The 40,919-nt window shown below is 64.4% G+C and carries 48 protein-coding genes and 2 pseudogenes; 36 read left to right on the forward strand and 14 right to left on the reverse strand.

Features of this window, described 5'->3' with window-relative positions; translation table 11 throughout:
- The coding region (locus tag GSQ79_RS05200) for a GMC family oxidoreductase (RefSeq protein WP_158807673.1) at positions 1-1,189 on the forward strand (1,189 nt) is incomplete at its 5' end.
- Between the two features lie 12 nt (positions 1,190-1,201).
- A complete protein-coding gene (locus GSQ79_RS05205) occupies positions 1,202-1,519 on the forward strand; it encodes a hypothetical protein (protein ID WP_158807674.1) in 318 nt (105 codons plus the stop codon).
- Positions 1,520-1,531: 12 nt separating this feature from the next.
- Here the strand turns inward: GSQ79_RS05205 and GSQ79_RS05210 are convergent, their stop codons facing one another.
- Positions 1,532-1,834 carry a ribbon-helix-helix domain-containing protein gene (locus GSQ79_RS05210; RefSeq protein WP_158807675.1) on the reverse strand — a complete coding sequence of 101 codons (303 nt, stop codon included), beginning with the start codon at positions 1,832-1,834 and terminating at the stop codon, positions 1,532-1,534.
- Positions 1,835-2,000: 166 nt separating this feature from the next.
- Between GSQ79_RS05210 and GSQ79_RS05215 the strand changes: the two genes are divergently transcribed.
- From GSQ79_RS05215 to GSQ79_RS05235, 5 genes and pseudogenes are all read left to right on the forward strand, one after another.
- A complete protein-coding gene (locus GSQ79_RS05215) occupies positions 2,001-2,144 on the forward strand; it encodes a hypothetical protein (protein WP_158807676.1) in 144 nt (47 codons plus the stop codon).
- A gap of 15 nt (positions 2,145-2,159) precedes the next feature.
- Positions 2,160-2,291 (forward strand): annotated as a pseudogene (locus tag GSQ79_RS30260) (BrnT family toxin); the annotation flags it as partial.
- A gap of 43 nt (positions 2,292-2,334) precedes the next feature.
- Positions 2,335-2,691, forward strand: a complete 357-nt coding sequence (locus GSQ79_RS05225) for a hypothetical protein (RefSeq protein ID WP_158807678.1) — start codon at positions 2,335-2,337, stop codon at positions 2,689-2,691.
- Positions 2,692-2,855: 164 nt separating this feature from the next.
- Positions 2,856-4,142 (forward strand): glutamate-5-semialdehyde dehydrogenase, encoded by a 1,287-nt coding sequence (locus GSQ79_RS05230; protein ID WP_158807679.1) that lies wholly within the window; start codon positions 2,856-2,858, stop codon positions 4,140-4,142.
- Positions 4,139-4,744, forward strand: coding sequence for a nicotinate-nucleotide adenylyltransferase (locus GSQ79_RS05235; RefSeq protein ID WP_158807680.1), 606 nt, complete (start codon positions 4,139-4,141; stop codon positions 4,742-4,744). The genes GSQ79_RS05230 and GSQ79_RS05235 overlap by 4 nt, the downstream gene beginning before the upstream one ends.
- Here the strand turns inward: GSQ79_RS05235 and GSQ79_RS05240 are convergent.
- Complete coding sequence (locus GSQ79_RS05240; protein WP_158807681.1) at positions 4,741-5,364, reverse strand: glutathione S-transferase family protein; 624 nt, start codon at positions 5,362-5,364, stop codon at positions 4,741-4,743. The two genes, GSQ79_RS05235 and GSQ79_RS05240, sit on opposite strands and share 4 nt — an antisense overlap.
- An 88-nt stretch (positions 5,365-5,452) precedes the next feature.
- Positions 5,453-6,712, reverse strand: a complete 1,260-nt coding sequence (locus tag GSQ79_RS05245; RefSeq protein ID WP_158807682.1) for an ANTAR domain-containing protein — start codon at positions 6,710-6,712, stop codon at positions 5,453-5,455.
- Between the two features lie 367 nt (positions 6,713-7,079).
- Here GSQ79_RS05245 and GSQ79_RS05250 point away from each other — a divergent pair, with 367 nt between their 5' ends.
- Positions 7,080-8,429, forward strand: a complete 1,350-nt coding sequence (locus GSQ79_RS05250; RefSeq protein ID WP_158807683.1) for an MFS transporter — start codon at positions 7,080-7,082, stop codon at positions 8,427-8,429.
- 57 nt (positions 8,430-8,486) lie between these two features.
- Here the strand turns inward: GSQ79_RS05250 and GSQ79_RS05255 are convergent, their stop codons facing one another.
- On the reverse strand, positions 8,487-8,963 hold the full coding sequence (locus GSQ79_RS05255; RefSeq protein WP_158807684.1) for a DUF2852 domain-containing protein: 477 nt from the start codon (positions 8,961-8,963) through the stop codon (positions 8,487-8,489).
- A gap of 228 nt (positions 8,964-9,191) precedes the next feature.
- On the opposite strand from GSQ79_RS05255, the gene dps reads away from it, so the two are divergent.
- The gene (dps, locus tag GSQ79_RS05260; RefSeq protein WP_246725111.1) at positions 9,192-9,764 is read left to right on the forward strand and encodes a DNA starvation/stationary phase protection protein Dps; all 573 of its coding nucleotides are present in this window, start codon (positions 9,192-9,194) and stop codon (positions 9,762-9,764) included.
- 3 nt (positions 9,765-9,767) lie between these two features.
- On the opposite strand, the gene GSQ79_RS05265 is transcribed toward dps, so the two are convergent.
- Positions 9,768-10,361 carry a gluconokinase gene (locus GSQ79_RS05265; protein WP_158807685.1) on the reverse strand — a complete coding sequence of 198 codons (594 nt, stop codon included), beginning with the start codon at positions 10,359-10,361 and terminating at the stop codon, positions 9,768-9,770.
- A 93-nt stretch (positions 10,362-10,454) separates the two neighbouring features.
- Between GSQ79_RS05265 and ybgC the strand changes: the two genes are divergently transcribed.
- From ybgC to tolB, 8 genes are all read left to right on the forward strand, one after another.
- Positions 10,455-10,853 carry a tol-pal system-associated acyl-CoA thioesterase gene (ybgC, locus tag GSQ79_RS05270; protein ID WP_158807686.1) on the forward strand — a complete coding sequence of 133 codons (399 nt, stop codon included), beginning with the start codon at positions 10,455-10,457 and terminating at the stop codon, positions 10,851-10,853.
- An 81-nt stretch (positions 10,854-10,934) separates the two neighbouring features.
- Positions 10,935-11,120, forward strand: coding sequence for an antitoxin MazE family protein (locus GSQ79_RS05275; RefSeq protein ID WP_246725112.1), 186 nt, complete (start codon positions 10,935-10,937; stop codon positions 11,118-11,120).
- Entirely contained in the window at positions 11,117-11,446 is a 330-nt protein-coding gene (locus tag GSQ79_RS05280; protein ID WP_368669916.1) for a type II toxin-antitoxin system PemK/MazF family toxin, read from the forward strand. The genes GSQ79_RS05275 and GSQ79_RS05280 overlap by 4 nt, the downstream gene beginning before the upstream one ends.
- A 31-nt stretch (positions 11,447-11,477) precedes the next feature.
- A complete protein-coding gene (locus GSQ79_RS05285) occupies positions 11,478-12,194 on the forward strand; it encodes an SHOCT domain-containing protein (RefSeq protein WP_158807688.1) in 717 nt (238 codons plus the stop codon).
- 257 nt (positions 12,195-12,451) lie between these two features.
- Entirely contained in the window at positions 12,452-13,183 is a 732-nt protein-coding gene (tolQ, locus tag GSQ79_RS05290; RefSeq protein WP_158807689.1) for a protein TolQ, read from the forward strand.
- Between the two features lie 170 nt (positions 13,184-13,353).
- On the forward strand, positions 13,354-13,803 hold the full coding sequence (gene tolR, locus GSQ79_RS05295; RefSeq protein WP_158807690.1) for a protein TolR: 450 nt from the start codon (positions 13,354-13,356) through the stop codon (positions 13,801-13,803).
- A 20-nt stretch (positions 13,804-13,823) separates the two neighbouring features.
- Positions 13,824-15,032 (forward strand): cell envelope biogenesis protein TolA, encoded by a 1,209-nt coding sequence (locus tag GSQ79_RS05300; protein ID WP_158807691.1) that lies wholly within the window; start codon positions 13,824-13,826, stop codon positions 15,030-15,032.
- Between the two features lie 79 nt (positions 15,033-15,111).
- Positions 15,112-16,440, forward strand: coding sequence for a Tol-Pal system beta propeller repeat protein TolB (gene tolB, locus GSQ79_RS05305; protein ID WP_158807692.1), 1,329 nt, complete (start codon positions 15,112-15,114; stop codon positions 16,438-16,440).
- A gap of 241 nt (positions 16,441-16,681) precedes the next feature.
- On the opposite strand, the gene GSQ79_RS05310 is transcribed toward tolB, so the two are convergent.
- The 3 genes from GSQ79_RS05310 to GSQ79_RS05320 are packed head-to-tail and all read right to left on the reverse strand — an operon-like array spanning position 16,682 to position 19,688.
- Entirely contained in the window at positions 16,682-17,746 is a 1,065-nt protein-coding gene (locus GSQ79_RS05310; RefSeq protein ID WP_158807693.1) for a response regulator, read from the reverse strand.
- Complete coding sequence (locus GSQ79_RS05315; protein ID WP_158807694.1) at positions 17,743-18,168, reverse strand: response regulator; 426 nt, start codon at positions 18,166-18,168, stop codon at positions 17,743-17,745. Before GSQ79_RS05315 ends, GSQ79_RS05310 begins: the two co-directional genes overlap by 4 nt.
- Entirely contained in the window at positions 18,165-19,688 is a 1,524-nt protein-coding gene (locus GSQ79_RS05320) for a CHASE3 domain-containing protein (RefSeq protein ID WP_158807695.1), read from the reverse strand. Before GSQ79_RS05320 ends, GSQ79_RS05315 begins: the two co-directional genes overlap by 4 nt.
- A gap of 299 nt (positions 19,689-19,987) precedes the next feature.
- On the opposite strand from GSQ79_RS05320, the gene dapB reads away from it, so the two are divergent.
- Both dapB and GSQ79_RS05330 read left to right on the forward strand, forming a co-directional pair.
- Positions 19,988-20,788, forward strand: a complete 801-nt coding sequence (dapB, locus tag GSQ79_RS05325) for a 4-hydroxy-tetrahydrodipicolinate reductase (protein WP_158807720.1) — start codon at positions 19,988-19,990, stop codon at positions 20,786-20,788.
- Positions 20,789-20,859: 71 nt separating this feature from the next.
- Positions 20,860-21,498, forward strand: a complete 639-nt coding sequence (locus GSQ79_RS05330; protein ID WP_158807696.1) for a 2,3-bisphosphoglycerate-dependent phosphoglycerate mutase — start codon at positions 20,860-20,862, stop codon at positions 21,496-21,498.
- 28 nt (positions 21,499-21,526) lie between these two features.
- Here GSQ79_RS05330 and hemJ read toward each other — a convergent pair whose 3' ends face one another.
- Together hemJ and hemE are read right to left on the reverse strand one after the other, a co-directional pair.
- Complete coding sequence (gene hemJ, locus GSQ79_RS05335) at positions 21,527-21,961, reverse strand: protoporphyrinogen oxidase HemJ (protein WP_158807697.1); 435 nt, start codon at positions 21,959-21,961, stop codon at positions 21,527-21,529.
- Positions 21,962-21,970: 9 nt separating this feature from the next.
- Positions 21,971-23,023: a uroporphyrinogen decarboxylase gene (hemE, locus tag GSQ79_RS05340; protein ID WP_158807698.1), complete on the reverse strand. Its 1,053-nt coding sequence runs from the start codon at positions 23,021-23,023 to the stop codon at positions 21,971-21,973.
- A 392-nt stretch (positions 23,024-23,415) separates the two neighbouring features.
- On the opposite strand from hemE, the gene GSQ79_RS05345 reads away from it, so the two are divergent.
- Genes GSQ79_RS05345 through dnaQ form a run of 5 tightly spaced genes read left to right on the forward strand, consistent with a single transcriptional unit; the run spans position 23,416 to position 27,010 of the window.
- Positions 23,416-24,249: a pyruvate, water dikinase regulatory protein gene (locus tag GSQ79_RS05345; protein WP_158807699.1), complete on the forward strand. Its 834-nt coding sequence runs from the start codon at positions 23,416-23,418 to the stop codon at positions 24,247-24,249.
- A complete protein-coding gene (locus tag GSQ79_RS05350) occupies positions 24,246-24,863 on the forward strand; it encodes a nucleoside triphosphate pyrophosphatase (protein WP_158807700.1) in 618 nt (205 codons plus the stop codon). The genes GSQ79_RS05345 and GSQ79_RS05350 overlap by 4 nt, the downstream gene beginning before the upstream one ends.
- Positions 24,860-25,708, forward strand: coding sequence for a shikimate dehydrogenase (locus GSQ79_RS05355; RefSeq protein WP_158807701.1), 849 nt, complete (start codon positions 24,860-24,862; stop codon positions 25,706-25,708). The genes GSQ79_RS05350 and GSQ79_RS05355 overlap by 4 nt, the downstream gene beginning before the upstream one ends.
- Positions 25,705-26,280 (forward strand): dephospho-CoA kinase, encoded by a 576-nt coding sequence (gene coaE, locus GSQ79_RS05360; RefSeq protein ID WP_158807702.1) that lies wholly within the window; start codon positions 25,705-25,707, stop codon positions 26,278-26,280. The genes GSQ79_RS05355 and coaE overlap by 4 nt, the downstream gene beginning before the upstream one ends.
- A gap of 16 nt (positions 26,281-26,296) precedes the next feature.
- Positions 26,297-27,010, forward strand: a complete 714-nt coding sequence (gene dnaQ / locus GSQ79_RS05365; protein WP_158807703.1) for a DNA polymerase III subunit epsilon — start codon at positions 26,297-26,299, stop codon at positions 27,008-27,010.
- Between the two features lie 11 nt (positions 27,011-27,021).
- On the opposite strand, the gene GSQ79_RS05370 is transcribed toward dnaQ, so the two are convergent.
- The 3 genes from GSQ79_RS05370 to GSQ79_RS05380 form a co-directional block, all read right to left on the reverse strand.
- Positions 27,022-27,252, reverse strand: coding sequence for a hypothetical protein (locus GSQ79_RS05370; protein WP_158807704.1), 231 nt, complete (start codon positions 27,250-27,252; stop codon positions 27,022-27,024).
- A 66-nt stretch (positions 27,253-27,318) separates the two neighbouring features.
- The gene (gene secB, locus GSQ79_RS05375) at positions 27,319-27,813 is read right to left on the reverse strand and encodes a protein-export chaperone SecB (protein WP_158807705.1); all 495 of its coding nucleotides are present in this window, start codon (positions 27,811-27,813) and stop codon (positions 27,319-27,321) included.
- A 106-nt stretch (positions 27,814-27,919) separates the two neighbouring features.
- Positions 27,920-28,399: an FxsA family protein gene (locus GSQ79_RS05380; protein ID WP_158807706.1), complete on the reverse strand. Its 480-nt coding sequence runs from the start codon at positions 28,397-28,399 to the stop codon at positions 27,920-27,922.
- A gap of 152 nt (positions 28,400-28,551) precedes the next feature.
- Here GSQ79_RS05380 and GSQ79_RS05385 point away from each other — a divergent pair, with 152 nt between their 5' ends.
- Genes GSQ79_RS05385 through GSQ79_RS05395 form a run of 3 tightly spaced genes read left to right on the forward strand, consistent with a single transcriptional unit; the run spans position 28,552 to position 31,051 of the window.
- A complete protein-coding gene (locus GSQ79_RS05385; RefSeq protein WP_158807707.1) occupies positions 28,552-29,289 on the forward strand; it encodes a Tim44/TimA family putative adaptor protein in 738 nt (245 codons plus the stop codon).
- A gap of 53 nt (positions 29,290-29,342) precedes the next feature.
- Positions 29,343-30,455 (forward strand): murein transglycosylase A, encoded by a 1,113-nt coding sequence (locus tag GSQ79_RS05390; RefSeq protein WP_246725113.1) that lies wholly within the window; start codon positions 29,343-29,345, stop codon positions 30,453-30,455.
- Positions 30,452-31,051 carry a Smr/MutS family protein gene (locus GSQ79_RS05395; RefSeq protein WP_246725114.1) on the forward strand — a complete coding sequence of 200 codons (600 nt, stop codon included), beginning with the start codon at positions 30,452-30,454 and terminating at the stop codon, positions 31,049-31,051. The genes GSQ79_RS05390 and GSQ79_RS05395 overlap by 4 nt, the downstream gene beginning before the upstream one ends.
- A 2-nt stretch (positions 31,052-31,053) precedes the next feature.
- Here GSQ79_RS05395 and GSQ79_RS05400 read toward each other — a convergent pair whose 3' ends face one another.
- Positions 31,054-32,529: an MmgE/PrpD family protein gene (locus GSQ79_RS05400; RefSeq protein WP_158807710.1), complete on the reverse strand. Its 1,476-nt coding sequence runs from the start codon at positions 32,527-32,529 to the stop codon at positions 31,054-31,056.
- Positions 32,530-32,642: 113 nt separating this feature from the next.
- Here GSQ79_RS05400 and leuD point away from each other — a divergent pair, with 113 nt between their 5' ends.
- The 9 genes and pseudogenes from leuD to GSQ79_RS05445 form a co-directional block, all read left to right on the forward strand.
- On the forward strand, positions 32,643-33,248 hold the full coding sequence (gene leuD / locus GSQ79_RS05405) for a 3-isopropylmalate dehydratase small subunit (protein WP_158807711.1): 606 nt from the start codon (positions 32,643-32,645) through the stop codon (positions 33,246-33,248).
- A complete protein-coding gene (locus tag GSQ79_RS05410) occupies positions 33,239-33,751 on the forward strand; it encodes a hypothetical protein (RefSeq protein ID WP_158807712.1) in 513 nt (170 codons plus the stop codon). The genes leuD and GSQ79_RS05410 overlap by 10 nt, the downstream gene beginning before the upstream one ends.
- 107 nt (positions 33,752-33,858) lie before the next feature.
- A complete protein-coding gene (rpmB, locus tag GSQ79_RS05415) occupies positions 33,859-34,161 on the forward strand; it encodes a 50S ribosomal protein L28 (RefSeq protein ID WP_158807713.1) in 303 nt (100 codons plus the stop codon).
- Between the two features lie 369 nt (positions 34,162-34,530).
- Entirely contained in the window at positions 34,531-35,871 is a 1,341-nt protein-coding gene (gene mnmE, locus GSQ79_RS05420; protein ID WP_246725115.1) for a tRNA uridine-5-carboxymethylaminomethyl(34) synthesis GTPase MnmE, read from the forward strand.
- 57 nt (positions 35,872-35,928) lie between these two features.
- A complete protein-coding gene (gene mnmG, locus GSQ79_RS05425) occupies positions 35,929-37,797 on the forward strand; it encodes a tRNA uridine-5-carboxymethylaminomethyl(34) synthesis enzyme MnmG (RefSeq protein ID WP_158807714.1) in 1,869 nt (622 codons plus the stop codon).
- Between the two features lie 205 nt (positions 37,798-38,002).
- Entirely contained in the window at positions 38,003-38,632 is a 630-nt protein-coding gene (gene rsmG, locus GSQ79_RS05430; protein WP_158807715.1) for a 16S rRNA (guanine(527)-N(7))-methyltransferase RsmG, read from the forward strand.
- A 48-nt stretch (positions 38,633-38,680) separates the two neighbouring features.
- Positions 38,681-39,484 carry a ParA family protein gene (locus GSQ79_RS05435; protein WP_174243162.1) on the forward strand — a complete coding sequence of 268 codons (804 nt, stop codon included), beginning with the start codon at positions 38,681-38,683 and terminating at the stop codon, positions 39,482-39,484.
- Between the two features lie 24 nt (positions 39,485-39,508).
- Positions 39,509-40,378, forward strand: coding sequence for a ParB/RepB/Spo0J family partition protein (locus tag GSQ79_RS05440; protein ID WP_158807717.1), 870 nt, complete (start codon positions 39,509-39,511; stop codon positions 40,376-40,378).
- 177 nt (positions 40,379-40,555) lie between these two features.
- A pseudogene (locus GSQ79_RS05445) lies at positions 40,556-40,919 on the forward strand (ceramide glucosyltransferase); the annotation flags it as partial.

A 40,919-nucleotide genomic window follows, 5' to 3' on the forward strand; every position in this document is an offset into this window, starting at 1 on the left:
CGACCGGGCCGAGCTCGACCCCTGGTACGCCAAGGCCGAGGACAAGATGGGCGTCACCCGGACCAACGGCATTCCCGGCCTGCCCGGCAACAACAACTTCAAGGTGCTGGAGGCCGGGGCCCGCAAGATCGGCTACAAGGACGTTTCGACCGGCCGCATGGCGATCAACAGCGAGCCGCGCGACGATCGCGGCTCCTGCCAGCAGATCGGCTTCTGCTTCCAGGGCTGCAAGTCCTCCGCCAAATGGTCGACGCTCTACACCGAGATCCCGAAGGGCGAAGCGACCGGCAATCTGGAGGTCCGCCCCAACAGCATGGTGGTCAAGATCGAGCATGACGCCGCGGGCAAGGTCACCGGCGTCGTCTATGCCGACGACAAAGGCGCCCAGCACCGCCAGAAGGCCCGCGTCGTCGCCGTCGCCGGCAATTCGCTGGAAAGCCCGCGGCTGCTGCTCAACAGCGCCTCCTCCCTGTTCCCTGACGGCCTCGCCAATTCTTCGGGCCAGGTCGGCCGCAACTACATGCGGCATATGACGGGTAGCGTTTACGGCGTGTTCGAAAACCCGGTCCACATGTACCGCGGCACGACGATGGCCGGCATCATCCGCGACGAAGCGCGCCACGATCCCTCGCGCGGCTTCTTCGGCGGCTACGAGATGGAGACGATCTCGCTCGGCATCCCGTTCATGGCCGCCTTCCTCAATCCCGGCGCCTGGGGCCGCAGTTTTACCGCGGCGATGGAATCCTATTCGCGGATGGCCGGGATGTGGTTGATCGGCGAGGACATGCCGCAGGATTCCAACCGGGTAACGCTCGATGCCGTGGTCAAGGACAAGCTCGGCCTGCCCGTCGCCAGCGTGCATTACGACGATCATCCCAACGACGTCGCGATGCGCGACCATGCGTTCAGGCAGGGTGCGGCGATCTACAATGCCATCGGCGCGACGCAGACCTATCCGACCCCGCCCTATCCCAGCACCCACAACATGGGCACCAACCGGATGAGCGAAAAACCACGCGACGGCGTGGTCAACAAGTTCGGCCAGACCCACGATGTGAAAAACCTGTTCGTCTCCGACGGCAGCCAGTTCACCAGCAGCGCCGCCTGCAACCCGACCCTGACGATCGTGTCGCTGGCGATCCGTCAGGCCGACCATATCGCCGGCGCGCTGCAGCGCCGCGACATCTGACGGGAAAAAGAGATGCCATTGCGAAGCGTCTGCACTGCTCTGATCCTGGGTGCCGCATTGACCCTGCCGCTCGCATCGAGCCGGGCGGAAACGGGGAGCGTGGCCTATCCGAACAATCCGAGCGCCACCCCCGCGGCGAATGACGGCGGCAAGTCGATCGGCACGGATCCGTCCTGTGCCGACGCGCCATGCCCGGCGAAGCCCGCAGCCTCCGGCGGCGCCGGCAGCGCAACGCGGTCGGATCAGGCGGCCGGTATCAAGACACCGGCAAGCGCCTATCCCGGAAGTCCCGTCAAGACGCCGGCAGCGGACGGCAAAGCGCCGCCCTGATTTCGGTGCCGTCTACTCCGCGGCGATTAGCACCGGCGTCGAGGTCTTCATCTCGGCGCTTTGGGCTGCATAGAGAAGACAGGAGCAGCGCAGCAACGACGCCAGGTTGCGGACGCTACCGTGACGGTCGAGCACCTCGTCATGCAACGTGTTGACGAACTGTCCGACACTGGTTCCTTCGCGGGCAGCGATGTCCTCGAGCGTGCTCCAGAACGTGTTTTCAAGGCGGATCGACGTAGAATGGCCGTGAATCCGGATCGAGCGCGTCTGCGATCCATAGTTGCTCTGGGGCTGATGCGCGAACATCCTGCACATGGTGTCGTCTCCCAAATGATCGTGTTCTTTGGAGCTATTCTATAGGGGATGTGAAAGCCCAGCAATCGTGACGCCTCGGGTGCCTTCCAGTACAAGAGTGCACACGGCTCTCAAGATCGTCCGCGAAATCCAAACGCCATAGAATTCGGTCGAGGACTGCTCCGCAATGAGCGCTGATAGCCCGCCGCCAGGCTTCGATTGGGACCCTGTGAAATATCATTCAAACATCGTCGATCATGAAGGCGTCACGTTTGATGATGGTGCGCTGGCCTTCGAAAACGATCACTATTTCGACTATTCTGCTGAGTAGCGACATGGCGAGTATCGAGAGAATATCGTCGCCCTCGTGACGGGGCGCTTCCTGTTTGTCACCTGGACCGACCGTGATAGCTTGATCCGGATCATTTCGGCTCGAAAGGCCGTCAAGAAAGAAGTCGATGCCTATTTCGCGCGATAGACTTGCCCAAATTCGGAAGGGCCTTGTCGGTCACAAGGGATCGATGTCGGCTGCCGACTGGAAACGCTTTGACGCAATCACGCCGGAGCAGGCTCATCAGAACGCTCTCGATGATCCAGACGCGCAGCCTTTAATAAAAGAAAAGCTTCATCGTGCTCGCATGAACCGCCGCGAGCGCCTCGGCATCCCGCTCGATGCTCCGGATTTCGACATCAGGACGCTCATGAAGCCGCCCTACGATCTGTCGATAGAAGAAGCGATGAGGGTGGGGCTGAACCCGGACTTCGACATCAAAAACCTCCCCGGTAAGGGTCGAGCTGCTAAGCGGCCGGAGTATGTCGAGTCCGCAGCTCCGGCCATTGCCGACACGAAGCCAAGCAATGTTGAGGACAAAAGCTGACTTCGATCGCCGATTTGGACGCGACGAGCCATCAAGCTGGAGCGCGCCGACCTTAAGTCTTCACTCGCCGGCACCCTGTCGTCCCACACACCGCGAGGCGGCTTGCGGTGTGCGCGACGGGACGCGATAAGTCTCCAAAGCTCGTGTGAGAATAACCGTACGCCATGCAACAGCTGAAACGTGTCGACACCGCCGAGACCGATATCGCCACGCTGATGGCCGATCTCGGCCGTCACGCCCGCGCCGCCGGTCGGGCGCTGGCGCTGTCTTCGGATGCCGACCGCTCCAAGGCCTTGCGCGTCGCCGCCGCGACGATCCGGGACCAGACCTCCGCGATCCTCGCCGCCAACGCGCGTGACGTGGCCGACGCTCGCGAGCGCGGCACAGCGGCCGCTTTCATGGACCGCCTGCTGCTCGACGCGCGCCGCGTCGCCGGGATCGCGGATGGGCTCGACGCCATTGCCGCGCTGCCGGACCCGATCGGACGCGTCATGGCCTCGTTCGAGCGGCCCAACGGCCTGCAGATCGAGCGGGTGTCCGTGCCGCTCGGCGTCATCGGCATCATCTACGAGAGCCGCCCTGGCGTCACCGCCGATGCTGGCGCGCTGTGCCTCAAGAGCGGCAACGCGGCGATCCTGCGCGGCGGCTCGGAGAGCTTTCATTCCTCCGGCGTTATTCACGCTTGCCTCGTCGCCGGCCTGCGCGCTGCGAACCTGCCCGAGGCCGCGATCACTTTGGTGCCGGTGCGCGACCGCGCGGCGGTGGGTGCGATGCTATCCGGCCTCGACGGCTGCATCGACGTCATCGTGCCGCGCGGCGGCAGCAACCTCGTCGCCCGCGTCCAGGCCGAGGCCCGCGTCCCCGTCTTCGCCCATCTCGACGGCAACGTGCATATTTTCATCGACGAGGCGGCCGATCGCGCCAAAGCGCTGGCGATCGTGCGCAACGCCAAGCTGCGGCGCACCGGCGTCTGCGGCGCCGTGGAGACGCTGTTGCTCGACAAGACCTCGCCGCTGCAGCACGAGCTCGTGAAAATGCTGCTCGACGCCGGCTGCGCCGTGCGCGGCGATGCCGCGGTTCAGGCCCTCGACCCGCGCGTGACGCCGGCGAGTGAAGCGGATTGGGGTACGGAGTTTTTGGACGCGATCATCAGCATCGGCGTGGTCGAAAACCTCGACGCGGCGATCGCCCACATCGAGCGCTACGGCTCGCACCACACCGACGGCATCATCACCGAAGACCAAGCCGCCGCCGACCGATTTTTGCGCGAGGTGGATTCCGCCATCGTCGTCCACAATGCCTCGACCCAGTTCGCCGACGGCGGCGAATTCGGCTTCGGCGGCGAGATCGGCATTGCTACAGGACGGCTGCATGCCCGCGGCCCGGTCGGGGTCGAGCAGCTCACCACCTTCAAGTACCGGATCCACGGCAGCGGACAGACGCGTCCGTGATATCCCCCGCTTTCGCCGGCCTGCCGCCGCATGCGCGGGGCCTGCGCATCGGGCTGTTCGGCGGAAGCTTCAATCCGCCCCATGACGGGCATCGCGCCGCCAGTCTCCTCGCCCTACAACGCCTGCAGCTCGACAAGGTGTGGTGGCTGATCAGTCCCGGCAATCCTCTGAAGGACAACGGCAGCCTGCCGTCGGTCGCCGACCGCATGGTCGCGGCGCAGAAGGTGGCGGCGCATCCACGCATCATCGTCACCGGCTTCGAGGCGACGCTCGGCTCGCCCTACACCTGCGACACCGTCGCGGTGCTGAAGGCCCGCTGTCCCAGCGTCGCATTCGTATGGCTGATGGGGGCGGATTCGCTGGCCGGCTTCCACCAATGGAAGAACTGGCGCGAGATCGCCGACACCTTTCCCATGGGAATCATCGACCGGCCCGGCTCGACGCTGCGCGCCATCCAGACGCGCGCCGCGGCGTCGCTGCGCGGCTATCGACTCGCCGAGGGCGACGGGCGGCTGCTCGCCACCACGCCACCGCCGGCCTTCATTTTTTTGCACGGCAAGCGTTCGCCGCTGTCATCCACCGCGTTGCGGGCGAAACCCTAAGCGGGGATCAGCATTCCCGCCTTGACCGCGGGGCGTTCGCCGACCCGGGCGAGCCACGCCTGGATGTTGGCTTTGCTCTCAAAATGCAGCGGTTCGGCCATCAGCGTGGAGGCCGCAGCCACCCATGGGTAGCACGCGATGTCGGCGATCGAGTAATCATCGCCACCGAGATAAGGACCCTTGGCCAGTTGCCCGTCCATCACGCCCAGCAGGCGGAGCGCCTCCTTGGTGTACCGCTCGATCGCCGCAGGCGTCTTCTCTTTGGCACGATAGAAGAAACCAAGCTGGCCGAGCATCGGGCCAAGCCCCGCCGTCTGCCAGTTCAGCCATTCCAGCGCCCTGATCCGCCTGACGCCCGAGGACGCCAGAAACTGGCCGCTCTTGTCGGCGAGGTACGGCAAGATCACGCCGCTCTCGAAGATCGAGAGCGGACCGTCGGGCGTGTCGTGGTCGACGAGGGCGGGAATCTTGTTGTTGGGCGAGATCGCCAGAAACGCCGGCGCGAACTGCGCATCGGCATAGATGTCGACGGGGTGAACGGTGTAGGGCAGGCCGGTCTCCTCGAGCATGATGGAGATCTTGCGGCCGTTCGGCGTTTTCCACGTGTAGAGATCGATCACGAATGCGTCCTCTTTCAGCGAATGAAGCAGGGTCTCACCCCTGCGGTGCTGTTATGGAGCCCTTCGCCGGCGACGCAAGGCAGCCCGCCTAGGCCAGCAGCATCTGCATGCTGCGCTCGTACTGCTTGGTCAGTTGATCCAACAGGTCGCCGAGCGTCTCGCTCAACGTCGCGATGGTCTGCTGTCCTTGCGGGCTCCGCGCCTGCGCCAGCGCCGCCTGGAAGTCTGCCCACAGGGTTCCGGCGCGTTCGAGGTCGGCGCGGATCGCCGCGGTGCTCAGAGGAACGGCGTTAAGATAGGTCATGCCCTGCACAAACGCGTCGACCGTCGGCGCGATACCGACGGACGGCGCGTCGAGCAGCGCCGCGATCAAAGCGAGTTTGGCGGTCTTTTGTGCCAGCATGCGCTGGCGCCCGGACACGTTGATCACCCGCAGCGTCGAAGCCAGGCCCGCGGCCTCGAGATTGGCGGTGAGCCGCTCCGCATTCTGCAGAAGATCCTCGGCAATCGCGTCGATCGAGAGCAGGCGTTCGAGCCCGGCAAGCGGCTTCATCGCCGTCTGCAGGGTCGCCCAAGGGTGGGCCACGGAATCGATGAGGTCGCCGAACGTCGCTTTGGAGAGGCTGCGGCGCAGGATCGCGATCGTCTCGTCGACGCGCGTGACGGAGTCCGCGAGCAAGCCGCGAGTCGCGTCGGTCTCAAGTCCGGCTGCCTGCACCGCATAAAGTTTGACCAGACGTTGCGACAGCATGCGCAGCTGCCCGGCGCGATTGACTCCATCGCTGTAAAGGGCGGAATTGATCACCTGCTGCGCCACCTGGCCGAGCCGCTGCTTGGTCTGCATCGCCGCGGTGCGCAGCGCGCGATACGCATCGTCCTCGGAAATCTGCCGCGCCCGCATCAAAATGCCCTTGGCACGGTCGACCAGCTTGCGTTCGTCGAAGCGGGCGTTGATCTCGACGAGTTCGTCGCGCAGCAGCTGCTCGTAGCGGAAGCGCGCCTGGGCGACATGGATCACCGAGCGCAGCCGATGCAGGCCGTACCCGTTGATCACATAGGCATGGATCCCGGAGCGCGTGGCCCGCTCGATCTTGTCCGCATCGGGATCGCTGGTGAACACCACGACCGGCCTCGGCGCCGAGGTGTGCAGCGACGCCATGCTGGCAAACAGCGCATCGCCGGGGTGCTTTTCGTAGCAGATGACCACGTCCGGGGCATTGCGGATGACGTCCTGCACAAGGGTGCGGCTGTCGGCTTCGCCGACGACATCCACGCCAACCTTGCCGAGATCCGTTCGCAGGCTGGGATCATCGGCGGCGTGGCTGGTGACGACGAAGGCTGAAATCATGCGGCAATCATAAGCTGTGTCTGGCGGCCCCGGTGTCGCTGCAAGGACGGAGCCAGCGGCGCGGCGCGCTTCACGCGTTTGCCCGTTGCTTGGCACGGCACATGCTTGGGCACAACCGGATGCAGTGCCGCGTCCGACTTTCGTTTTGCACGCCAAGTCATGCTCACACGGTCGTGAGCAGCCATGTGCCTCCCATCCGCAACAGCGGATCGTCGCCCGGAGACATCATGTCTGGATCAGCCACGCTCGAAGTCTACGCGCGCACAATTCGCTGCCGGCGCATCACCCCTGCGATGACCGCTCCGCCCGCCGTCGGTGCCACATGCGCCATCGCCACTGCCACCCGCAATTTCTTGGAGTTATTGTAATGGCCTCCCAAAAGGCGACCTCGATCGACCTGTTCAGCTTCAAGACCCCGCAGATGCGCGCCTTCCATCTGACCTGGATCGCGTTTTTCGTCTGCTTCTTTGCCTGGTTCGCGACGGCGCCGCTGATGCCGATCATCGCCAAGGACCTGACCCTCAGCAAGGATCAGGTCTACAGCATCGCCATCGCCGGCGTATTCGCCACCATCCTGGCGCGCATGATCATCGGCCCGATGTGCGACAAATACGGACCGCGCATCACCTACACGATCCTGCTTGCGCTCGGATCGATCCCGGTGTTCGGCGTCGGCCTTGCCTGGGATTACACGTCGTTCCTGGTGTTCCGCCTGTTCATCGGCGTCATCGGCGCCAGTTTCGTCATCACGCAATACCATACGTCGGTGATGTTCGCGCCGAACGTCGTCGGCACCGCCAACGCCACGGTCGGCGGCTGGGGGAATGCGGGCGGCGGGGTGACGCAGAGCATTATGCCACTGGTCTTCGCCGGCGTTGCTGCCTTTGGCTTCAGCCAGACGCTGAGCTGGCGCTACGCGATGATCGTCCCGGGCATCCTGATGCTGATCACGGCAGTCGCCTACTGGAAATTCACGCAGGATACGCCGGAAGGCAACATTCTCGATCTGCGCGCCCGCGGTATCGCCGTCGATTCAGGCAAGAAGGGCGGCTGGGACGTCATGAAGACGGCGGCGAAGAACTATCGCGTCTGGCTGCTTGCCGCCTGCTACGGCGCGTCGTTCGGCGTCGAACTGTTCATCCACGGCATCGCGGTCACCTATTACTTCAACAAGTTCCACATGTCGGTGGAGAATGCCGGCTACGCCGTCGGCGCGTTCGGGCTCCTCGCCTTGTTCGCCCGCGCGCTCGGCGGCATCTTTTCCGACAAGATCGCGCGCTCGAAGGGGCTCGACGGCCGCACCTGGCTGCTGTTCGGCCTTCTCCTCGGCGAAGGCGTCTTTTTGATTGCCTTCTCGCAGGCCGACGCGGTCGGGTTCGCCATCGCGGCGATGCTGGTGTTCGGCCTGTTCACCCACATGGCCTGCGGCTCGCTCTACGCCCTGGTCCCCTTCATTGATCGCAAGGTGCTCGGTGGGGTCGCCGGCATCATCGGCGCGGGCGGCAACATCGGCGGCGTCGCGGCCGGCTTCCTGCTGCGCGGCACCGGCAACCCGCAGCTCTGCTTCATGATCCTCGGCATCACGGCGATCGTCTGCGCTTTCGGCGCCGCGGTGATCCGCTTCTCCATCAAGCACAAGCAGGACGAGCAGGCGCTTTACGATGCAGCGGTTGCGCAGCGCCACGCCACGGCGACCGGCATCCCCGCAATGGCTTGATGCCATCATTGGACACAAGGAAAGGGCCGGATGAGCGATCATCCGGCCTTTTTCGTTTTACGACTTGCGCGCCTGCATGAAGCGGTCAAAGGCCTCGCGATCGCGAGCCTGCAGCAGATCGTCGCGATAGCTCGTGAACTCCCGCTCGGCGGTCTGCAACTTCAGGCGCTCGGCCTCGATCCGCTCCAATTCACCGCGCCGCCAGGCGTCGAAGGCGAGATTGCCGGACGATTTCGGTCCGAGGTTCAACGAGAACGGCAGGACCCCGCCGTCAAGCATCGCCCGCGTCAGCACCACCAAGGCGTTCCACTTCATCCTGGCGAAGGAAAACACGCTGCCGTCATAACCGCTGGCCTGGTGCCACAGTTTAAGCGCGAGGAAGGCAAGTCCCAGCTCCCAGCGGATGACGAAGGCAACCACAAGAACCGCGACATCCGCGGAGGTCCACCCACGCGGCTTGCGCCGCGTGGCGCGATCCGCCCGACCCACATCCGTCCAGGTGCCCTGGCGCGCCGCATTGCTCCAACCGCCCATCGATCGTCTCCATAAAGTGGGGCCGGCGTCATTGCGTCAGCCCCGAACCCAAGAGATCTGGGCCCTGCGGGTATTGTGCAAGGGCGCGCAGCACGAATGTTCAAGAACCGTGCGATCGGACGCGCTAAACCCCTGGAACCTAAGCAGTGAGAACGTGTTTTCGCGTCAGAAGCCGCCAGACATGCACTGCCGGTGTTTTGTTTTCGCCTCAGTCCGAAGGAGCCGTCCATGGCCAATGCAGCAGTGAAGATCCAGGGATCCAAGAATAACGACGGCGAGCACATGCACGAGACGCGCAACGACACGAAGTCGAACGCCAAGAAGGTCTCGATCGATACGCTGAGCAAGCGCCTGGCTGACGGTATCGATCTGTCGCTCGCGATCAAGCAGGCGCATTGGAACCTCAAGGGTCCGCAGTTCATCGGCATCCACCTGATGCTCGATGGCTTCCGCGACGAGATGGATGATTACAACGACAAGGTGGCTGAGCGTATCACCCAGCTTGGCGGTACCGCCCGCGGCACGGCTGCTGCCGTCGCGGCCGAATCGGGCCTCAAGCCCTACCCGCTCGACACCTACAAGATCGCCGATCATCTTGCGGCGCTGATCGACCGCTACTCCGTCTACGCCAACGCCGTGCGTCAGAACATCGACGATACCGACGATGCGGGCGACGCCGGGACCTCGGATCTGTTCACCGAGATTTCGCGCGGCGTCGACAAGATGCTCTGGTTCCTCGAGGCGCATGTGCAGGAGCCGACCGGCGAAATCCGTGATGGCGACGGCGCCGGAAAGCGCTAACCGCTATTCGGACTTGAGACCCGGAAAAGGGCGGCTTGGCCGCCCTTTTTCATGCTCGGGGTACTGCAGCCACCGCCGGATCGCCTCGACGGTCTGCAGAGCCGTCCCGGTTTCCGCGATGCTCGTCCCGATCTCGTGCGGCTCCAAAGGCTCGAGCGCGTCCAGCTGACTTTGCAGGAGCGACGGCGGCATAAAATGCTGGCTGCGGGCGACGAGACGATGCGCGATCATCTGCGGATCGATGGCGAGATGTACGAAGGTCAGCGGTACCCGGGCGGCCTCGCGAAGCTTGTCACGATAGACCACTTTCAGCGCAGAACACGCCGCGACCACGGGCCGGTCGCCGTGGACGTGGGCGGCGATGGCGCCCGCGATCTTGGCAAGCCAGGGCCAACGATCGGCGTCGTCGAGCGGGGTGCCTGATCGCATCTTCGCGACATTGGCCGAGGAGTGGTAGGAGTCCCCTTCCAGAAATGTCGCGCCCATGGATGGCGCGAGCCGCTTGCCGACAGTCGTCTTGCCGGTGCCGCTGACGCCGAAGAGGACTATGGCGAGCGGCGTGCCGTGCCGATGTAATCCTTCCAAGCCGCCTTGCATGCCGTCGCGTCTCCTGATTCAACCCGTCGCGCTCTGCGCGTTTTGGCTAGCGCCTGTTTGGCAAGCGCCTTTTGAGAAAGTCTCGGTTCAACGATGGCGAACCCGCATCTGCATACGTTGCGCGTCTACTACGAAGACACGGACTTTAGTGGTTTCACGTACCATGCCAGCTATCTCAAATTCTTGGAACGCGGCCGGACCGAATTTCTGCGCGCGCTCGGGATCGTCCAGTCCGACCTTTATCGCGACGCCGATGGCCTTGCTTTCGTGGTCGGCCGCATGGCGATCGATTATTTGAAACCCGCGCTGATGGACGACGTGCTGACGGTGACCACGGCCGTGGCAGACCTGCGCGGCGCAAGCATGGTTCTTGCCCAAACGGTCAAGCGCGATGACATCTGCTTGACCCGCGCGGACGTTACTGTCGCGGCGGTGCGGCGGGGCCGGCCGGTTCGCCTGCCGGATGCGCTGAGGACGGCTCTAGCGCCGTAGACGACGTGACAACCAGTCTGATTGTTGTAACATGTTACGATGACGGGGCCAAAGAAAGAGCCTGCAAGCGTTTCTCGGCGCATGAGTACATATCGCGCGAAGATGCGCGCGGCAGGGCTGCGCCCGGTCCAAATCTGGGTCCCTGATACGGCCGCACCCGGGTTTATCGAGACCTGCCGGCGACAGGCAGCCGCAATCGCCGCCGACGATCCCGCCGGCGACGCGCTGCTCGATTGGATTGAGGCCACTTACGACTGGCCGGCGTGATCCGCCGCGGGCACATCGTCGTCGTCGCTACGCAAGGCGATGCCGGGAAGCCGCGGCCTGCGCTGGTCGTGCAGTCCGACCTTTTCGCGCCGCTGCCGTCCGTCGCCATCTGCCCGATTACCAGCACACTCAGAGAGGATTCCGAATTGCTCCGGGTCGACATCGAAGCCACGTCAAAAAACGGCCTGCGCCTCCCCTCGCAGATCAGCGTCGATAAGATGACCACCGTGCGTCGGGACAAGATCGGCGGTATCATCGGTGACGTGGATGATGCCACCATACTTCGCGTCAATCGCGCCCTAGCCGTGTTGCTCGGGCTCGCCTGAGAGCGGTTGGATGTTCACGGGAGAGTGCTCAATGCAAACCCTCACGACCGGAGGCCGCGCTCTTGTCGAAGATATCGCACAGCGTCACGCCGTCAGCACGGACGCCATCCTGACGCTGCTTCAGGCGCTGGAGCGCGGCGGCGGCACGCAGGCACAGTTTTCCCATCCCGATCTCGGCGGCATGGGGCAATGGTCACGCGGCGGCATGATCATGGTCGGCGACATGTTCAACAGCGCGCTGAAAGCCCGCGTCGATCAGCTCTGCCTCGACCTGTCGGATCTGCTGCGGTCGCACGATCTTTTCGTTGGCGAGCGGCCTGGCACATCGTCCTATGGCGGGGCCTGGTGGCCGGAGGATTTCGGCGTGCCGAGTTCGACCGGCAGTCAGAACGACATGCGCTACGCCTTTTTTCCGGAGACGCGCCGGCTCGCGCTGCAGCAGGGCGGCGTGACGACGACGTATGATACCGGCGATCATCGCATCACCGGCGTGTCGCAACAGCAGAGCGGGACGCAGAACCTCACCTTCACCAGCCAGCATGGAACCGTCCGGCTCTACGACCTGGGGCAGATTGCCGAGCCTGCTGCAAAATTGCCGCCGCATCAGACTGCACCGAGCAATCAAGCTGAGCCGCAGTTTGCCGATGTTTTTGCCAAGATCGAACGGCTGCACGAGCTGCATCGGAAGGGGGTTCTGAGCGACACGGAATACAGCGCCAAGAAGAAGGAGCTGCTGGACCGGCTGTAAACGGGCTGTCTATCACGGCGGCGGTGCCCGGGATCTTTGCCGGCCTTGCTGACGCCGCAAACGCCGCCCCTAGAGACGTCGGACAAGCATTTTTCAATGTCGAGAGACCGCGGTAACTTGCCCTTAACCTTGCCGGGCGCTTAACTCGACTCGAAAAACGACGCGTTGCGTGCGGGTCAAGCCGTAGATTTGACCGATTTACACGCAAGGACAGGGTGTCCGCGCCGTGCCCCGGACCTCTGCCAAGGACCCTGCCCATGAATCCTGCCGATGTCGCCTCCACCGTTGCGGCGGCCCCCGTTGCTGAGGTCACCGTTCTCGGGATGTTTCTGCAGGCGTCGCTGATCGTCAAGTTCGTCATGCTCGGCTTGATGGGCGCATCGGTCTGGTCCTGGGCGATCATCATCAACAAATCGATCCTGTTCGCCCGCACCCAGCGCGCGATGGACAAGTTCGAGCAGATCTTCTGGTCCGGGACGTCGCTGGAAGAGCTCTACACGACGCTCTCCTCGCGGCCGGCAACCGGCATGTCGAGCCTCTTCGTCGCCGCGATGCGCGAATGGAAGCGCTCGGTCCAGAACGTCGGCTCGTCCTTCATGGGCCTGCAGGCGCGCATCGACAAAGTGCTGGACGTCTCGATTTCCCGCGAGGTCGAGAAGCTCGAATCCAACCTGTTGTTTCTCGCCACCGTCGCCTCCGCCGGCCCGTTCGTCGGTCTGTTCGGCACGGTCTGGGGCATCATGACGTCGTTCCGCTCCATCGCCGCCTCGAAGAACACCTCTCTCGCCGTCGTCGCGCCGGGCATCGCGGAAGCGCTGCTCGCCACCGCGCTTGGCCTGTTCGCCGCCATTCCCGCGCTCGTCGCCTATAATAAGCTGCAGGGCGAAGTCGCGAAGAAGCAGGCGCGCATGGAAGGTTTTGCGGACGAATTCTCCTCGATCCTGTCGCGCCAGATCGACCAGCACGCCGTGCGCGACCGGGCGGCGTGACGTTTTAATTTGGTAGACCGCAGTCCCCTTCCCCCTTGCGGGGAAGGGTCAGGGATGGGGTCCATCACTCGGCTTCGACCTAAAATCGAAGAACACGACCCCCCTCCCAACCTCTCCCCACAAGGGGAGAGGGGCAAACGGCGGCTTGGAATTCACAAGGATACTGATCGATGGGCATGGGTTCGGCAGCAGGACGGGGCGGAGGCGGGCGGCGGGGACGAGGCCAGCCGCGCTATCGCCCCATGGCCGAAATCAACATGACGCCGTTCATCGACGTCATGCTCGTGCTGCTCATCATCTTTATGGTCGCCGCGCCGCTGCTCGCGTCGGGTGTTCCGATCGACTTGCCGCAGACCAAGGCGGCGGCGCTCAACATCGACCAGAAGCCGATCTCGGTGTCGATCGACGACAAGGGCGCGATCACCGTCAACGACGAACCCGTCCAGCCGGAGGCCCTCGGCGACAAGCTGAAGGCCGTCGCCAAGGCCGGCGCCGACGAGCGCATCTACGTGCGCGGCTCGAACCAGGTGAATTACGGCAAGATCGCCGAAGTCATGTCGATCATCACGTCGTCGGGCTTCAAGCGGGTCGCCCTGGTGACCGAGCCGGCGAAGACCTGACCGAGCAGGGCTGGAGCACCATGGCGCTCAAGACCGATCCCGGCTTTCTTGCTTCCAGCACGCTCCATGGCGCGGCGCTGGTGTTTCTCATCGTCAATTTCGCCAGCCCGCCCAAGCTGGAAGAGCCGACGGAGAGCGTCGTCGTCGACATGATCACGACGAGCGAGCTGAACCAGATCACCAAGGGCGAGAAGACGGCCAAGCCGCTGCCGACGCCGCAGCGGCGCGTCGACAAGGTTGCGGCCACCGAGGATCCGAAGCCCGCGCCGCCGCTCGCCGAGGCAAAGAAGGACGTGCCGCTGCCGCCCTCGCCCGACAAGCCGCAGGATGATCCCGGCGAGGATGACAAGCCGGTTCCGACGCCGCCGCAGCGTGTCGCGGCTCTGCCGCCGCCGACACCCGCTCCTGCGCCGGAGCCGACCCCGCCGCAACGCCCCGTCGAGAAGGTGGAAACGCCTGTGCCGCCGGCCAAGCCCGCGCCGGAGCCGCCGAAGGCCGTCGAAGCCAAGCCGCCGCCGCCCGAGGCCGAGCCTGTCGAGCCGAAGCCGCCGACGCGCCCGAAAGTCGAGCCGAAGAAAGAGGCGAAGACCGAGCCGACTCCCGTCCCGACGCCGAAACCGCCGGAGAAGAAACCGCCAATCAAGGAGGCCAAGGCGCCGGAACCGCCGAGGAAGCCGGAGAAGCCGGAGACGCATTTCAACCCGAACGAGCTCGCGAAGCTCCTGAAGGAGGAGAAGCCGGCCTCGAAGCCGAAAGCCGGCAACGAGGCCAAGGACGCCCCGCGTCCGGCTGCCTTCGACCCGCATAGCATCAGCGCGCTGCTCGACCACGAAGCGCCCCAGCGCAAGGCTGCGACCGGCCAGAAACTAACCCAGGTGGCCTCGCTCGGTCTGCCCAACGCGACTGCGGCAACCCTGTCGCCGTCGATGATGGCGCAGCTCGACCAGATTATGACGGACCAGTACCGCGGTTGCTGGAGCTACTTCGGCCTTGGCGCGTCGAAGGGTTACGTGCCTATCGTCCGGATCCATCTGGCCCAGGACGGGTCTCTGGCCGATCCGCCCGCGTTGATGAACCCACCAAGCGACCCGAACCTGCGCAGTCTTGCCGACAGCGCAGTCCGGGCCGCGCAAAAGTGCAACCCGATGAAGATCCCCGCGCGCTTTGCGCCGTACTACGCCGACTGGGCCAGACGCCGGGTCAACTTCGATCCCAAGGATCTGATGTAACGCGCTCGCCTGCCTCTTCTTCCGCAAGCGGGAGAAGCAAAACGCCCCGCATTTCGTGCTCAATCAGGATTGACCCTCGATGACGCCATCGCTTTCCCGCCGCCAGCTGGCCGGCCTTCTCGCCAGCCTCGGCTCCGTTCCGATCATCGGAACGCCGCTGTTTTCGGCCTTCGCTCAGGAACGCTCGCTCGACGTACGCACCGGCGGCTCGTTCAAGCCGATCCCGATCGCCGTCACCCAGTTCGCCGGCGACGGTGGGGCTCAAGTCACCTCGATCATCACCAACAATTTCAAGCGTTCGGTCTTCATCACTCCCGTCGATCGCGCCAGCTTTTCCCAGGAGGCCGGCAATCCCGATCAGGCGCCGATGATGGACGCGTTCCGCGCGGTCAACGCGCAATATGTGGTGACCGGCCGCTCCAGCCGCGGCGGCGACGGCCGGGTGCAGACCGCATTCCGCCTCTGGGACGTCTCGACCGGCGCGCAGGTGACCGGCCAGCAATATGCCACCGATGCCAACAACCTGCGACGCGTCGCCCACCTCGTCTCCGATGCGGTGTTCAGCAAGGTGACCGGCGAGAAGGGCTTTTTCGACACCCGTGTCGTCTTCATCGACGAGTCCGGTCCGGCCGAGCACCGCCGCAAGCGCCTCGCGATAATGGACCAGGACGGGGCAGGGGTGCGCTACCTCACCCGCGGCGACGATCTCGTGGTGACGCCACGCTTTTCGCCGACCTCGCAGGACATCACCTACATGGCGTTCGGCAACGCCAACCCCAAAGTGCTGTTCATGAACATCGAGACCGGCCAGAAGGAAGCCGTCGGCAATTTCCCCGGCATGACCTTCGCCCCGCGTTTCGCGCCCGAGGGCGAAAAAATCATCATGTCGCTGTCCGAAGGCTCGTCGTCGAACCTCTACACGATGGACCTGCAGTCCAAGGCGACGACGCGGCTCACCGACACGCAAGCGATCGACACCTCGCCGAGCTACGCGCCGGACGGCTCGCGCATCGCCTTCGAATCCGATCGCGGCGGCACCCAGCAGATCTACGTCATGGGAGCCGGCGGCGGGAGCGCGCAACGCATCTCGTTCGGCGATGGGCGCTATTCCACGCCGGTCTGGTCGCCGAAGGGCGACTACATCGCCTTCACCAAGCAGAGCAAGGGCGGCTTCGGCATCGGCGTGATGAAGCCCGACGGCAGCGGCGAACGCTTGCTCACCGAAGGTTTTCACAACGAAGGCCCGACCTGGGCGCCGAACGGCCTGTTCCTGATGTTCTTCCGCGATCCCGGCGGCGGGGGCGCCTCGCGCATCTTCATGACCGACGTGTTCGGCCGCGCCGAATTCGCGGTGCCGACGCCCACCTCGGCGTCGGATCCGGCGTGGAGCCCTCTGCTCAGCGCTTGATGCTCTTTCCCCTTCTCCCGCTTGCGGGAGAAGGTGTCGCGGCGAAGCCGTGACGGATGAGGGCGTCAGCCGTTGGGCTTCGCTGATCGGTAATGAACCGTACTCGATCGCCCATACAGCCATGAGCGCTAACGCGTCGGCGGGCAAACGACTCAGGAATCCGGCTGCCGTTATCCCTCATCCGACCCTTGCTGACGCAAGGGCCACCTTCTCCCGCGAGCGGGAGAAGGGAATCCAGCTGCTACGCCGGCACCGCCGCCGGGATCGACAGAATCACTCGGGTGCCGCGGTGCGTCGGATCGGATTCCGGCGTGGTCTGCAGGCTGGCGGCCATGGCTCGGACGATGCGCGCGCCGAGGCCCGTGCCCTTGGCGACGCTGCCGCTCTCGATGCCGACGCCGTCGTCTTCCACGATCAGCGACACCGCCTCGTCCCGCTGCTTCAGCGCGACCCGGATCTCGCCGGGCTGGCCTTCGGGATAGGCGTATTTATAGGCGTTTGTGACGAGCTCGGTCACGATGACGCCGAGCGACACCGCGCGGTCCGTCGCCATCTGGATCGGATCGCTGTCCAGCGTGATGGCGCGCTCGTGGCCGGACGACGTCATCGCGGCGCCGAGCTCCTCGATCAGCCCGGTCAGATAGGCGCCCATCTCGATGACGCTGACGTCGTCGGACGTGTAGAGCCGGCGGTGGATCTGCGCGATGGCGCTGATGCGGACCTGCACGTCAGCCAGCGCGTTACGCGCCAGCGGCTGGTCCGCGCCGATCGCCTTCTGCTGCAGAAACACGAAAGAGGCGACCAGCGCCAGCGAGTTGGCAACACGGTGGTTGACCTCGCGCAGCAACGTCTCCGCCCGCTCACGCGCCTCGCGCATCTCGCGCTCGATGATGTCCTTGCGCCGCCGCATGCGATCCTGCTCGACCGCCGTTTCGATGGCGTTCTGCAGCAGTTCCATGAAGACGCCGTTGACGTCCTTGATGACGTAGTCGGCGGCCCCGGCCTTCAGCGCCGCGATGGCGATGCGCCCCTCGTCGCTGCCGCTGGCATAGATCACCGGCGGCGGATCGGGAAGAGCGCGGATTTCGTCGAGCACCTCGAGCCCCTCTTTACCGGGCATAAAGTGGTCGAGGGCGACGGCGTCGTAGGTTTCGGTCTTGAGGAGAGCCAAGCCCTCGTTGCCGCTTTGCGCCAAGGCAACGGCAAACCCCTGGCGCGTCAAAGTCCGTTGCACCAAGCGGCCCAGCGCGGGATCGTCATCGATATAGAGGACGGATACGACCGCGGGCCGCTCGGGTTCTGTCACGGGACTTCTGGCACTTGCATGATGGAGAGGAACAGACCGAGCTGACGGATCGCCTGGGAAAAGGTTTCATACTCTACGGGCTTGGTAATGTAGACATTACAGCCGAGTGCATAGCAACGCTGGATTTCGCGCTGATCATCAGTGGTGGTCAGCACGACGACCGGCGCGCGCTTCAGCTTCTCGTCGGCCTTGAGCTTTTCCAGGATGTCCGTGCCGCTCATGTCGGGCAGGTTGAGGTCGAGGAGAACCAGCAGCGGGCCGTTGTCGCGCACCTCGGGCTGGAACACGTGGCGCAACGCCGCCGTGCCGCTCTCGAAGTGGCGGATCTCGTTGTTGACGCCGGCGCGGCGGATGTTCTTTTCGATCAGGCGGGCATGGCCTGGATCGTCCTCGATCATGATGATGACGACGGGGTGACTCATGAAACACGGTCCGAGTTGGAGAAGACGGCGGGTAGGGTAATCGTAAAGGTCGAGCCCTTTCCAAGCTCCGACGTCACGGCGATGTTGCCGCCAAGTCGGCGCGTCAGATTCCGCACATGGGCGAGGCCGATGCCTTCGCCCGGCTTATCCTGTTCCCCGGAACGGCGGAACAGCTCGAAGATGCGTTCGAAGTCTTTTTTGTCGATTCCGCGCCCGTTATCCGCGATTTCGTAGCGCACGAAGCTTCCAATCGTCTTGCCGCGCACTTCGATGCGGCCGGGACGCCCGGGAAACAGGTATTTTGTTGCGTTCTCTATGAGGTTGCCGAAAACCTGCTCGATCGCCAGACGGTCGCTGACCAGGGTCGGCAGGTCGTCCTGAACGGTGAGTTCGGCCTCGCCTTCGGCAAGCTGGTGCGACAGGCTTTCGCGCTGTGCGACGACGAGATCCTTCAGTTCGATGGTCTGCGGCGTGAGAACGCGACGACCTTCCCGCGACAGTTTGAGGATGGCGTTGATGAGCCGGTCCATCTTCGACGTCGAGCTGCGGATAAAGCCGAGCGCTTCCGGAAGGTCGGTCTCGATCGCGGCGCGGCGGTCCATCGTCACGAGGTCCGGCGCGCGCGCCTCGACCTCCTTGAGGAAATCCATGATGTCGGTGCGAACGGCTTCGAGCTCGCTGGTGAACCCCATCACGTTGACGAGGGGCGCGCGAAGATCATGGCTGACGATGTAGGCGAAGCGCTGGATCTCCTCGTTGGCAGCCTGGAGATCGGCGATCCGCGCCTGAACGATGCCCTCGAGATTGTCGTTGGTCTCCCGCATCGCCTCCTGTGCGCCCTGCAGTTCCAGAACGTTGCGGCGCGTCGACAGGATCGTCAGGACCCCCAATAGGATGACGAGGATAATACCGCCCAGACTGAACCAGCCGAGCATGTCGCCGTAGACCCGCGTCTGCGCATTCTCCGCGCCGATCATCTGGGTTTCGTCATCCTGGATCTCGCCGACACGCCGACGGATCTCCGTCATATAATTGTTGCCGGAATTATTTTTGACGACTGCCAGCGCGCCTGGCACGTCGCCGCTCTCGTTGAGGGTAACCGTGCGGGCCAGTTCCCCGAGCTTGGCAGAGACGAGGGTCCGCAAATTGCCGATCGTCGCCATTTCGGCGGCATTGCCCCGCGCCAGATTTTCAAGATCGTCGAGAGCGGCGGGCGCATTGTCGGCGCCGTCGTGATAGGGCGTGAGGTAGCTGCGGTCGTTGGTCAGAAGATAGCCGCGCTGGCCGGTTTCGGCATCCTGCACGAGCGTCAGCAACAGATAGGCCGAGGACCGCACCTTGAGCGTGTGGGAGACCAGCAGGTTGTAGTTCCGGCTGCTGAGCCCGATCCAGATCGTTGCCGCCGCCACGCCAAGCAGCACGAGGAATCCGGCAATGACCGGCAGCAGGCGCTGCCCGGTCAGCGTTAGGCGCGGCCGCTTGTTCAACAGTTCGGCGGTCGCGACGCGTGTTGAAGGCAAACGAAAACTCCGGGTGAGAAGGCTTTAGCGCGCGTGGCGAGCGGGCAAAATCGCCCGAGCGACGTGTTTTCAGCTTAAATCAAGAAGTTGAGGCACGGTCCAGAAGCAGGCACCGCTTTCCGTAGTAGACGGGCGCCGCGTCGACCATCGCGTCTGTAAATGGCCCACCGTCAGCATTAGGAAAGCCTATGGGAAGAGATTTCGACAATTTGGCTTCGGCATCGCGCCCTTTCACGGTGCAAAACGGCGATCTATAGGGAATGCTGGGTGCGACGGGGGATATCGACGTGGAAACCGACATGCGGCTGGTAGTGGTCGGGGCAGCAGGCCGCATGGGACGCGCCCTGGTACGGCTGATCGAAGAAACGCCGGGTGCCGTGCTTTGCGGCGCTCTGGAACGCGAGGGATCGCCGTCGCTCGGTGAGGACGCAGGCCTCCTGGCTGGCTGTCAAAAAGCCAATGTCGCGATTTCGGACGACGCTCTATCGCTCATCGTCGAAGCCGACGGGATTCTCGACTTCTCGAGCCCGGCGACATCGGTCGTGCTGGCGGGTCTCGCCGCGCAGGCGCGGATCGTCCACGTCATCGGGACGACGGGCTTCGCCGCCGCCGATCTCGCCAAACTCACAGCCGCCGCACGCCACGCCACGATTGTCCGATCCGGCAACATGAGCCTCGGGGTGAACCTGCTTGCCGGCCTGGCGCGGCAGGCGGCCAAGGCGCTCGGTGAAAGCTTCGATATCGAGATCGTCGAAATGCATCACCGCATGAAGGTGGACGCCCCCTCCGGCACCGCGCTGCTCCTTGGCGAAGCGGCGGCAGACGGCCTCGGCGTCTCGCTCGATACCCATGCCGTCCGTGGGCGTGACGGTGTCACCGGGGCCCGCATCAACGGCACCATCGGCTTCGCGGCCCTGCGCGGCGGGACCGTCGTCGGCGACCACAGTGTCGTCTTCGCCGGCGAGGGCGAGCGCATCGAACTCACCCATCGCGCGGAGGATCGCGCGATTTTTGCACGCGGCGCCCTCAAGGCGGCCCTTTGGGCTCGCGGGCGCAAACCCGGCCTCTATTCTATGGCCAACGTGTTGGGCCTGGACTAGAGGGTGCTTGTAGCGACAAACATCTCCGCGGCACGGTTCTGGGCCGCGGCCAACTCCACAAAAAGGCTTTCTTGATGGATCGCGTGCTCGTTCTCCTGCGCCATGGCCAGAGCGAATGGAATCTGAAAAACCTCTTCACCGGCTGGCGCAACCCGCCGTTGACGCAGCTCGGCATCGACGAGGCGCGCGCCGCGGGTCTGGCCCTTCGAACGAGCGGCATCGTCTTCGAGAAGGCCTTCGTCTCGGAGCTGACGCGAGCCCAGGACACATACGACATCGCCATGGCGGCGATGGGTCAGTCCGCGCTGCAGCCGACCGCCAACATCGCCTTGAACGAGCGCAGTTACGGCGAGCTATCCGGCCTCAACAAGGACGAGGCGCGGGCCAAGTGGGGCGAACACCAGGTGAACATCTGGCGCCGCTCCTACGAGACACCCCCGCCCGGAGGCGAGAGCCTGCGTGATACCGTGGCGCGCACCGTGCCGTACTACGTCCAGGCGATCCTGCCCTGCGTGTTGCGCGGCGAAGCGACCATCGTCGCGGCGCATGGCAACAGCTTGCGTGCGCTTGCAATGGTCCTCGACCAGCTGACGCCGAAAACCATTCCGACGATGGAAATCGCGACCGGCGTGCCGATCGTCTATCGCCTCGGCCCGGATGGACTCGTCATCTCGAAAGAAATCATGGCGACGGAGCTGAGCCAGACCTGACCGACATGGGTCAGGCTGCCGTGAGGTCCTAAAACGGCTTCACGACCACCAAGATCACGATGCCGATCAGCAGTATGGTCGGCACTTCGTTGATGATGCGGAAGAATTTTGCGTCGCGCGTGCTCTTGCCGACCGCAAGGCGCTTGCGCTCGGCGGCGAGATAGCCGTGCAACCCGCTCAGTAGTACCACCAAAAGCAGCTTGCCGTGAAGCCAGCCGTGGCCGGGCGTCCTGAACCAATCGCCCTGGATCGCCAGCGTCAGGCCGGTAATCCAGGTCACCAGCATGGCCGGCAGCATGATGAAACGCTGCAGCCGCTTTTCCATCGTTGCGAAGGTCAGGGCCTGCGGCGAGTCTGCGGGAACGCCGACGTGATAAACGAACAGGCGGGGCAGGTAGAGCATGCCGACCATCCAGGAGATGATGGCGAGCACGTGCAGGGCCTTGATCCAGAGGTAGGTCATCGCGGGGTCCTAGAACGGCTGATCCCGGCGGACGAGCTCCACCAGACGCTCGACATGAGCTATCGGCGTTTCCGGCAGAATGCCATGGCCGAGATTGAAAATATGCGGCCTGTGGCGAAACGCGGCGAGGATGCGCGTGACCGCTTCCTCCAACGCTTCGCCGCCGGCGATCAACGCCAGCGGATCGAGGTTGCCCTGGAGCACAGTGGTCTTCGGCAGGGTCGCCGCCCAGTCCGGATCGACCGAGGTGTCGATGCCTAGCGCATCGGCATCGGTGGCATCCTTCAGTTCCAGCAGCCGCGGGCCGGCGCCACGGGCGAAGACGATGATGGGGATGGCGGGGTAGCGCGCCTTCACGCCGGCGACGATCGCGGCGATCGGCGAGACGCACCAGCGGTCGAACTCGCCGGTCGGCAGAACGCCGGCCCAGGTGTCGAAAATCTGGATCGCATCGACGCCGGCTTCGATCTGCCGCTTGAGATAGTCGATCGAGGCCACGACCAGCCGGTCGATGATGCGCTGGAACAGGGCTGGGTGGCGATAGGCGAACAGCCTGGCCGGCGCCTGGTCGGGCGTGCCCCGTCCCGCGATCATATAGCTCGCGACCGTCCAGGGAGCCCCGCAGAAGCCGATGAGCGGCGTATCTTTCGGCAAGTCCTGCTTGAGGCGGCTGACCGTCTCGAACACCGGGTACAGCCGATCGAGGTTGATCGTCTCGCGAAGCCTTGTGACCCCGGCTTCATCGCTGATCGGGGTAAGGCGAGGGCCTTCGCCGCTTTCGAAACTGACGTGCTGTCCCAGAGCATCGGGAATCACGAGGATATCGCTGAAAAGGATGGCCGCATCGAAGCCGAACCGGCGGATCGGCTGCAGCGTCGCCTCGACGGTCGACTTCGGATCGTAGCAGAAGTCGAGGAAGGACGCGGCTTGCGACCGGATCGCCCGGTATTCCGGGAGGTAGCGACCGGCCTGGCGCATCAGCCAAAGAGGTGGCGGCCAGACAGGCTCGCCCGAGAGGGCGCGTAGGAACTTTGGCTTGGTGGATCGCGTTTCCTCGACCAAATCTAATAAATCCTTCTAAGAGAAATCTTCTTTTATTTCTTATTGGCGGTGGATTAGAGCCTTCCGCGCCAACGCACAATCGCCAAGCCCGTTCGGCAGTTACGAGTCTTATGCACAGCCCCGGGAGAGGGAAAAAGGGCTTAAGACTCCGTTAGGTTTTTCAAAGGCCTCTGTCGTTTCGAGCCCACAAAGAGATATCGTTAACGACTTGTTAACAGTTTCCCGGCGCCGGGATGGAGTCTGTTCGCTGCCCCGCCCCTGTTGACGGTTTTGGACCGCTCAAGGTCGCGTTGACGCCAAGGGTTCGGACAGGGCACGTTGTCCACCATCGTCCCCAGGTTTCCCCATCTCCCGACCGAGCGTCTCTTTGAAGCGCGCAGCGAGCTCCAGCGGTGAAACGCAACTACTTCCATCTGCATCTGATTTCCGACGCGACCGGCGAAACACTCATCGCTGTGAGCCGGGCGGCCGCGGCGCAGTACCAGGGCGTCTCCTCGATCGAGCACATCTACCCCCTGGTGCGGACCGAGGCGCAGCTGGAAAAGGCGATCACCGAAATCCAGACGGCGCCGGGCATGGTCCTCTATACCTTGGTCGATCCGGAGCACACGCAGCGGCTGGAAGAGGCCTGCCGGGAATGCGGCGCGCCAAGCCTGTCGGTGCTTGGCCCGATCCTCAATTTCTTCCAGTCCTACATCGGCGCGGAATCGACGCCGCGGCCTGGCGCCCAGCACATTCTCAACTCGGACTATTTTCGCCGCATCGACGCGCTCAATTTCACCCTTGTCCACGACGACGGGGCGAATGTGGATAACTACGAGGAAGCCGACGTCGTTCTCGTCGGCGTCAGCCGCACATCCAAAACCCCGACCAGCATCTATCTCGCCAATCGCGGTGTGAAGACTGCCAATATCCCGATGGTGCCGAACGTCACCTTGCCGCCCTCGATCCTGACGCTGAAGAACCCGCTGATCGTCGGGCTTCTCGCCTCGCCCGAGCGCATCGTGCAAATCCGGCAGAACCGCCTGCTTTCCCTCAAGGCCAGCGACTCCTCGGACTATGCCGATCGCGAGCGTGTCATCGAGGAGATCAGCCAGTCGCGGCGGTTCTTCGAACGCCAGGGCTGGCCGACGCTCGACGTCACCCGCCGCTCGATCGAGGAAACCGCTGCCGCCATCATCGATCTCTATCGTGGCCATCGCCAGAAATTCATCATCACATCATGACCAACATCTGGCTTGCCGACCGCCCGCTGCTTCTGGCCTCCAAAAGCCAGGCGCGCCGCTCCCTCCTTGCGGCCTCCGGCATTCCGTTCGAGGCGATGGACGCCCAGGTCGACGAGCGGAAGATCGAGGCGCCGCTACGCGAGTCGGGTGCCCCCGGCAGCGCCATCGCCCAACACCTTGCGCGTGAAAAGGCCTTGTCCGTGAGCGTGGAGCAGCCCGAGCGGCTCGTGCTCGGCGCCGACCAGACGCTGGCTTTGGGTGACGCCATCCTGACCAAGCCGGAAGACCGGGACGCGGCGCGGGCGCAGATCGCCTCGATGTCGGGCCGTGCTCATACGCTGCATGCGGCGCTCTGCCTGGCGCGCGACGGCAAGGTCGTGGCCGAATGCGCGGCCGAAGCCACACTGACCTGCCGGGTTCTGTCGCAAACGTTCATCGACGGCTACATCGATCTCGCGGGTGACAGCGTCTTGCTGAGCGTCGGTGCCTATGCCGTGGAGGGGCTCGGCATCCATCTCTTCGAGTCGATCGAAGGAGAGCATTCGACCATTCTCGGTTTGCCGCTCCTGCCGCTTTTGCGGCTGCTGCGCGAGATCGGGTGTCTCGAAGCATGAGCGTGGCGCCGCGCGCGTTCGTCGTGGGCTGGCCGATCGCCCATTCGCGCTCGCCGCTGATCCACGGCACATGGCTCGATAACCTCGGCCTTGCCGGATCCTATGAAAAGCTTGCGATCGAGCCCGACGCGTTTCCAGCCTTCGTACAGACGCTGCGCGAAAACGGCTTCGTCGGGGGCAACGTCACGATCCCACACAAGGCAGTGGCGGCCTCGCTTTGTACGGAGCTCACGCCGACGGCGCGGCGGCTCGGCGTCGCCAACACGCTCTGGTTCGAGAACGGTCGCTTGTGCGGCGACACCACCGACGGTGCGGGTTTTCTGGGCGCGCTCGATCAGGACGCGCCGGGCTGGGACCGGCGCCGCGCGCTTGCGATCGTGCTCGGCGCGGGCGGCGCGTCGCGGGCGATCGTCGACGCTCTGTTGCAGCGCGGGTTCGCCCGGATCATCGTCGCCAACCGGTCCGTGGAGCGGGCCGATCTGTTGCTGCGGCAGCTTCGTGATTCCCGCTGCGAGGCGGCAAGTTTCGACGCCGCGGAGCACGCGACGTCGCGGGCCGATCTGCTCGTCAACACGACGTCCGCCGGCATGCACGGTCAGGCCGAGCTGGCGTTCGATATCGCCGCGCTTCCGGATCATGCCGTGGTGAACGATATCGTTTACGTCCCACGCCGGACCGCATTGCTGCGTCGCGCCGAAGCGTGCGGGCTTCGCACCGTCGGCGGTCTCGGGATGCTGCTGCACCAGGCCGTGCCCGGTTTCGCCCGTTGGTTCGGTGTCAGGCCGGCCGTGACGCCTGAGCTCCGGGCCATCGTCGAAGCCGACATCGAGGCGGCGCAAGCATGATCGTGCTCGGCCTCACCGGATCGATCGGGATGGGGAAGAGCACCACGGCCGCCCTGTTCGTCGACGAAGGCATTTTGGTGTTCGATTCCGACGCCGCGGTGCATCGGCTTTACAGCGGCCGGGCGGCGCCTCAAGTAGAAACACGGTTTCCCGGGACGGTCCGCGACGGGATCGTGGACCGCGAGGCGCTCGGTCGTCGCGTGCTCGGCGACGCTGCCGCGATGAAGGCGCTGGAAGCGATCGTCCATCCGCTGGTTCGCGAGGAACGCGCGAGCTTTCTGGCCGATGCGGCGGCAAACAATGCGCGGGTCGTCGTGCTCGATATCCCCCTGCTCTACGAGACCGGTGCCCACATGCTGGTCGATAGGGTGGTGCTCGTCTCGGCGCCGGAAGCTGTGCAGAAGGCCCGCGTGCTGGCGCGTCGGGGCATGACGCCGGAGCGCTTTGCCGCCATACTGGCGAAACAAATGCCGGACGCTGACAAGCGTCGGCGCGCCGACATCATCATCGAAACGGGCGACGGCATCGAGAGCGCGAGGCGGCAGGTCCGTAGCCTTCTCGCTGCGCTTTAGCCCCAGGAATCCGACCGTGCGTGAAATCGTCTTCGATACGGAAACGACGGGGCTCGATCCCGCATCCGGCCATCGCGTCGTCGAGATCGGGTGCGTCGAACTGTTGAACGGCATCCCGACCGGCAAGACCTTTCATGCCTACATCAATCCAGAACGCGATATGCCGGAAGAGGCGTTTCGGGTTCACGGCATCTCCCTCGAAATGCTCGCCGACAAGCCGGTATTCGCCGCGATCGCAGAAGCGTTCGTCGCATTTACCGAAGGCGCCAAGCTCGTCGCCCACAACGCCGAGTTCGATTTTCGCTTCATGAATGCCGAGCTGGCGGCCCTCGGGCTGCCGACATTGTCGTTGGAGCGGATGGTCGACACGCTGACGCTGGCGCGGCGTCGGCATCCTGGCTCGCCGGCAAGCCTCGACGCGCTCTGCCAGCGCTATGGCATCGACAACTCCCGCCGCACTAAACACGGCGCGCTGCTCGACGCTGAAATTCTGGCCGAGGTCTATGCCGAGCTCACGGGCGGGCGGCAGACGGCCCTGGTCTTCGGCGGGGGCGCGTCGCGTGGCTGGACGGGCATCGATGCCGCGCCGCGGCGGTCACGTCCGACGCCCCTGGAGCCTCTGGCGAACGAAGAGGAGCTGGTGCGTCACGCGGCCTTTATTGCCCAGATGGGATCATCGGCGATCTGGTATAAATATGTGCCGGCACCCGTCGCGGCGGAGAGCGCCTAGACGGCGCTGTGTCACGGGCATGTCTGGCCCCGAAACATCTGGTTCTTGAGACAATTCTTCGCGCAGGCGCGGCCGATGATCAGGTCCTGGACAGATGGATCGGCGGCGGCGCGGGCCTTGGCAACGCAGTCCGCCGTACAGGCTTCGACGTGGTCGTGCATCGCGGCAAGGCAATTTTCGTCACGCGCTAGAGCACTTGAAACCATCAGACCGAAGATGAACAGGGCAATAAAACGGGTCATGTGGCCTCCGAGATCCCCGTCCGTTTTAGGTGCGGACGGGGATGGGAGGACAGCGGGTCGTTCGGCTTACGACGGGGTGCCGCCGGCCTGCGCGACTTCGGCCATGCGCGTCTGGTAGAGCGCGGCAAAGTCGATCGGGTCGATGTAGAGCGGCGGAAAGCCGCCGCCGCGCACCGCCTCGGCGATGATCTGCCGGGCGAAGGGGAACAGCAGGCGCGGGCATTCGATCATCACGATCGGGTGCATGTTCTCTGCCGGAATGTTCTGCAGCCGGAAGATGCCGGCGTAGTCCAACTCGAACTTGAACAGGGTCTCGGCGCCCTGGCCGGCCGAACCTTCGAGCATGATGTTGACCTCGAAATCGGTCTCCGCGAGCTGCTTGGCGTTGACGTTGACCTGGATCGAGATGTTCGGCGGCTTGTCCTGGGGACCGAGCGAGCGCGGCGCATTCGGGTTCTCGAAGGAAAAATCCTTGGTGAACTGCACCATGGCGTTCAATGCGGGAGCGCCGGTGGGGGGAGTCACGACCTGAGCGCCACCGTTCCCGTTCGATTCAGCCATCGTCTTGTCCCTAAAAACGAACGCCACAACAGGGGCGCTTCATTGCGGCTGCGGGTAGCATGGTTGCAGAGAGGCGACAAGGCGATCGGACGCTCGGCGCCAGCCATCAGACCTTCGGCAGCGGCCGCCGGATGGCGTCGTCGACGGGCTGCCAGTCGCCCGGTTCAAGGTCGATGCTGGTCGGTCCGTGCTGCGCGCGGGGCTCACCGCGGACCGTGCGAAAGCCGCCGCCCTGAATCCATCGCGTGATAGGCGCCCGGAAGAGGGGCGTCGCCAGGACGAGGCCGATCGCGTCGGTCAAAAATCCCGGCAGCAGCAGAAACAGCGCGCCGATAGCGCCGAGCGTGCCGTCGAGCGCAAGATTGCCGCGAAACACGCCTGTGCCGCCAGGGCCGGCCGTCTGCCGCAAGGCCGATAAAGCCGAACGACCGGCCTTCTTCAAGAGCGAGCCACCCAACAAACTGGTGGCGATGCCCAGGAGGACGGCGCCGCCGACGCCGATCACTTGGACAATGAGGGCCAGCGCGATCGCCTCGGCGACGAACCAAAGCGTCAGCGCAAGACTGATCCGGGTTCGCAGTGTCATAGCCGTCCAAGTCCTCGTCGAGCCGCACGTCTTAACGATGCCGTGCTGTGGTCGTTGGACGTTGCGCCCATCGTCACCACATGAATAGATGATCAGTCATCGGCCATTTGCAATGTGCCGCCGTGTTCGCATGCCATGGGTACCGATTAACGATGCATTCGCTCGACTCCCTAACCACGATCGTCTTCGCGCTCGTGGCCATCATCGTGATTTGGAAATTGCGCTCGGTCCTTGGCGAACGCACGGGATCCGAGAAGCCGCCGAGCAGCAACCTGTTCGGTCGCCCGGCGCCGCCTCGGGACGGCGTCCGGCCGGCCAATGGTAACGGCAACAATGTCGTGCGGCTGCCCGGTGCGGCTGACGCGCCGCCGCCGCGGCCGTTCACGGCGCCCCCCGCTGCGGTCGACCGCTGGAGCGGCATTGCGGCACCGGGCTCCGACGTCGCCCAGGGCCTCGATGCGATCGCTACCGCCGATCCGAATTTTTCGGCGCGGCCCTTCGTCGAGGGCGCGAAGATCGCCTACGAGGCCATCGTGACCGCCTTCGCTGCAGGCGAGCGGAAGACGCTGCAGAACCTCCTGGCGAAAGAGGTCTATGATAGTTTCGCGGCAGCCTTGGACGAGCGTGCCCGGCGCGGCGAGATCGTGACCAACACCTTCGTCTCGATCGATGAAGCGACGATCGAAGAAGCCGGGCTGGTTCGCCGCACCGCCCGCATCATGGTCCGCTTCACCTCGAAACTCATCACCGCCACCCACGACGCGACCGGCAAGCTGGTCGATGGCAGCACGGATCAGGTCGTCGACATGAACGACGTCTGGAGTTTTGCCCGCGAGACCAATGCCAAGGATCCGAACTGGAAGCTCGTGGCGACCGAATCCGGCCATTGAGCCTTTGCCGTCTTGCGGTCGTCTTGGGGCTCGTTGCGATGCACGCAACTGCGGTGATAGCTGAACCGATACCAGGTGTTCCTGTATCGTTTTCGGATCTGCCGGGCTTTTCCGAGGACGACCATGCGGCGGCGCTGAAAACCTTTCGCGCATCCTGTGGCGCGGTGGTGTCGAACACGCCGGCGCTCCGGTCGGCGCGTCCAGCGCCGCCAGGTCTTGCCGCGGTATGTCGGTGGGCGCTTGCCCTGGACCCGACCACCGGGAACGCAGATGCGCGTCGCTTCTTCGAGATGTATTTTGCGCCGCGTCGTCTCGATCCCGGATTTCTGACCGGCTACTACGAGCCCGTCGTCGACGGCTCGCTGACCGCCACATCTGAATTTTCGACACCGCTCCTCGCCCGCCCGCCGGATCTCGTCGGCGGGATTCCCGGTCAGTCGATCTCAGGCCTCGATCCTGCCTTGAGCGCGGTGCGGCGCCTGCCGGATGGGACGCTCGCCGCCTATCCCGATCGCGCTGCGATCGAATCCGGCGCACTCGGCACGCTGGCCGCGCCGCTCGTTTATGTCCGCGATCCCGTGGAAGCCTTCTTCATCCACGTTCAGGGGTCCGCGCGGGTCCACTTGCCGGACGGCTCGATGCGGCGGCTGGTCTATGCCGGGCGCAACGGACAGCCCTACACGTCCATCGGACGCGCGCTGGTCGAGCAGCTGAACATTCCGCCGGCCGAGATGGGCATGGCGCAGCTGAAGGCCTGGATTCGCGATCACGGCCAGAAGCCGGGGCAAGCCGGCGCGACGCTGATGCAGCGCAATCGCTCCTTCATTTTCTTCGTCTTCGACGACTCGCTTGCACCCGATGCCGGACCGATCGGCGGTGCCGGCGTCAGCCTGACGCCGCTGCGCTCGCTGGCCGTCGACCGGCTGATCTGGCCTTACGGCCTGCCGGTCTTCATCGATGCGACCCTGCCGTGGCGGAGTGACACGCTCGAGCCGTTCCGCCGTTTGATGGTGGCGCAGGACACCGGCTCGGCGATCGTCGGACCGGCGCGCGGCGACATTTTCTTCGGCACAGGTCCGGATGCGGCGCGCCTCGCCGGCCCCATTCGGCACCCCGGCACATTCTTTGTGTTATGGCCCAAGGACGAGGTGGGGATTTCCAAGTGACGAAGAAGGCGGATGTCGCAAAGGGGCCGCCCCCGCCGTCGAGCCGAAAGCTGCGGCGCCTGAGCGATGATGAGATCGACCTCTGGCTGCTTGTCGCGGAAAAGGTGGTGCGCCGCCCCGGCAGCGCCGTGCCAGAACGCATCCGGATTCCCCCGTCCCCGAAACCGGAAGCGACGCCCGTAACGGCCAGCGCGCCTGTTGCGATCAAGCAGCCGCTCCTGCCGAAGCAGCCGCCCCTGGCGCCGCTGGAGCGCAAGCTCAAGCAAAGGCTGTCGCGTGGGCGGATGACGGCCGATGCCGCGATCGACTTGCACGGTTTCCGGCAGACCGAGGCCTATCACGCCCTTCACCACTTTCTTCTGCGCTCACAGCGGCGGGGCATGACGGTCGTCATTGTGGTGACGGGCAAGGGCGGCAAGCCAGGCACGTTCCTCGATGTCGGCGGCGGCGAGATCGGCGTGCTGCGTCGCGCCGTGCCGCTGTGGCTCAACATGCCGGACTTTCGCCCAATGGTGCTCGGCTTCGAGGAGGCCGCGCGCCACCATGGCGGCTCCGGCGCGCTCTACGTGCGGCTGCGCCGGCGCGACCGGGCCTGAGCCTAGCCCGCCTTGATGGAGGCCCCTGCCCGGCCAATCGCCCCGACATCGTCGAGCGACCATACCGCCCAGCACAGGTCCATCAATTTGCGCGTCTGATCGGCCGGCAGGATACCCTCGGCCAGCCCGGCAAACTTGTCTTCCAACTGAGCGTCGGTCATCGGCTGCTTCTGGCTGCCGACGGCATGCTCGATGAAGAGGTGCAACGTCCGCCCGTCCTCCAGCGTGATCAGCATGTCGACCTGGTCCGGTTTGATCGCCGGATCGACCGTCGCCGTGACTTTCTTGCGCAACGCGACGACTACCGGGTCCTGTACCGTCGCGTCCGAGAACGCTTGCTCGCCGGCACGACCCGTGACGAAGGCCGCCGCAACGGCATGATAGACGCTGAACTTGCCTTCGAGCCCGCTCTTCGGCTCCGTCTTGCCGGTGAGGGTCAATACCAGCGGATGAACTTTCAAGGCCACGGTCTTGATCATCTCGGGCTTCAGATTGCCGCTGGTCCGCAGCTGGATCGCCGCGTCAAGAGCGGGATGGATGACTATGCCGCAGGCGAACGGCTTGTAGGTGTTGAGCGCGACCTCATAGTGCGCGCCGAGGCCGTCTGTGACTTCGTGCCAATCGTGGCGCGTGCTCAGAGCCTGCCCCCATCCATCAAAACCCTCGATGGCGACCTCCGAGGCGGTGAAGCCCTGTTGGGCCAGCAGCGCGGACAGCATGCCGTTCTGCGCCGCGCGGCCGGGATGGAAGCTTTTGGTCATCGAGCCGAACTGCACTTTGAGCCCGACCGGCTGCGACGCCGCGACGCCAAGCGCCCAGGTCATCTGCTCGCTGGTCAGGCCGAGCACGCGCCCGACTGCCGCGGTCGCGCCGAACACGCCTGTCGAGCCGGTGATGTGCCAGCCCATTGCATAATGTTCGGGGAAGACGGCATTGCCCATCCGGCACTCGACCTCGATGCCGAGGACGAGCGCGGTCATGAAATCGACGCCCGGCACCGGCCGATACTCCGCGAAGGCCATCAGCGCCGAGGCGACCGGGCCGGCGGGATGGATGATGGTGCGTAGATGCGTGTCGTCAAAATCCAGCACGTGCGAGCTGATGCCGTTGACCAGCGCCGCATGGAGCGCGTCGAGTCGCTCGTGCCGACCGAAGAGGCTTGCCTGCGGCGGTCCGGAAAACGGGCCGAGGGCGGCGACCGCATGGCTTGGTGCGTCCTGTCGCGAGCCACCGACGGCGCTGCCGACCCAATTGAACAGCGTCCGGGTCGCTTCCTTGCGCACGGCGTCGGGAATTGCGTCGACTTTCGCCGTCGCGGCGTAGTGCGCAAGGATCCGCGTCACCTCCGGCGGCGGTGCTTTGCCCGTGAGGGAATGCGTTATCGGCGGCGTTTGTGCGATGGCGGTGTCCGCCACGGCGACTGCGGCCGCCACGCCGGCGGACGTACGGAGCAGACGACGGCGGTCGATTGGTGGCATGGGGCGGCCCTTTTCGCGAAGAATGCTGGCAAAATCTGCGCGAGCATGAGCTTCAACGCAGCATCGGCCTGCAAGGCGGTTTTGATCCAACAAAATCTTTGCTAAAAACCGCCATGGACAAATTCACAAGCCTCACCGGCATCGCCGCGCCGCTCAAGATCGCCAATGTCGACACCGACAAGATCATCCCCGCGCGCTACCTGAAAACCATCAAGCGGACGGGCCTCGGCGAGGGCTTGTTCGCCGGCATGCGCTATCGCGACGATGGATCGGAAGAGCCCGACTTCATCCTCAACAAGCCGGCCTATCGCAAGGCGCAGATCCTCGTCGCGGAAGATAACTTTGGCTGCGGCTCGTCGCGCGAACATGCGCCCTGGGCGCTGCTTGATTTCGGCATCCGCTGCGTCATCTCGACCAGCTTCGCCGACATCTTTTACAACAACTGTTTTAAGAACGGTATTCTGCCGATCACGGTCGCCAAGGACGATCTTGAGAAATTGATGGATGACGCCGACCGCGGCTCCAACGCGACGATCACCATCGATCTCGAGAACCAGGTCATCCAGGGGCCGGACGGCGGCACCTTGCCATTCGACATCGATCCGTTTCGCAAGCATTGTATGCTCAACGGGCTCGACGATATCGGTCTTACGCTTGAAAAAAGCGGGAACGTCGAAGCCTTCGAACAAAAACTTGGGGCGGAGCGTCCATGGCTTTGATGCGGATCGGGTCGGCTTGTGCCGGTGGTGTCTTTGGCTTGGCTCTGGCGTGGACGGCGGCCGCAGCCCAGGCGCCCGCCAAGGATGGCGCGGCTGCGGCTGCACCGGCGGTCGTTGCGCCAGCCGATCCGGCCAAGGACGAGCCGATCATCTACATCTTTTCCGGCACGCTCACCGGCGACGGCGAGACCTATTCCGGCACGCTCGTCGCGGCGGCCGACGGCCCGCAGTTCGAGCTGAAGCTCAGCAAGGGCGCGACGTGCGATGCGAGCAAACTCGAACCGGATAAGGGCCTGCTGCGCCTACCGGAAACGCCCTGCTCCGACGGCCGCAAGCTGAAAGCCTTGTTCGTTTACCAGGAAGGCAACGTCCTTCGGGTCTATGGCACGCTCGGCGCTGATCGCTTTTCCACGCAAGCGCATGCTTTGCCGAGCGATGCGCCGGAGGCCGCCGCGGCCAAGCCGGTCTCGCCGCCCGCGGATCTTATGGACAGGCCGAAGTAGACGGGTTATCAAACAAGGGGATCGCAGTTCGTCAGAACTTGACCCTCCGAGTGCGCTCCTGTATGAGCCGCGCTCTCCTGTTTCCCGAAATAAACCGAGGTAAGACGATGTCGCGCCGTTGCGAATTGACCGGCAAAGCCGTGCAGACCGGCAATCTGGTCAGCCATTCCAATCACAAGACGCGCACGCGCTTTTTGCCGAACCTGTGCAACGTCACCCTGACCTCCGAAGTGCTGGAGCGGTCGATCCATCTGCGTATCGCCGCCGCTTCGCTGCGGTCGGTCGAGCACCGCGGTGGTCTCGACGCGTTCTTGCTGAAGGCCAGCAACGAACAGCTGTCGCAGTCGATGCGCGTCATCAAGCGCGAAATCACCAAGAAACACGCTGCCGCCGCCGCGACGGCCGCCTAAGCAAGCAATCATCTTCGCAAGATTTTAAGCCGGCCCGCATCGCGTGGCCGGCTTTTTCGTTTGGCGCTCCACCCATTCCTGAACGGGGTCCCGCTTGGTGTTAGGACGCGATGGCGAGAACTGCGTGTGGGATCGACCTTGATGTTGACGCACCGCTCGTTCATCACCGAGCGTTAGCGCGATTCTAAAAAGCGGCCACAGGCCGCCTGGCCGATCACGAGCGGGGTAGGCAATTACGTCCCTGTCGCGCGTTGCCTGCGGCACAGAGCACGGGACTTTTCGCAGGCTGTAGCAAAGAAACGCTTGCCGCATTCTTGAGATCATTAAATGCCATCTTGGCCCTTGGGCTGCGCACCAGTCCCGGCATACATGAGCAAGCAACGAAGCGCGGGCGAGATCATGCGGGCGGAAACGATATATGCGGTGGCCACGGGCGCAGGACGCGCCGCCATTGCCGTGGTTCGCATCTCCGGCCCGGACTCCCGGGCGTTGGTGCGGCTGATGGCCGGCCGCGTGCCGGAGCCGCGACAGGCCGACCTCGTGACGCTGCGTCATCCCTCGACCCACGACATCCTCGATCGATGTCTCCTGCTGTTCTTCGAAGGACCGAAGAGCGAGACCGGTGAAGATTCCGCCGAGTTCCACCTCCACGGCAGCCGCGCCGTCTTGGCCGCGGTGCTCGACGTCCTCGCAGCCTTGCCCAATGTCAGGCAGGCCGAGCCGGGTGAATTCGCCCGGCGTTCCTTTCTCAACGGCAAGGCCGATCTCGCGCAAATGGAAGGCCTCGCCGATCTCCTCGACGCGGAAACGCAATGGCAGCGCCGGCAGGCGCAGCGCCAGCTCTCCGGCGCCATGCGCGACGTCACCGGGCCGTGGCGTGCGATCCTGGTGCAGGCCTCGGCGCAGATCGAGACGGCGATCGATTTCACCGACGATGTCGACTTGGCGGAGACGGTCCACGGCACCGTCATCGCCCTGCTCTGGCCGGTGCTGAAAGGTCTGCGCCATGAGCTCGGTCAAGCCAAGGCGGCGGAGCGGGTCCGCGACGGTGTGCAGATCGTCATTGCCGGGCCGCCGAATGCCGGCAAGTCGACGCTTCTGAATGCGTTGGCCAAACGCGATGCCGCGATCGTCTCGACTATTGCCGGGACCACCCGTGATCCGATCGAAGTGCATATGGATTTCGATGGCTGTCCCGTCACCCTGGTCGACACCGCGGGTCTGCGCGACAGCAGCGACAGTATCGAGCAGATCGGCATTTCCCGCGCGCGCAGTCGCGCCGACGAAGCCGATCTCCTACTCTGGCTCAGCGAGGATGGGCGTCCGCCTGAGGTCGAAACTTCGGGTGTAGTCTGGTCGATCGTCACCAAGGCCGACGCGATCCCGCCGGACCGGCGCCAGCCCGAGACGTTCTATCTCAGCACGGAGACCGGCGAAAATCTCGCCGCGCTGCTCGATCGTCTGGCGGACTATGCCCGTGGCATCGCCCAGTCCGGCGCGATGGGATTGCTCACCCGCACGCGGCATCGGCAAGCCTTCGAGGCCGCCGAGCAGGCGCTGGTGCGCATTGTCGGCGACACGTCGCTGCCGGTCGAGCTGATGGCGGAAGAATTGCGCGCCGCCCGATTCGCGCTCGAGCGCCTGATCGGAACGGTGGACGTGGAGGATATTTTGGGCGACATCTTTTCGCGCTTTTGCATCGGTAAATGACGCGGCAGTTAGGTGTTTCACGTGAAACACCTCTGCCCTCCAAGGCCTATGACCGCCATGACTGCTTCTCTTTCATTCGATGTCGTCGTCGTCGGCGGCGGCCATGCCGGCTGCGAGGCGGCCGCTGCATCCGCGCGGACCGGAGCGCGGACGGCGCTGGTGACGCAACGGCGCGAAACGATCGGCGTCATGTCGTGCAATCCTGCGATCGGCGGGCTCGGCAAGGGTCATCTCGTGCGCGAGATCGATGCGCTGGACGGTCTGATGGGGCGCGTCGCCGACGAAGCCGGCATCCAGTTTCGGGTGCTCAACCGCGCCAAGGGGCCGGCCGTTCGCGGCCCTAGAGCCCAGGCGGACCGCAGGCTCTATCGCGAGGCGATGCAGCGCGCCCTGGCCGAAATCTCCGGCCTGGTGATCATCGAGGGTGAGGTCGTCGATCTTACGATCGCTCAGGGCGTCGTCGCCGGCGTGAGCCTCGGGGATGGGCGCGCCATCGCCTGCCCCTCGGTCGTCCTGACCACCGGCACCTTCCTCAATGGCCTGATCCATTGCGGCCAGGTGCAGCGGCCGGCCGGACGTGACGGCGATGCCCCGTCGATCCCGCTCTCGCAGACGCTCGGCCGTCTCGGTTTCGCGCTCGGCCGGCTCAAGACCGGCACGCCGCCGCGTCTCGACGGCCGCACCATCGATTTCAGCGGACTGGTCCGGCAGAGCGGCGACGACGTGCCGGAGCCATTTTCCTTCCTCACCAGCGCCATCACCACGCCGCAGGTCGACTGTTTCATCACGCAGACGACGCCGGCCGGCCATCGCATCATCGAACAAAATATCGCGCTGTCGCCGGTCTATTCCGGTGCCATCGCCGGCCGCGGGCCGCGCTATTGTCCGTCGATCGAAGACAAGATCGTGCGTTTCGCAGAACGTGAGACCCATCAGATCTTTTTGGAGCCCGAGGGGCTCGATGATCCCACCTACTACCCGAATGGCATTTCCACCTCGCTGCCGCCGGAGGTGCAGGATGCGTTTTTGCGCACGATTCCAGGGTTGGAGTCGGTGCGCGTGCTCAAGCACGGCTATGCTATCGAATACGACTATCTCGATCCGCGCGAGCTTAGCGCCTCGCTGGAGACGAAGCGATTGCCCGGGCTTTTCCTTGCCGGGCAGATCAACGGCACCACCGGTTATGAGGAGGCGGGCGCGCAGGGTCTGGTGGCCGGGCTCAACGCGGCGCGCCGGGCCGGCTGCCAGCAGCCCGCCACGTTCGATCGCTCGGAAGCCTATATCGGGGTGATGATCGACGACCTTGTCACCAAGGGGGTGAGCGAGCCCTATCGTATGTTCACCTCGCGCGCAGAGTACCGGTTGACGCTCCGCGCCGACAACGCCGACCAGCGGCTCACCGCGCGAGGCGTGACGCTCGGCTGCGTTGGGAGCGTGAGGGCTGCGTCGTTCGCCGCCAAGCAGGCGGCCTACGATGCCGCGCTTCTCGCGCTTCGCGCGATATCGCTGAGCCCCAACGAAGCCGCGCGCCACGGTCTGCAGATCAACAAGGATGGCATCCGGCGCAATGCCTTCGAAATCCTGAGCTTTCCCGACGTCAGCTTCGAGACGCTTCGGCCTATCGCTGCGGCGTTGGCGGCCGTTACGGAAGCGACCGCCGCGCAGGTCGAGATCGACGCAAAGTATGCGGTCTATCTCGACCGCCAAGCGGCCGATATTCTTGCCTTCCGCCGCGACGAGGTTTTGGCCATTCCGGGGGATCTCGATTACGCCAACCTACCCGGCCTTTCGACGGAAATCCGCGTCCGGCTCGAGCGGGTGCGCCCGGAGACCTTGGGCCAAGCAGCGCGGATCGAAGGCGTGACGCCGACGGCGTTGACGCTGCTGGCCGCCCATGTGCGCAAGCCGCGGCGGGCGATCGCGTAGTGAAGCTTGGCCAAAAAAAGCTCCTTTTGCTCGCATCAATGTTGAAGGAGCGAGCCCTGCAATCCCCTCATGGTGAGGAGCAGGCTCAGCCTGCGTCTCGAACCACGAGGGTTTCAGGACACACGTTCCGGGGACTGCCCTCCTGGTTCGAGGCGGGCCAACCTGGCCCTCCTGACCATGAGGCCTATTGCGAAAGGCTGCTTTAATGCCGCCCAATCCCGCCGCCTCACTCCTCGCCACCCTCACCGAGGACGTCGGCCGTCGCCTGCGCCTCTACGTCGAACTCCTCCATCGCTGGCAGCCGACGATCAATCTCATCGCGCCCTCGACGCTGCCGGACGTCTGGTCGCGTCACATCGCCGACTCGCTGCAGGTCCAGGCCGCCGTTCCGGCCGCGCGGCGTTGGCTCGACCTCGGCTCCGGCGGCGGCTTTCCCGGGCTCGTGACGGCCATCACGCTCGCCGATGAAGCCGGCGCTGTCGTGCACCTCGTCGAGAGCGACAAGCGCAAGGCTGCATTCCTTCGCACTGTTTCACGTGAAACAGGGACGCCTGCGATTATCCACGCCGAACGGATCGAAGCCTTTACGGCCGATTTTGACGAGCCCATCGACGCCATAAGCGCCCGCGCCCTGGCTCCGTTGCCGGCGCTGGTCGCCTATGCCGAAAAATACCTTCTCAAAGGCGCTATCGGTGTGTTTCCCAAGGGACAACAGGTCGATGCGGAATTGACCGCTTTCGACCACGACCGTAGATTTCATATCGAGACCGTGCCAAGCCAGACGCAGGAGACCGCGCGTCTCCTGATCGTCAAGGCTCGGCGCCTTGAAGTTTGAGCGCCCCCGCAAGTCTGTTGGAGTTGAAGCGTGTCGCTTGCTAAAGCCATGCGGGTCCTTGTCCTCGCCAATCAAAAAGGCGGCGTCGGCAAGACCACGACCGCGATCAATCTTGGAACCGCGCTGGCGGCGATCGGGGAGCGGGTGCTCATCGTCGACCTCGACCCGCAGGGCAATGCCTCGACAGGGCTCGGGATCGACCGCAAGAACCGCTCGGTCTCGACCTACAATGTCATGGTTGGTGAATCCTCGCTTGCCGACGCCATTCAGCCGACCGCGATCCCGAACCTCGCCATGGCGCCCTCGACGCTCGATCTGTTGGGCGTCGAGCTGGAAATCGCCAACGAAAAAGACCGGGCCTACAAGCTGCGCGGCGCGATCCTCGACTTTGACGCGGAGCAGGCCAAACTTCCGCAGGCCGAGGCCTATACTTATGTCCTCATCGATTGCCCGCCGTCGCTCAATCTCCTGACGATCAACGCGCTTGCGGCCTCGCACGCCGTCGTCGTGCCACTGCAATGCGAATTCTTCGCGCTGGAAGGCCTAACGCAATTGCTTGCTACGGTAGACCAGGTGAAAAGCGCGTTGAACCCCGATCTGTCGATCCACGGCGTCGTTCTCACCATGTTCGACCCGCGCAACAATCTCGCCAATCAGGTCGTCGCCGATGTGCGCCAATTCCTTGGCGACAAAGTCTACGAGACGGTTATCCCCCGCAATGTGCGCATTTCCGAAGCGCCATCGCACGGCAAGCCGGCTTTGCTGTACGATCTCAAATGTTCCGGAAGCCAGGCCTACCTCCGCCTCGCCTCCGAAGTGATTCGGCGCGAACGCCTGCTTCGCGCCGCCTAAAAGTAAGGTTTGGGACTGCGCGCGATGAAAGCTGTTCAAGAGGAACCCCGGTCCCGCCTCGGTCGAGGCCTTGCGGCCCTGATCGGCGACTCCGGTGAAGAAGGCGCCGCGCTGGTCCGCGCGCGCGGCCAAAAGCGTGTGCCGATCGAATTTTTACGCGCCAATCCGCGCAACCCGCGGACGGTGTTTGACGAGGAAGATCTCGAAGAGCTCACGAACTCGATCCGAGAGAAAGGCATCATCCAGCCGATTCTCGTGCGGACAGTGCCGGGGACCGCCGACGCCTACGAGATCATTGCTGGGGAGCGCCGCTGGCGCGCGGCGCAACGCGCGGGCCTGCATGACGTGCCGATCGTCACGATCGAGGCCGACGACAAGCAGGCGCTCGAAATCGCCATCATCGAGAACGTTCAGCGCTCCAACCTCAATGCGCTGGAAGAAGCGCTTGGCTACGAGCGGCTTGGCGTCGAGTTCGGCTACACCCAGGTCGACCTTGCCCGGGTGATCGGTAAGAGTCGGCCGCATGTCGCCAATACGATGCGGCTTCTGAAATTGCCGGAGCAGACGCGAAGCCTGCTTTCCACCGGTCAGCTTTCGGCAGGCCATGCGCGTGCGCTTCTCGGCGCAACCGATCCCGACGCTCTGGCTGAGCGCGTGGTCGCCAAAGGCATGTCGGTGCGCGACGTGGAGAAACTGGTCCAGCGCGAGACCGAGCCGCGTGAGGGCTCAAAGCGCGCGGCCAAGGATGCCGACACGCGGGCGCTCGAGAAGCGCTTGAGTGATCGCCTGGGCTTGAGCGTGGAGATTGCCCATAAGGGGGAGGCCGGAGAAATAAGGGTCCGCTACGCAACTCTCGAACAGTTGGACAAGCTTGTTGCCCTGCTCGGCGGCTAGTCCGCGGCGGTCCCTCGAGCGACAGCCGAAATAAGCTGCCCCGATGTGAAGTCGAAGCTAATAAAACGGCCACCTTTGAGGCCGAAGAGGCAGACTGAGTAGCGCTTTGGTCTGCATGCGGCGCCATCGGCGTTTCGTCTGTCATGCCATTTTAATGCAGCGGGTTTAACGTAAGCCATGAGCTCCATTTTTCTCGTCTCGGCCGCGACGTTTTTTCTCTTGGTTCACATCGTCACCCTGGCAATTGCCGGCTGGCGATGCCGGCCCCGCGCGTTTGCGGCCACCGGCGCCGCGCTGGAGGGCATCACCATCGTCCGTCCGCTTTGCGGAATCGAGACGTTCAGTGCCGAGACGCTCGCCGCCGCCTTCTGCAGCGACTACCCGACCTTCGAGCTTCTGTTCTGCGTCGCGCGCGCCGACGATCCGATCCTGCCGCTGGTGCGTCAGGCTATGACGGCGCACCCCACGGTGCCGAGCCGCCTGCTGATCGGCGACGACGTCATCAGCATCAACCCCAAACTCAACAACATGGTCAAAGGCT

It is taken from the genome of Beijerinckia sp. L45, assembly GCF_009765775.1.
Lineage (GTDB): Bacteria > Pseudomonadota > Alphaproteobacteria > Rhizobiales > Beijerinckiaceae > RH-AL1.

Bases quoted from the DNA above. Each gene is read 5' to 3' on its own strand.
- GSQ79_RS05205 (WP_158807674.1), top strand. From the start codon at position 1,202: ATGCCATTGCGAAGCGTCTGCACTGCTCTGATCCTGGGTGCCGCATTG.
- GSQ79_RS05210 (WP_158807675.1), bottom strand. From the start codon at position 1,834: ATGTGCAGGATGTTCGCGCATCAGCCCCAGAGCAACTATGGATCGCAG.
- GSQ79_RS05215 (WP_158807676.1), top strand. From the start codon at position 2,001: ATGAGCGCTGATAGCCCGCCGCCAGGCTTCGATTGGGACCCTGTGAAA.
- GSQ79_RS05225 (WP_158807678.1), top strand. From the start codon at position 2,335: ATGTCGGCTGCCGACTGGAAACGCTTTGACGCAATCACGCCGGAGCAG.
- GSQ79_RS05230 (WP_158807679.1), top strand. From the start codon at position 2,856: ATGCAACAGCTGAAACGTGTCGACACCGCCGAGACCGATATCGCCACG.
- GSQ79_RS05245 (WP_158807682.1), bottom strand. From the start codon at position 6,712: ATGATTTCAGCCTTCGTCGTCACCAGCCACGCCGCCGATGATCCCAGC.
- GSQ79_RS05250 (WP_158807683.1), top strand. From the start codon at position 7,080: ATGGCCTCCCAAAAGGCGACCTCGATCGACCTGTTCAGCTTCAAGACC.
- GSQ79_RS05255 (WP_158807684.1), bottom strand. From the start codon at position 8,963: ATGGGCGGTTGGAGCAATGCGGCGCGCCAGGGCACCTGGACGGATGTG.
- dps (WP_246725111.1), top strand. From the start codon at position 9,192: ATGGCCAATGCAGCAGTGAAGATCCAGGGATCCAAGAATAACGACGGC.
- GSQ79_RS05265 (WP_158807685.1), bottom strand. From the start codon at position 10,361: ATGCAAGGCGGCTTGGAAGGATTACATCGGCACGGCACGCCGCTCGCC.
- ybgC (WP_158807686.1), top strand. From the start codon at position 10,455: ATGGCGAACCCGCATCTGCATACGTTGCGCGTCTACTACGAAGACACG.
- GSQ79_RS05275 (WP_246725112.1), top strand. From the start codon at position 10,935: ATGAGTACATATCGCGCGAAGATGCGCGCGGCAGGGCTGCGCCCGGTC.
- GSQ79_RS05285 (WP_158807688.1), top strand. From the start codon at position 11,478: ATGCAAACCCTCACGACCGGAGGCCGCGCTCTTGTCGAAGATATCGCA.
- tolQ (WP_158807689.1), top strand. From the start codon at position 12,452: ATGAATCCTGCCGATGTCGCCTCCACCGTTGCGGCGGCCCCCGTTGCT.
- tolR (WP_158807690.1), top strand. From the start codon at position 13,354: ATGGGCATGGGTTCGGCAGCAGGACGGGGCGGAGGCGGGCGGCGGGGA.
- GSQ79_RS05300 (WP_158807691.1), top strand. From the start codon at position 13,824: ATGGCGCTCAAGACCGATCCCGGCTTTCTTGCTTCCAGCACGCTCCAT.
- tolB (WP_158807692.1), top strand. From the start codon at position 15,112: ATGACGCCATCGCTTTCCCGCCGCCAGCTGGCCGGCCTTCTCGCCAGC.
- GSQ79_RS05315 (WP_158807694.1), bottom strand. From the start codon at position 18,168: ATGAGTCACCCCGTCGTCATCATCATGATCGAGGACGATCCAGGCCAT.
- dapB (WP_158807720.1), top strand. From the start codon at position 19,988: ATGCGGCTGGTAGTGGTCGGGGCAGCAGGCCGCATGGGACGCGCCCTG.
- hemJ (WP_158807697.1), bottom strand. From the start codon at position 21,961: ATGACCTACCTCTGGATCAAGGCCCTGCACGTGCTCGCCATCATCTCC.
- GSQ79_RS05350 (WP_158807700.1), top strand. From the start codon at position 24,246: ATGACCAACATCTGGCTTGCCGACCGCCCGCTGCTTCTGGCCTCCAAA.
- GSQ79_RS05355 (WP_158807701.1), top strand. From the start codon at position 24,860: ATGAGCGTGGCGCCGCGCGCGTTCGTCGTGGGCTGGCCGATCGCCCAT.
- coaE (WP_158807702.1), top strand. From the start codon at position 25,705: ATGATCGTGCTCGGCCTCACCGGATCGATCGGGATGGGGAAGAGCACC.
- GSQ79_RS05370 (WP_158807704.1), bottom strand. From the start codon at position 27,252: ATGACCCGTTTTATTGCCCTGTTCATCTTCGGTCTGATGGTTTCAAGT.
- secB (WP_158807705.1), bottom strand. From the start codon at position 27,813: ATGGCTGAATCGAACGGGAACGGTGGCGCTCAGGTCGTGACTCCCCCC.
- GSQ79_RS05380 (WP_158807706.1), bottom strand. From the start codon at position 28,399: ATGACACTGCGAACCCGGATCAGTCTTGCGCTGACGCTTTGGTTCGTC.
- GSQ79_RS05385 (WP_158807707.1), top strand. From the start codon at position 28,552: ATGCATTCGCTCGACTCCCTAACCACGATCGTCTTCGCGCTCGTGGCC.
- GSQ79_RS05400 (WP_158807710.1), bottom strand. From the start codon at position 32,529: ATGCCACCAATCGACCGCCGTCGTCTGCTCCGTACGTCCGCCGGCGTG.
- leuD (WP_158807711.1), top strand. From the start codon at position 32,643: ATGGACAAATTCACAAGCCTCACCGGCATCGCCGCGCCGCTCAAGATC.
- GSQ79_RS05410 (WP_158807712.1), top strand. From the start codon at position 33,239: ATGGCTTTGATGCGGATCGGGTCGGCTTGTGCCGGTGGTGTCTTTGGC.
- rpmB (WP_158807713.1), top strand. From the start codon at position 33,859: ATGTCGCGCCGTTGCGAATTGACCGGCAAAGCCGTGCAGACCGGCAAT.
- mnmE (WP_246725115.1), top strand. From the start codon at position 34,531: ATGAGCAAGCAACGAAGCGCGGGCGAGATCATGCGGGCGGAAACGATA.
- mnmG (WP_158807714.1), top strand. From the start codon at position 35,929: ATGACTGCTTCTCTTTCATTCGATGTCGTCGTCGTCGGCGGCGGCCAT.
- rsmG (WP_158807715.1), top strand. From the start codon at position 38,003: ATGCCGCCCAATCCCGCCGCCTCACTCCTCGCCACCCTCACCGAGGAC.
- GSQ79_RS05435 (WP_174243162.1), top strand. From the start codon at position 38,681: ATGCGGGTCCTTGTCCTCGCCAATCAAAAAGGCGGCGTCGGCAAGACC.
- GSQ79_RS05440 (WP_158807717.1), top strand. From the start codon at position 39,509: ATGAAAGCTGTTCAAGAGGAACCCCGGTCCCGCCTCGGTCGAGGCCTT.